Genomic DNA, 55142 nt, shown 5'->3' with positions numbered 1-55142 from the left:
CTGTGAGTTCGCCGGCAAGCCGACCGAAGTGCTGCCGATGATCGAAACAGCGCAGGGTTTCCGCAATGTGGTCGCTATCGCGCAGCACCGACTGACGACTCGCCTCGTGTTCGGCAATATCGACTGCCAGCTCGATCTGTCGATCGACGGCGACGACGAGCAGTTGCTGTACTTCCGGTCGCACATCGTGCTGGCGTCCCGCCTCGGCAACCTGCTGCCGCCCGTCGATGGTGTGAGCCTCGCACTGGATGATCCCGCGCAGATCGAGCGCGACACGCTTCGCGCGAAGCGGCTAGGCTTCGGCGCCAAGCTCTGCATTCACCCTAAGCAGGTACAGGCGGTCAATGCCGCGTTCCTGCCGACGGAAAAAGAGATCGAATGGGCGCGCAAGGTTGTCGATACAGCCGGCGCATCGCACGGCGCTGCCGTCGCAGTCGACGGGCGCATGGTCGACCGTCCGGTCATTCTCAAGGCGCAGGAAATTCTCGCGGAATCGCAACGACGTGCGGTGGCCGCGCCCTAACCGAATGGAGGCAGGAACGATGGAACGCTTTGAAATGGTCATCGGCGGACGAAACTGTCCGTCGTCATCCGGCGATTGGTTCGAGACTGAAAATCCGTACACCGGCGAACCGTGGGCAATGGTTGCGAAAGGCACCGCCGCCGACGTCGACCGCGCTGTCCAGGCCGCACACACGGCCTTCACGTCCGGCCCGTGGGCACAAATGACGCCGAGCCAGCGCGGCCAACTGCTGCATCGTGTCGGCGACCTGATCGCTCGCGACGCGAAACGGCTCGCCGAACTGGAGGTGCGTGACAATGGCAAGCTGATGGCCGAAATGTATGGCCAGTGCCAGTACATCCCGCAGTGGTACTACTACTTCGGCGGCCTGGCCGACAAGATCCAGGGCGCGGTGATTCCGCTCGACAAGAAGGGCTACTTCAATTTCACGCGCAACGAGCCGCTCGGAGTCGTCGCCGCGATCACGCCGTGGAACTCGCCGCTACTGCTCGCCACATGGAAGATCGCGCCGGCGCTCGCGGCCGGCTGCACGGTCGTGATCAAGCCGTCCGAGTTCACATCGGTGTCGACGATCGAGTTCGCGAAACTGTTCGAAGAAGCCGGCTTCCCGCCGGGCGTGGTGAACGTCGTCACCGGATTCGGTGCGGACGTCGGTGCGCCGCTCGTCGAGCATCCCCTCGTCAAGAAGATCACTTTTACGGGCGCCGATTCGACCGGGCGCGCAATCAACGAAGCCGCGGCACGGCAGTTCAAGCACGTGAGCCTCGAGCTCGGTGGCAAGTCGCCGAATATCGTCTTCGAGGATGCTGATCTCGACGACGCGGTGAATGGTGCCGTTTCAGGGATCTTTGCAGCAACGGGGCAGACCTGCATCGCCGGCTCGCGGCTACTGGTTCAGGAAAGCATCTATGACTCGTTCGTCGAGCGCCTGCTGGCACTTGCCCGCACTGCGAAGATGGGCGATCCCGCATCGCTCGAGACGCAGGTTGGTCCGGTGACTACCCGTCCGCAATACAAGAAGGTGCTCGCGTACATCGACATCGCGAAGGAAGAAGGCGCGAAACTGCTGCTCGGCGGCAAGCCCGGCAGCGACCAGGCGTGTGGCAACGGCTGGTTCGTCGAACCGACGATCTTCGGCGACGTGCGCAACGACATGCGGATCGCGCAGGAAGAAGTGTTCGGCCCGATCCTGTCGATCATCAAGTTCAGGGATGAAGACGACGCGGTGCGCATCGCGAACGACGTTCGCTTCGGGCTGGGCTCGGGTGTCTGGACCAAGGACATCGGCCGCTCGCTGCGCGTCGCGGAACGCATCCAGGCGGGCATGGTGTGGGTCAACAGCTATCGCGCGGTGAGCTACATGTCGCCGTTCGGCGGGTACAAGGATTCCGGGCTCGGGCGCGAGAACGGCATCGACGCGATTCGCGAGTATCTGCAGACGAAGAGTGTGTGGATCAATACGGGTGTGAAGACAGCCAACCCGTTCGTCATGCGGTGATTCGGCGGGGTGGGCGGGGCGCTGCCCCGCCTAAGAAAGAACGACGAAATCCTCGCCATTTCCCAAACACATCACGCCTCAATCTCTTTCGCGCCAGGCTTCCGACGTTATATATCGGAACACCCCAACTCAGTTCCTGCTGCTCGGCCTCCTAACGACCGACCCATCCCCCTGAGCAAACGAGCAGCCAACGCTATCGCGCGTACTTGAACGTCCCCTGTGCGGTAGCGATCAGGATGCGACCGTCAACCCAGGCCTCGCCACGACAAAAGTAAATCGATTTGCCTTTACGCTCGAGAATGCCCTTGGCCGTGACCTGCTGCCCGATGCCACGGTCCAGGTAGTTGATCGTCAAGGACAGCGTGAAGCCGTGAACCGTTTCGCCCGAGTCACTGTGCAGCCCGGCATAACCACAGGCCGCATCCAGCAGCGTCGCGACGGCGCCTCCCTGCAACACGCGTTGCCGGTTCAGATGCGTCGCGCTGATCGGCATCGTGATCTCCGCAAATCCGTCTTGCCATTCGGTCAAGGTCGCACCCAACGCTTCGAGAAACGGATTATCGAGTTCGTGGCGGATCATCGGATCACTCCATGCGTGAAGTACGCGCGCTACCTTGGTGAGTGGCGGCGGAAAGGGAGATCGGAGGGGATACGTTCTGACAGGGCAACGACATTCGAACACGTCGCCGCATTTCCTGAAAGGATAAAAAAACGTGCCGCCCGTCGGGCGGCACAAACGACGAATGTCTCCGTTCCGTGCCGATCAATTCCGGCACTGATCGGATGGCCCCATCGTCGTAGCCAAGAGCACAAGTGTGCGCGGGTCGACACGCGACACCGAAAGGCCTTGTCTTACTCTTTTCGTGCGCGAACCTGAAGATTGACGCCGGCGCCCGCTTTCGCCGTATCGAAATACGTGAAACCACTGCCGTCCGGCAACCGCCCGCGACCGAGTACCTCGATGCCCGCCCCGGTTGCAACGGCTTCCGCTGCGTCGACATCCGGAACCGCAAACCCGAGATGGAACACGCCTTCACCGTGGCTTTCCAGAAAGCGCTTTTGCGGCGTGTCGCCGTCGCCCGGTTCGCAGAGCTGGAACTGAACGTTGTCGACGTTCGCAAACTTGTATTTCAACTTCAGAAAAGCGTCGCGATCGTAGCCGTCGAGCTTGAACGCATCGAGTGGCGGGAAGTCCGTCCACGGGCCGATGCCGGCGGATTCGTAATACGCGGTGGCCGCATTCATGTCGCGAACAACGATACAGACGTGATGCAGTTTCCGGAAAATGTCGGGTTTGCTCATGTCGACACCAGTCGAAATACGAAAGGAAAGCAAATGAGACCCGTGCGACGCGAATTCCTCCCGTCACACCAGTCCATCCATTCAGCCAAACTTGGCGACGTTCGGTGCCGTAAATTGGTCCGCCGCCTCTTCCCGGATTTGTCCGGCACCCGGGTTCCATTGGAAGCCCGACCGGGCGATCACACCCGGCTTCAGACGTTGGTCTGTACCGTAATCCTCGAACGGATGGAAGAACAGCGACGGCGTCTGTTCGAGCGTTCGCAGCCGTTCTTCGTACGACGCCAGATACGCCGCCCGCTCCTCTGCCGACACGCGCGCTGGCATCCACGACACGTGCGGCGGCAGCACGTCGAAACCCAGGTACTTGAAGATCCCGTTATGGATCGGCCACAGCAGGTGGTTGATATCGCCGTCGACGCCATCCGGCTCGTACAGGCTCGACGCCGTACCCGTCGTGGTCGAGATCATCGCCTTGCGCCCCTTGAACATGCCGGTATCGTATTTGCGCCCGGTCGCGTATGCGAAGCCACGCGTCATCACGCGATCAACCCAGCCTTTCAGGATCGCCGGCATGCCGAACCACCACATCGGGTACTGGAAAATGATCAGGTCCGACCAAAGCACCTTCTCTTGCTCGGCGACCACATCCGGCGTCGGCTTCGACGTCGCAAACATGTGTTCCTGCTCGGCTGACAGGTCCAGGTAATCGGAGTTCGCACGCGGACCGGTGAAATCATCCAGACCGAGATCCGGCCGCCATTTCATCTGATACAGATCCGACACGCGGACCTCGTGTCCGAGCGCGGTCAGCGTCGCGACAGCCTTGTCCTTCAACGCACCATTGAACGACTTCGGTTCGGGATGGGCAAAGACGATCAGCACCTTCATGTTCTTACTCCGTCAAGATCGATCGGGACACATGTCCGACATGAACACCGGAGCGCCGTAGCTCCGATCTGTTGGCGTCAATTCTGAACCGGTTCTCGTCGGCCGTCTTGTGACAGAGCGGTAACTTTTTGCGGAATTTTGCACAGTCGCGCGATGCAAACCAAAGTATCTCGATTGTCGCGCCTGCATTCGTCTGAATCGGCAACACCAGGCTATACGGAGTCGTGCACAGTCGACGGGGCAGTCGGTACTGCTACGTCGCCCCGCCGATTGACCGGCACCGGCGCCCCTGGCCCCGGTGCGATCGGTCACGCCGCGTCGAGCTGTGCTGTATCGCCCTCCAGATACGCCGCACGCACGGCCGGATCCGCCAGCAACGAAGGCCCGTCTCCTTCGAGCGCGATGTGCCCGTGTTGAAGGACGTACCCCCGATGGGCGACTCGCAGTGCATGATGAGCATTCTGCTCAACGAGCAGAATCGTCATCCCATATTGCGTGTTGAGTTCGCGGATCACCGAGAAGATCTTCTTGATGTAGATCGGTGCCAGGCCAAGCGACGGCTCGTCGAGCAGCAGCAACCGCGGATGCGACATCAACGCCCGTGCGATCGCCAGCATCTGCTGTTCGCCGCCGGACAACGTTCCGGCACGTTGGGACGCCCGGCTGCCGAGAATCGGGAACATCCCGACCATTCGCTCGATGTCCTGCGACGTCTGCCGATCCCGGGATGTATCCCCCATCAGCAGGTTCTCCATCACCGTCATGCGCTGAAAAATACGTCGCCCTTCCGGGACGATCGCGATATCGAATTTCGCGATCTCGTGCGACGGCCGCTTGGTGATGTCGCGTCCTTCGAACACGATCGAACCGCCGCTCGCGCGCGGATAGCCAAAGATCGTGTTCATCAGCGTCGACTTGCCGGCGCCGTTCGCACCGATCAACGTGACGATCTCTCCCTCGTTCACCTCGACGTTGACGTGATGCAATGCCTGCACGCTGCCATAGTGCGCGGACAATTCCGAAATCTTGAGCATGAAAGAATTCCTCGCGTAGTCAGGCCTGCTGGTCCGATGTTTCGCTTTCCTCTTCGCCGAGGTAAGCGGCAATCACGTCAGGATTTGCCTTCACCTCGGCAGGGGTGCCCTCGGCAATCTTCTTGCCGTGATTGAGCACGACGATGTGATCGGATACCTTCATGACCACGCTCATATCGTGCTCGATGAGCAACACGCCGATACCCCTGTCTCGAGCAAGAGACGAAAGCAGCGCGGTCAATGCTGCGGATTCACGCGGATTCAGCCCAGCAGCGGGTTCGTCGAGGCAAAGCAGAATCGGATCAGCACACATCGCGCGAGCAATCTCGATGCGACGCTGAACACCATACGGCATGTCGCCTGCCGGCTTGTCGGCAAGGTCCCGCAGATTGAGTCGCTCGAGCCATTCCATTGCCTTCGCAACGGCATCGCGGCTGGCAGAGCGATATCCGCGCAGGTTAAGCGCACCGGAAATCGAAAAGCGCGACGCCTTCTGGAGCGCGTTGTGCTGGGCGATCATCAGGTTCTCCAGCACGGTCATGCGCGGAAAGAGTCTGATGTTTTGAAAGGTCCGTACCACCTGCCCGACACGTGCAACGTCCGCGTTTCGCATCGCATCCAGGCGCAACTTCCCGCGCGTGGGATGCTCCAGGACAATCGCGCCCGACGTTGGCTTATAAAAACCGGTCAGGCAATTGAAGAACGTCGTTTTGCCTGCGCCATTCGGACCGATGACAGAGGTCACCTCGCCGGCGCGCGCGGTCATCGACATATTTTCGATCGCGCGAAGCCCACCGAACTGCATCACGATGTTTTCGACGTGCAGTAGCGGTCCGCGTTCGCCGGGGGATTCGCTCCGACCCAATCCAGCAGGAGCGCTTTCAAAAATCAGCGGCGTCATCGGATCCATCACTTGCCCTCCGCAGGTGCCGTGATCGTTGCGCGACGGTGACTGATCAGCCCACCGGGCCGCACGATCATGATCAATACCATCGCAAGACCGAACAACAGCATTCGATATTCAGAGAAATCTCGTCCGAGCTCAGGAAGCACGACGAGCACGGCGGCCGCGAACACGACGCCAAGCTGGCTGCCCATGCCACCGAGGACGACGATCGCAAGAATCGTGGCCGATTCCGAAAACGTGAAGCTCTCCGGGGAAATGAAGCCCTGGCGCGCGGCGAAAAACACACCGGCAAATCCAGCGAGCATCGCTCCGATCGCGAACGCGGACAACTTGATGTTCGTTACGTTGAGCCCCATCGCCTTGCAAGCAATCTCGTCCTCCCTGATCGCTTCCCATGCCCGACCGACAGGCAGCCGGCGCAGGCGGGAAACAAACAGGTTCGTAAGCAGCGCCATCCCGAGGATGAGGTAGTAGAGAAATACGATCCGCTGCTGCGGCGAGTATTCGATGCCGAACAGACTGGAGAAGGTCGGACCGTCTGCCGACGCTTGCATCGCCAGCCCGAAAAACGTCGGCTTCGGAATCGACGAGACACCGTTCGGCCCACCGGTAACGTCACCCCAGTTGATCAGTATGAGCCGGATGATCTCTCCGAAGCCGAGCGTGACGATCGCGAGATAATCGCCTCGCAACCGCAGCGTCGGATAGCCGAGGATCATCCCGAAAGCGGCGGCGAGGCCGCCCGCGATCGGCAGGACTTCCCAGAATCCGAGACCGAAATGGGTCGACAGCAATCCGTACGAATAAGCCCCGACCGCATAGAACGCGACATATCCCAGATCGAGCAGACCTGCGAGGCCGACAACCACGTTCAGTCCCCAGCCGAGCATCACGTAGATCAGCACTGTCGTCGCCGTATCGACAACGTAGCGATTGCCGGAGAACATCACCGGCAACACGACCGCGAATGCGACGGCACACGTCCCGATCCACGTCAGCCTCGACGAGGACGCCGTAGCCTGTTTGCCCTTCTGAACGCGACTCTTCCGGACAATCGCAACATATTCCAGCAGACACTGCAGTGCCATGCGCCCGACAAACGCGGCGATCACGAACGCACCGAGCAACGGCCAACGGGTCTGCACCTGAAGACCGCCTGAGCCGTCGTGCGTCGTCAGCCCGAGCATCGGCAGTCCGACGACTGCGGCGACAATCGCTGCGCCCAGCGCATCGCGAATGCGAAACGGAAGATTGACTTGCTTGGACATCGTCGTACTCATCAGACTTTCTCCACCTCTGGGCGGCCGAGCAGCCCGGACGGCCGGAACATCAGGAACACGATTAGAATCACGAACGTCGCCACGTCCTTGTATTCCGGCGACAGATAAGCGGACCAGAACGCCTCGATCAGGCCGATAATGACCCCGCCCAGCATCGCGCCGGGAATCGAGCCAATACCGCCAAGCACCGCCGCCGTGAATGCCTTGATGCCGGCAATGAAGCCGATCGAGAAGTCGACGACACCGTAATAGAGCGTGACCATCACGCCGGCGACAGCGGCAAGTCCGGCGCCAATCATGAACGTCACTGAAATGATGCGATCGGCGTCGTAACCCAGGAAACGCGTCATGCGTTGATCCTGTTCGCACGCGCGTTGCTGTCTGCCGAACGACGTTTTGTGGATGAACAACGTGAATGCGCTCATCAGCGCAATCGTCACGATGACGATCAGGATCTGGATGTTCGACAGATAAACATCGTGACCCGCGCTGCCCATCGGTATGTTGATGCCGCCTGTAACGACAGGTTGAACCGACTTGACGCGTGCGCCCTGCGTGAGTTGCACCATGTTCTGCAGGAAGATCGACAAGCCGATCGACGAAATCAGCGGCGCAAGACGATTCGAGCCGCGCAGCGGGCGGTAGCCGACCCGCTCGACCGTCCAGCCGAACGCAGACGTCAGTACGATCGCGACAATCAGCGTCACGCCAATAGCGAGCACCACAGAAGAAACGCCGCCCGAGCCGAGCAGCGTAAGGCACGTCACGGCAATGAACGCGCTCACCATGTAGATGTCTCCGTGAGCGAAGTTGATCATGCCGATGATGCCGTAGACCATCGTATAGCCGATTGCGATCAGACCGTATATCGCCCCCAAGGTCAAACCGTTGATCAGCTGCTGTAACGCCTGACTCATAGCCTCTCCGATACATCTCGTTGCAGCGCGGCGGCCCGCCCGGTGCGACCCGCCGCGCCCTTCATGCGATATGCGTTGCCGTCCGCATCACTTGACGTAGTCGTAGCTGTTGCCGTTCCATCTGTAGACGACGTAGCCCGGATTCTTCAGATCTCCTTTCGAATCGAACTTCAGCTGACCGACGACGGTGTCGAACGTACCGTCATGGAGTTGCTTCACTACAGCGGCGTAGTCGGTGCTCTTCGCACGCTTCGCGGCATCTGCGTATGCCTGCATAGCCGCGTACGAATAGAGCATGTAACCTTCGGGCTCGATCTTCTGTGCGCGGAAGGCAGCGACGACCTTCGATGCAGCCGCGCTCTTGCGCGGGTCGGGCGGGAACGTGAACAGCACCTTGTTGATCTGCGGGCCTGCGGCATTGACCAGCTCGTTGTTGCTGAGCGTGTCGCCGCCGATGACCGTCAGATCGAGACCGGCCTGCGCAGCCTGGCGCAGAATCAGCGCAACCTCCTGGTAGTAGCCGCCGTAGGCCAGAAGTTGAACACCGGCGACCTTCATCTTGCTGATCAACCCGGAGTAATCGCGCTCGCCCGCCGTGATGGACTGGCGCAATGCGACAGGCGTCTGCTTGGCCGCGAGCCCTTTTGCGATTTCGTCGGCCAGACCACCGCCATATGCGGTTTTGTCGTCGCTGACGCCAATCTTCTTGCCTTTGAAGTGGTCCGCGATATAGGCGGCCGTAACGGAGCCCTGCTGATCGTCGCGCCCCGTAATGCGGAACAAGCCCTTGATTCCGCGCTCCGTGATCTTCGGGTTCGTCGAAACGGTGATCTCGGGAATCTGCGCATCGTTGTACACGTCGGACGCCGGCAACGTCGAACTGGAACACCAGTGGCCGTTGACGAACGCGACCTTCTTGTTGACGAAGTCGTTGGCGACCGACACCGCCTGCTTCGGATCGCACACGTCGTCGCCGACGATCAGGTTCAGCTGTTGGCCCAGAACGCCACCAGCCGCATTGATGTCCTTCACCGCCTGCTCGGCGCCCTTCCTGAACTGCTCGCCGCCCGATGCGTACTCGCCCGTCATCGGTCCGGCGACTGCAACGTTGAGACTCGCGCTTGCCGATGCGGCATAAAGCAGCGCCACCCCGCCGACGCCGATTGCCGCACTCATCCCATTCAACATTTTCCGGCCATTCATAACCATCTCCAAAGAGCAGGCTTCGATGTGGGGCATGCCTTGGTCATTGGCCGCCACCGTCGTGTGACACTCATGCCGGGGCACGAGTGATCGAAGGTTGCCTACGCCAAAAACGGCTCGGAATTTGATTGTGCGAAACCGGGGGTTAGCTGCTGTCTAAATATGCAGTGTTCCAGCCACAGTGCGCGGAATGGCGCCGAATGCCGGCAGCTGAACCCTAGGAGTTAATGTGTTTGAGGGTTGACCCCTATGCGGCCGTACTCGGCGCCTCGAACCGAAAAGCCAGGTCAAGCCTGCGGAGAAGCAGATGAAGAGTCTTCGATACACCACTCATCGATTATCGGATGGCCTCTCTGCACGCGATCAAGGAGACTTCGATCGAATATCCACTGGCCGTTCTTATCAATATTGCGTCCGTGGACACCCATGCCGATGCCGTGCCGACGGCATGGCGGGACCGCATTGTCTGCTTTGCCGTAAGCCTGCTTGATGGCGAGGCTCACGTGATCCGATCCGAAGCGCCCTGAGAGTCATCGTCTGACGGACGGTCGAGTAACGCGACAACGTCTGCGAGCGTGCCCTACGGCGGGAAAGACCGGCGATCGTCATAGACTGTATCTATCGATACATCCATTCAATATGTGAGAAAAAGCTCACAATCATTGAGAGTCCGGAAGGTACACGAGAAGGGGAAGCCCCACATCATCCAACCCCAAATATTCCACGTTGACATCCTATCTTTCGATATATATCTTTAGATATGTTTTTCGACATATAGGACTCGATCATGCGACACAACCACTTCGGCGGCCGCGCCCGTAGCGACGGGTACGGTGCGCATTCCGCCCCCGCGTGGCTCACCGGTTTCTGGCACGCGATCGGCCGCCACCGCCGCGGCCGCGATCCGTTCGGCGGCGGGCCTTTCGGCGGCGGCCCCGGCGGCTTCGGGGGCTTCGGCGGCGACGATGCAATGCCACGCGGCCGCCAGTTCAGTGCCGACGATCTGCAATTGCTGCTGCTCGCGCTGCTGGCCGACCAGCCGAGCCACGGCTACGAGCTGATCAAGGCGCTCGATACCCGTTCGAACGGCTTCTACAGCCCGAGCCCCGGGATGATCTATCCGGCACTGACGTATCTCGAGGAAGTCGGCTTCGTCGCGTCGCAGGCGGAAGGCAACCGCAAGCGCTACGCACTGACCGACGCCGGCCGCGCCCACCTCGACGCACAGCGCGAACGCGTCGACACGCTGTTCGCGCGCCTCACGCACCTCGCACGCAAGATGGAATTCATGCGCCGCGCGTTCGCCGGTGAAGCGGCCGGCGCAGCGGCAGACGAGTCGCAAGGCGGGTGGCTGCCGGAATTCGTCGAGGCGCGCGTCGCGCTGAAGCAGGCACTGCTGCACAAGAGCGGCGCGTCCGCCGACGAGCAGCGCCGCATCGCCGCGATCCTGCGCCGCGCGACCGCCGAGATCGAAGGCCGCACTGAAGAGTGACCCGCGCCGCCTCGCTTCATTTTGGATGAGCGTCATCGCAGAAGCGCCCACGCTCGTCGACACCGGAGAACCGATTGATGCAAACCACACCCGAACGCACCGTGACCCGCGTGCGTCACTCCCTCAAGTTCCGCCTGCTGCAGGTCGTGCGCATACACGCGGTGTCGCCGCATCTGCTGCGCGTCACGCTGAGCGGCCCCGATCTCGCGGACTTCGAATCGGCGTCGTTCGACGATCACGTGAAGGTATTCCTGCCACCGCCCGATGCCGAGCGCCCCACGCTGCCGGAGATGGGACCGAACGGCCCCGTGTTCGCGGAAGGCGAGCCGAAGCCCGTTGCGCGCGACTTCACGCCGCGGCGCTTCGATCGGTCGACGTGCGAACTGGATCTGGAATTCGTGCTGAACCACCCGGGCCCGGCGTCGCAGTGGGCCGCGCAGGCGCGCGTCGGCCAATGGCTCGGCATCGGCGGCCCGCGCGGTTCGTTCGTCGTGCCGACCGGTTTCGACTGGCATTTGCTGATCGGCGACGATACCGCGCTGCCGGCCGTCGCGCGGCGCCTGGAGGAACTGCCCGCCGGCTCGCGCGCGGCGGTCGTGCTGGAAGTCGCGGACCGCGGCGCGCAAATTGCGTTCGATACGCGCGCGGAAGTGCATGAGATCTGGCGTTTCCGCGACGACGCGCAGGCCGGCGACGGCGATGCGCTGCTGGACGCGGTCCGCAGTCTGCCGCTGCCGCCAGGCGAAGGCTATGTATGGGCAGCCGGCGAAGCGCTCGCGATGCGCGCGGTGCGGCAGCATCTGACCGGCGAGCGGGGCGTCGACAAGGCGCGGATTAGTGCGGCGGCTTACTGGAAGCGCGGCGCGAGCGCGGTGCACGAATCGCTCGACGACTGACGAATTCGGACTCCCGATCTGGGGGTTCCGGCATCCCGGGTTCCGGCGCCCGGCTGCGTCCGGCGCGCGAACGCCTTGGCATCGGCGCGGCGGCTGGTATATACCTACGTCTGCGGTATCGCTGTCAGCGTAGTCAGGCAGCCCATGCTGTCCGCCCCCAGGAGCGCCGGGTCATGACAAAAGCAAGCCACGCGTCGCCTTTTCTTCGCAACCTGAAGATCGCCGGCTATTGCAGCCTTGCGGCCGTCGCGCTCGCGCTGTTCGTCGCGATGTGCGCGATCCTCAAGGAAAGCACGCTCGAGCGCGATGCCGCGCAGCAGCCTGCAGACGCGGTCGAGTTGCACGGCGGCGCCGGCCCGGCCGCGGCCGCCGAAGCGGCCAAAACGCCGGACTGATCGCGTCCGGCCTGACCCTTCCCGTTACCGCGCGTGCAGGCGCCCCATCACGACTGCATGCACGGTTTCACCGATGCGCTCGAGCATCGCCGTGACGGGCCGTGCATACAGGTGCGCGGCCAGCGCGCCGGCGGTGCCGACCAGCACGCCGCCCGCCATGTCGAACGGCCAATGCACGCCCGCATAGATCCGCCCCCACGCGATCGCCGCCGCCATCGCGGCCATCACGAGGCCGGTCACACGCGTCGCACTGCCGAGCAACATGCCGGCCGCCACGCTCCAGACGAAGGTCATGTGATCGCTCGGAAACGAGCCATCCGGCGCATGCGGAATCAACTGCGTGCCGACGCCGGCCATGAACGGCCGCGGCGAGAACCAGAAATGCGACAGCACCTGCGCGAGCGCGAGCGCCACGCACGCGCCGACGCCGGCTTCGATCGCCTGGCGCCGGGTATTACGCATGCCGAACATCCAGGTCAGCAGCAGCATCGCCGGAATCGCGTAGACGAGCCAGTCGGCGGCAAAGATCGCGAGCTTTACGATGCCCGGTTGCGGCGCCGGGCCGGCGTTGATGGCGGAAAAGAGGGTGAGATTGAGGTTTTGCATGAATCCGGATATGTGGGGCGGGAGTGCCTGACCGGCCAGGCGGTCATACACGATGCTAAAAGTGGCTCGCTTAAGCGATGCTTAATGTCGTCCGCCGGGCGTCCGGCGGTTGTCCGGCGGGCCTGGCGTGTGTTGCCAGTTCCGTCAGCAAAGACGCACTTAGAACGTCCATTGCAACACAAGTTCACACAATTGAAATATTCCGGACAGAACGTTCCCCGTAAAACCTCACCATTCATCCCGTAAAGGCTCACCTTTGATCACATCGCATCGTCATCGACGCCTGCGACGATCGGGACGTTGAGCGTCCATCGGGGCCATTTGCGCCGTTCGAGTCAACATTTGCTCAGTCAACGCTTTGGTTTCCGCAACAATCTATTCCAGTTGCGGCATCGCACAACGACGGCGTGCGGGCATACGATTACGGGCACTCATCCACGAAGCCGATCATCTACAAGGAGTCCACATGAAACCGAGTGATGTCCGATCGAAAGCGTTTGCGATGCCGTTGACCAGCCCTGCTTTCCCGATGGGTCCTTACCGTTTCGTCGATCGTGAGTTCCTGATCATCACGTATCGCACCGATCCGGCCCGCCTGCGCGAAGTCGTGCCGGAACCGCTGCAGATCACCGAGCCGCTCGTGCATTACGAGTTCATTCGCATGGCCGACTCCACCGGCTTCGGCGACTACACCGAAAGCGGCCAGGTGATCCCCGTCGAGTACAACGGCCAGCCGGGCGGCTACACGCTCGCGATGTATCTCGACGACCACCCGCCGATCGCCGGCGGCCGCGAGCTATGGGGCTTTCCGAAGAAGCTCGCATCGCCGACGCTGCAGGTGAACACCGATCACATCCTCGGCACGCTCGACTACGGCAAGGTGCGCGTCGCGACCGGCACGATGGGCTACAAGCACAAGGAACTCGACATCGCCGAACAGACCGCGCGTCTCGCCGGCCCCAATTTCCTGCTGAAGATCATTCCGCACGTCGACGGAACCGCCCGCGTGTGCGAACTCGTGCGCTATTACATGCAGGACATCAAGATGAAGGGCGCATGGACGGGCCCCGCATCACTGCAACTCGCACCGCATGCACTTGCGCCGGTCGCCGACCTGCCGGTGCTCGAGATCGTCGAAGCCCGCCACCTCGTCGCAGATTTGACACTCGGTCTCGGCGAAGTCGTCTACGATTACCTGGCTCAGTAAGGTCCGCTGTCCGCTTCTTCCTTGTTTCTTCCTTTCTTCACCTTTCACCACGGGAATTCGAACATGAGCAATCTGAATGGCAAGACCGCCGTCGTCACGGGCGCCGCAAGCGGCATCGGCAAGGAAATCGCGCTCGAGCTGGCGAAGGCCGGCGCGGCGGTCGCGATCGCCGACCTGAACCAGGACGGCGCGAACGCGGTCGCGCAAGAGATCATCAATGCGGGCGGCAAGGCGATCGGCGTCGCGATGGACGTGACGAACGAGGATGCAGTCAACAGCGGCATCGACAAGGTTGCCGAAGCATTCGGCTCGGTCGATATCCTCGTGTCGAACGCGGGCATCCAGATCGTCAACCCGATCGAGAACTATTCGTTCGCCGACTGGAAGAAGATGCAGGCGATCCACGTCGACGGTGCGTTCCTGACGACCAAGGCCGCGCTCAAGCACATGTACAAGGACGATCGCGGCGGCGTCGTGATCTACATGGGCTCGGTGCACTCGCACGAGGCGTCGCCGCTGAAGTCGGCCTACGTGACCGCGAAGCACGGGCTGCTCGGCCTCGCGCGCGTGCTGGCGAAGGAAGGTGCGAAGCACAACGTGCGTTCGCACGTGGTGTGCCCGGGCTTCGTGCGCACGCCGCTCGTCGACAAGCAGATTCCGGAGCAGGCGAAGGAGCTCGGCATCAGCGAAGAGGAAGTGGTGAAGAAGGTGATGCTCGGCAATACGGTCGACGGCGTGTTCACGACCGTGCAGGACGTCGCGCAGACGGTGCTGTTCCTGTCGGCGTTCCCGAGCGCCGCGCTAACTGGCCAGTCGTTCGTCGTCAGCCACGGCTGGTTCATGCAATGAAGCCGCACGCCCGCACCGAAAAGCAGGCCGTCGATGCGGCGGACCTGCATCACGAGGCCGGCGCGCCGGCCCCCGCGCGCGCGCTGCCCTACGAGACGATCGCGCTCGTGCTGCAGGGTGGCGGCGCGCTCGGCGCGTATCAGGCCGGCGTGTTCGAAGGCTTGCACGAGGCGGGCATTCCGCTCGACTGGATCGCGGGCATCTCGATCGGCGCGCTCAACACCGCGCTGATCGCGGGCAACGCGCCCGAGCATCGCGTCGAGCGGCTGCGCCAGTTCTGGGAAACGATCTGCCAGCCGGCGTTCTTTCCTGCGATACCGGCCGCGTTCGAGTTCGCGCTGTTCAACAGCATCGACCAGATCCGCACGTTCTTCACCGCGTCGCAGGCCGCCAGCGCGATGATGCAGGGCCAGCAAGGCTTCTTCTCGCCGCGCTTCCCGCCGCCGCTGCCGGGTGTCTCCGATCATCCGGAGAAGGTCAGCTGGTACGACACGTCTGCGCTGCGCGCGACGCTGCTGAAGCTGTGCGATTTCGACCGCATCAACTCGGGCGAAACGCGCGTGTCGGTCGGCGCGGTCAACGTTGGCACCGGCAACTTCGTGTACTTCGACAACACGCACACGCGCCTCGAGCCGGAACACTTCATGGCGTCCGGCGCGCTGCCGCCCGCATTCCCGCCGGTCGAAATCGAAGGCGAGTACTACTGGGATGGCGGCGTCGTGTCGAACACACCGCTGATGGAAGTGCTGCGCGCGCGCCCGCGCCGCGATACGCTCGCGTTCCAGGTCGACCTGTGGAGCGCGCGCGGGCCGCTGCCGCGCACGATGGCTGACGTTGCCGAGCGCACGAAGGATGTCCAGTATTCGAGCCGCACGCGTTTCGTCACCGACACGCTGCAGCGCGAACAGCGCTACCGCAACGTGCTGCGCCAGGTGCTCGACCAGGTGCCGGAAGCGCTGCGCAAGACCGACCCTTGGTGCATCGAGGCGGATGCGATGTCGTGCGGCAAGAAGTACAACATCCAGCACCTGATCTACCAGCAGAAGGCGTACGAGCATCACTACAAGGACTATCAGTTCGGTCTGTCGACGATGCGCGACCACTGGTCCGCAGGTCTGTCGGACATCCGCAAGACGCTCGCCGTCAAGGACGGCCTCGCATTGCCCACGAACGACTCGGGCTTCGTGACGCACGACATTCACCGCAAGCGGTGATGTCGTGCAACACGGACCGGCGCGATGCCTGCGCCGGTCCGTTCCTTTTCTGATTCCGACATGCCGATTTTCATTGCGCTGTTTGCGCTCATCGCTCTCGTGTGGGGCGCGATTCATACGTTTCACGTCATCGCCGCCCGGTTCGGCCAGCCGGTCGCCGTGACCGCCGCGGCAATCGCCGCCGCGCTGCTGATCGCGCTCGTCGCGTGGTGGATCAAGCGTCGCCGCGACATCGCGCCGAACACGAAGGAAGAAGGCTGGACCCACGTCGTGCATCGTGCGTGGGGCGAGCTGCGCGTATCCGCGACGCAAGGGCTGCTGTGGCTGTCGCACGATGGCGCAGACGGCCGCTATACGCTGTCGCAACTCGACGGCTGCCTGGCCGCGCCGATCGGTGGCCGCTGGCATCTCGTCGTGCGGATCCGCGACGCCGCGCGCGGCGAGTGGAAACTGCCGATGATGGACAAGCGCGACGCGCTGCGCTGGGCGCGCGTGCTGATGCTGGCGAGGGATCAGCGGCTGTGAGGCGACGCGCGCAGCGCGCACTCCGCCAGCACCCTCAACTCCCGCAGCATCCCGCGCACATAGGCGATCTGGTTGATCGCCCAACGCTCCTCCCCGTCCATCATCTGTTCGACGGTATAACCCGCGGGTAGCGGCGTATCGCTCATCGCGCGGTACGGAATGAACGGGTCCGGCTCTTCGTCGATCAGCCGGAATGCCGGCGCGGGATAGTGGTTTTCCTGCTCAAGGGCGAAGGCGATCACTTGTGGCGCGTCCTCCCCCAGCATCAACAGTTCGAACAGCATCCGCGCGCCGGGCAGCGCATCGTCGGCACTGCCTTGCAGCACGCCGTAATGGCCGAATCCTCGCGCTTCCGGCACGATGCGCACGCCCTTCATGTGGACCTGACGGATGTGCGGTGCCAACGTCCGCAACGCCTGCAGCGGCGCTTCACCGGCGTTGATCATGTTGCCGAAGTCGAACAGCGCATTGACGCGCGGGTGATCGACGCGACGCAGCAGCGCCGCGATCTCCGCGCTCTTGAGTTCTTCGTGCTGTTCGAAATCGACGTGCAAATCACAGCGGTCCGCCAGTTGCGCGATGTAGCGCAGATCGGCCTCGATCCGGTCCATGACGGCAGACAGCCGGCCCTCGTAGCGCGCGTAGACCCGCAGGTTGCGCACCGCCATGACCTGAGCGATCCGTGCCGCTTCATCGACGTCGACGCGCGCCGTGCTGCTGATCTCCAGGTGGACCGCCAAGCCGAGCGTCTCGGCACGGCGCGCGACTATGCGCAATTCGTCATCGTTCATCCGGCTCAGGCTGCGCGCTTCCCCGTCCAGCAGATGAATGCATACGCCGTCGAGTTCGTGGCGCCACGCAAAATCGAGCAGGTCGATCGGCCGATAGCGTCCGTGCGTCAGGTTGGTCAGCAATGGATACGCGTGGCCGAACAGCCGCACGCTGTCGAGCCGCTGCAGCAGTCTCGCGGCCAGGTCCCGCGTGAGACCGCGAACAGGCCAACGAGACGGCTCTTGCACGTTGTGGCTCAACAGCGCGTCGAACCGGTTCTGAATCGCTTGCATGGAATGAGGCATGTGATTGCTCGATGACGTGGCGCGTTCGGGGCGCTCATGCCGCATCTTCTACGCCCAATGGTTGTTCCGCCTGACTGTCGACCGAAATGCGCACCGCGTCGTGGCGCCAGTATTCGTGGTCGCAGTCGACGAGCATGCCATGCTGGTCGTAATTGACCCTCGCGATCATCAGGATCGGGCTGCCCGGCGTGACGTTCAGGTGCTGCGCGACCTCGCCGCGCGCGGCCGATGGATAGATCTCGAAGCGCGAACGGGAAAAATGCAGGTCGTAGTGCCGCATGTAGGTCAGCGTCAGCGATTTCGACAGGTCGCGCTCCAGGATGTTGGGGAAACGCTCCGGCTTCAGGAAATGCTCGACATACGACACCGCCCGGCCGTCGAGGTAGCGCAGGCGGCAGATCTGGTATAGGCGAGTCAGCGGCGCCAATTCCATTTCCCTGCACAGCACCGGGCTTGCGACCACCTGGCTGGTCGCAACCACGCGGGTTTCCACCTCGCGCTTCTGCAGCGTGACCATCCGCTGGAAATAGGTGCGATAGAGCGGGTTGTAGTTCAGCCGCGGGTAAGCCACGAACCAGCCGCGCCGCTCCTCGCGATAGATCAGTCCTTCCGCCTCGAGGGCCAGCAGCGCATCCTTCAGCGTGATGCGGGTGGTGTCGAACAGCTCGCACAGCTCGCGCTCGGACGGCAACTTCATGCCGGGCGTGAGCAGGCCGCTGTCGATCTGGCCGGCCAGCGCCTGGCGGATCTGCGTGATCTGGGTAGGAGGACGATCGCTCATTTCAGGACTAGTCCAATTGTCGTTCTTCGAGACCGGTCTTTTTGCCAAAACATGGTGACAACCGTGTGACATCCGCGAAATCGCGCGAATTTACCGCGTACAGACCGATGAAATACTCGATCTTCCGGACTCCAAACCGGAGCGCGACCGCCCGGACGCAAAACTGACACATTCGGCCTCTACTATTCGCGCTGTTTTTTTGACTAGTCCAGAGGATGATTACCGTGCGAACCCTGATTGCCGGCTGCATGGCTGGCGCCCTGACACTGACCGTCGCTACCGCGTTTGCGCAGAACACCGACAACCTGATCGTCGCCGCGAAGAAGGAAGGTGCGGTCAACAGCCTCGGCATGCCTGCCGACTGGGCCAACTGGCAGGACACGTGGTTGCAACTGACCCAGAAATACGGCCTGAAGCACCAGGACACCGACCTGAGCTCGGCCGAGGAAATCGCCAAGTTCGAAACCGAGAAGAACAACGCGAGCGGCGACATCGGTGACGTCGGCTATACCTTTGCGCCGGTGGCGGTGCAAAAGGGCGTCACGCAGCCGTACAAGCCGACGACGTGGAATCAGATCCCCGCGTGGGCGAAAGACAAGGACGGCCAGTGGATGGTGTCGTATACCGGCACCATTGCGTTCATCGTCAACAACAAGCTCGTGAAGAACCCGCCGAAGACCTGGGCCGACCTGCTCAAGGGCAAGTACAAGGTCGCGCTCGGCGACGTGAGCACCTCCGCGCGCGCGAGCAGCGCGGTGCTCGCCGCCGCGTATGCGCTGGGCGGCAACGAGAAGAACCTGAAACCGGCGCTCGACCTGTTCGCGCAACTGGCGAAGCAGGGCCGCCTGACGCTGAACGACCCGAACATCGCGAACCTGGAAAAGGGCGAAGTGGAAGTCGGCATCCAGTGGGACTTCAACGCGCTCGCCTACCGCGACAAGATCGATCGTTCGCGCTTCGACGTGTCGATTCCGCAGGACGGTTCGCTGACCTACGGTTACTCGACGATCATCAACAAGTACGCGAAGCACCCGAACGCAGCGATGCTCGCGCGTGAGTACATCCTGAGCGATGCCGGCCAGGTCAACCTCGCGCGTGGCTATGCGCGTCCGATCCGTGCGGAAGTGAAGATTCCGCAGGATATCGCCGCCAAGCTGCTGCCGGCTGCGCAATACCGCGTCGCGAGGCCGATCGGCGATATCGCCGCCTGGGAAAACACGCAGAAGCAGCTGCCGCGCCAGTGGCAGGAGCAGGTGATCGTCAACATGCAATAAGGACGCACCGCATATCAGGGGGCGTCGCTGCCCGACGGCGACGCCGCCCCGACGCGGCAGACGGCCCGCTCGCCTCGGCGTTCGCGTGGCCTCTCGACACCACCGATCCGATGAAAACTTCCCTCTCTTCGCCGCTGACGATGCGCGTCGGCGCCACACCTGCCCGTTCGCGTCGCCTGCGCTACTGGCGCTCGGCACTCCTGCTCGTTCCGACGCTCGCGCTGCTGGGCCTGTTCTGCGTCGCGCCGATGGGCTGGGTGCTCGCGCACAGCGTGACGGGCGAGCATGGCCTGTCGCTCGAGCATTTCCGGGCCATTCTGGGCTCACCGTTCTACCGCCAGGCGTTCGACAACAGCCTGCGCCTCTCGCTCTATTCGAGCGTCATTGCGCTGCTGATCACACTGCTCGGCGCCGTGTCGCTGCGCCGCGTCGACAGCCGGCTGCGAAACGTGGTGATCGCGCTCACCAATATGACGAGCAACCTGTCCGGCGTGCCGCTGGCGTTCGCGTTCATCATCCTGATCGGCACCAACGGCGCGCTCACGCTTCTATTGCGCGAGTGGGGCTTGCTGCAGGACTTTCATCTGTATTCGCGCAACGGACTGATCCTGCTTTACACGTATTTCCAGTTGCCGCTCGGCTTGCTGCTCTTGTACCCGGCGCTCGATGCGCTCGACGACCAGTGGCAGGAGGCTGCCGCGCTGCTCGGCGCAACGCGCTGGGCCTACTGGCGGCACATCGCGCTGCCGGTGCTCGCGCCGGCGTTGCTCGGCACCTTCATCCTGCTGCTGGCCAATGCAATGGGCGCATATGCGACCGCCTTTGCGCTGACCTCGGGCAACGTCAACCTCGTGACCGTGCGCATTGCGAGCCTCGTGTCCGGCAACCTCGATCTGCAGCCGGACCTGGCCGCCGCGCTGTCGGTGCTGCTCGTCGCGCTGCTCGCGCTCATCGCCGCCGTCAACCAATGGCTATTGAAGAGGAGCTACCATGCGCGCTGATCGCCTCCATCGCTGTGTCGTCGCGCTGCTGAGCCTCCTGCTCGCGTTGCCGATCCTGGCGACACTGCTCTACTCGCTGTCGACGCGATGGGAAGCGTCAATCCTGCCCGAAGGACTGACGCTCGACTGGCACCTGCAGCTCTGGCACGACGCGAGATTCCTGACTGCGTTTGCCCATTCGTTGCTGATTTGCGCGGGCACGCTGTTGCTCGCCACGCTCGTGATCGTGCCCGCGGCATTCGTCGTGTTCTACCGCTTCCCGCGCGCCGACCGCTGGATGAACGTGCTGATCCTGACGCCGTTCTCGATGCCGCCGGTCGTCGCGTCGGTCGGTCTGCTGCAGCTGTTCGCCGACGGGCCGGTGCAGATCGTCGGCACGCCGTGGATCCTGATCGGCAGCTACTTCACGATCGCGTTGCCCTTCATGTACCGCGCGCTCGCCGATAGCCTGCGCGGACTCGATGTCGCCGGCCTGATGGACGCCGCCTGCCTGCTCGGCGCGAGCACGCCGCGCGCGTTCATGCAGGTGATCCTGCCGAATCTGCGCAAAGCGCTGATGGCGTCGCTGTTCCTGTCGTTCTCGCTTCTGTTCGGCGAATTCGTGTTCGCCAACATGCTGGTCGGTGCGCGCTACGAAACGCTGCAGGTCTATCTGTACAGCCTGAATGCGGGCAGCGGCCACTTCACCAGCGCGCTGGTGATGAATTACTTCCTTTGCACACTCGTGTTGACCTGGCTGGCCAATCGGTTCGGTCGCTCAAACAACAAATAGGTTTCCTTATGGATTTTGTGGAAATTGACGGTCTGACCAAGCGCTATGGCGCGACGACCGTATTCGAGGACATCCGGCTCGGTCTCCGGCAAGGCGAATTCGTCACGCTGCTCGGGCCGAGCGGCTGCGGCAAATCCACGCTGCTGCGCTGCCTGGCAGGCCTGACCGACGCGGACGCCGGCTGCATCCGCGTCGACGGCCAGGACATCACGGCACTGGCGCCGCAACGGCGCGGCATCGGGATGGTGTTCCAGAGCTACGCGCTGTTTCCGAATATGGCAGTCGCGGAGAACATCGCGTTTGGTCTCAAGATGCGCAAGCGCCCGGCCGACGAAACCGCGCGGCGCGTGGCCGATGCAATCCGGCTCGTCGAACTGGGCGGCATGGAGGCCCGCTATCCACACGAGCTGTCCGGGGGACAGCGCCAACGTGTGGCACTTGCGCGCGCGCTCGTGGTGGAGCCGCGTATCCTGCTGCTCGACGAGCCGCTTTCGGCGCTCGACGCGCGCATCCGCCGCAACCTGCGCGAACAGATCCGCGACATTCAGCAGCGGCTGGGCCTGACCACGGTATTCGTCACGCACGATCAGGAAGAAGCGCTCACGCTATCGGACCGCATCTTCGTGATGAACCACGGACGCATCGTGCAGGAAGGCACGGCAGAGACCGTCTATACGCGTCCTGCCAACGCGTTCGTCGCTCGCTTCATGGGCAGCTACAACCTGTTGTCGCCGTCTGAAGCGGCCCGGCTGCTCGGGCTCGAACTGACCGGCCATCTCGCGATCCGGCCGGAATCGATCCACCTTTGCGAGCCGGATGCGCGCCATCCCGCCCATCCGGACGCGCCGTTGCCGGCGGTCATCCGCAGCCATCAACTGCTCGGCAACATCATCCGCTACCAGGTCGAGGCCGACGGCGTCAGCTTGCAGGTCGACCACCTGAACCGCGGCGTCGACGATCTGCTGCCGGCCGGACGAGCGGTCGCGCTGTCGATCGACCGCCAGCAAGTTCGCGAGGTGCATTAAATGGCGCTCGCGATCTTCGACATGGACGACACGCTGGTCGACGGCGACAGTTCGCATCTCTGGCTGCGTTTCCAGGTCGAGCACGGCCTGGCGCCGGCCGACATGGTGCCGCGCGAAGCCGAACTGCTGCGTGCTTACTATGCCGGCACACTGGCAATGGAAGACTATATGGATTACACGCTGACGCCGCTGCGCGGCCTCACGCGTGACGACGTCGAACCGTGGGTCGACCGCTTCATCGAGGCGGTGATCGTGCCGCGCGTCTTCCCGCTCGCGCTGCGTCAGCTCGCACACCATCGCGCGCGCGGCGACCGCGTGCTGGTCATTTCGGCGTCGGGCGAGCATCTGGTCGCGCCGATCGCGCGGCGGCTGGGCGTGGCCGACACCATCGGCATCGAACTGGAGGTGGCGGATGGCGTCTATAGCGGCCGGACCCGCGGCGTGCTGAGTTATCGCGAGGGCAAGGTCACGCGACTGCGCGCATGGCTCGAACGGCACGGCGAAACCCTGGACGGGAGCTATGGCTATAGCGATTCGCTCAACGACATTCCGCTGCTGCAAGCCGTGCATCATCCGAGCGTCGTGAATCCGGACGACACGCTGCGCCGGGAGGCACAGCGCAGGCAATGGACCGAACTTGCCTGGCGGCAGGTGTTGACGGAGTCCTGACGCTGCCGGGCGGCGCAACGCATGACGAAGATTGCATCGCCCCTTTGCTCGGCATGCCCGCCGAAAACGATCGGAGCGTCCTTTTTCGTCCTGCCTCGTTCCGTCTCGTTCCGCCTCGTTCCGTTTCGCCCTATTCCGCGGACCGGAACCGCGCGCCTGCCGGTGCCTGCACATGCCCCCGAAAAAGCTCACCTTTGCGCCGCATCACGCGGCGCCGTCGCGTGCCGCCTCATCCAGACGCGCGAACGCATCCACGAAAAAGTCGACACACACGCGTACTTTCGCCGACGTCGCGACGCGTTCAGGATAGACGGCCCAGATGTTCGCCGGCTGCGTCGCGTCCGGCAGCACGCGACACAGTGCGCCGCTCGCAATCAACGGCCCGGCTTCCCAGATCGAACGCAGCACGATCCCGCGCCCGGCAAGCGCCCATTGCACCGCGACTTCGCCGTGATTCGTCGACAGCGCGCCGCCAACCTTCACGGTTGACGTCTCGCCGCGCACGTTCAGCCGCCACGCGCCGAGCGGATGATCGCGCTCCTTGATCGCGAGGCATTCGTGCGACGACAGTTCCGCAATCGAGCGGGGCGTGCCGCGCCGCGCGAGATAGTCGGGCGACGCGCACAGCACCCGATAATTTGCCGCGAGCCGGCGCGCGATCAGGTGATCGGCGATCTCGTCGCCGATCCGGATGTCGAGGTCGAACCCTTCACCCGCGACGTCGACGAGCCGGTCGAACAGATCGAGCCGGACGTTCAGCTGCGGATAGCGTTCAGTGAAGTCGAGCAGCGCGGGCGCGACGACGTGCCGGCCGAAACCGAAGCTGCTCGAGATGCGCAGCGTGCCGCGCGGCACCGTGCGCGCTGTCGACACGTCATCGACGAGATGATCCACGTCGTCGAGTATCTTCTCGGCGCGCGCGAGCACGCGTTCGCCGGCTTCCGTCACCGTGATGCGGCGCGTCGAGCGATGCAGCAGCCGCGTGCCGAGTTGTGCCTCGAGCAACGCGATACGCTTGCTGACGTACGCCGGCGACACGGCAAGCTGCTCGGCCGCCGCGCTGAAGCTCGTCAGGCGGACAACGACGCTGAACACGCGCAGGTCGTCCAGGTTCGGCGATTTGTTCACGATTCGTGGAAAGTCGATTAACGTTTCCGGCGATTTTAATCCGGATGGAAATAAATAAAATGCCATCGAACGCCGCCGGGCGCGGGCCGCGACGGCGAGACCCGTCCTGAAACTTCGCATCGAATCAGCGCGCGAAGCATGGGGTCGAAACAAGCGCCAAAGCGCCAGGTCTGGCCGACCGCGAAGCATGGGACCATGCGTAAGCGCCGAAGCGCTAGCGCTGGCCGACATCTGATAGAGAGGAGCACTCGCATGAGCGACAAGATCTACACCATCGCCGTCATCCCCGGTGACGGCATCGGCCGCGAAGTGATGCCCGAAGGCCTGCGCGCGCTCGACGCCGTGACGGCCCGCTTCGGCATCCGCTTCGAATACCAACACATCGACTGGGCGAGCTGCGACTACTACGCGCAGCATGGCCGGATGATGCCCGACGACTGGAAGGTGCAGCTTGCCGGCGTGGACGCGATCCTGTTCGGCGCGGTCGGCTGGCCCGCCACGGTGCCGGATCACATCTCGCTGTGGGGCTCGCTGCTGAAATTCCGCCGCGAATTCGACCAGTACATCAACCTGCGTCCCGCACGCCTGTTCGACGGCGTGCCGTCGCCGCTCGCCGGCCGCCGTGCGGGCGACATCGACTTCATGATCGTGCGCGAGAACACCGAGGGCGAATACTCGTCGGTCGGCGGCACGATGTTCGAGGGCACCGATCGCGAAGTAGTGATGCAGCAATCGATCTTCACGCGGCACGGCACCGAGCGCGTGCTGAAGTTCGCGTTCGAACTCGCGCAACGGCGCGCGAAACGCCTGACCGTCGCGACGAAGAGCAACGGCATCGCGATCAGCATGCCGTGGTGGGATGCGCGTGCCGCCGAGATGGCGGAACGCTATCCGGAGATCGTCTGGGACAAGCAGCACATCGACATCCTGTGCGCACGCTTCGTGCTGCAGCCGGACCGCTTCGACGTCGTCGTCGCGTCGAACCTGTTCGGCGACATCCTGTCGGATCTCGGCCCCGCATGTACCGGCACGATCGGCATCGCGCCGTCGGCGAACCTCAATCCTGACCGCACGTTTCCGTCGCTGTTCGAGCCTGTGCACGGCTCCGCGCCCGACATCGCCGGGCAATTCGTCGCGAACCCGATCGCGATGGTCTGGTCGGCCGCGATGATGCTCGACTTCGTCGGCAACGGTGCGGGCCGCGAGCGCGAAGCGCACGATGCGATCGTCGCCGCGATCGAGGACGTGCTGCGCACGGGGCCACGGACACGCGATCTCGGCGGCAGCGCAGGCACCGTGGAGGTGGGTGAGGCGATCGCGAAACGGATTGCGGGGTGAGGTCGTTCGTCAGCGACGGGGCGCGCAACGCGTTCCGTTGCGCGTGAGGTGATGCGATCTGCGTGTCGAATCGCACGGCACGTGCGACGACGCACAAGCGATGCTCATCGGTGAAGCGCACGACATGTCGATGCGCACCGTGGCAACGCTCCCGGGGGGTCCCGAAAAAGCTCACCGTGCTCGAATTGACGCTCCCGAATTTCCTCACCGTTCGGTTGCGGTGATGCTTGCGGCCCGGATTCCTGCACGGTGCGCGACGGCACCTGGATGCCGCCGCTATCGTCGGATCGATGCGCTTACAGACCGAGATCGGACAGCCCGGGATGATCGTCCGGACGGCGGCCGAGCGGCCAGTGAAAGAGCCGGTCCGTCTCGCGGATCGGCAGGTCGTTGATGCTCGCGTGGCGATGCGCCATCAGGCCGTTTTCGTCGAACTCCCAGTTCTCGTTGCCGTACGAGCGAAACCAGTTGCCGGCATCGTCGTGCCATTCGTACGCAAAGCGCACCGCGATGCGGTTGCCACCGAACGCCCACAGTTCCTTGATCAACCGGTAATCGAGCTCGCGCGTCCATTTCCGCTGCAGCAGCCCGACGATTTCGTCGCGGCCGATCACGAACTCCGCGCGATTGCGCCAGCGGCTTTGCGGCGTATAGGCGAGCGACACGCGCTGCGGATCGCGCGTATTCCACCCGTCCTCGGCAGCGCGGACTTTCTGGCGCGCGGTGTCGAGCGTAAACGGCGGGACGGGCGGACGGACTTCGGCTGATTCGGACATCGCATTCTCCAGTTCAGGGTTTGGCCGCGTGAAATCGCGGCAGCTTTGCTACGTCGACGACCGCGACGCGGCATCGAGCAACAGTTCGGCGGTGGCGCGCGCATCGCGCGCAGCGGTCGCATCGCCGCTCACGAGCGCCACGCCGATCGCGCCATCGATCAGGACCAGCCACTGACGCGCGACCCGTGCAACCGAGCGCCGGTCGATCCCGTCATCGCCGGCCAGCGCGTCGAGCCGCTCGCGCACGAACGCCAGCAATTGCGCCTTGTGCGCACGTGCGACCACACGCACCGGATCATTGGCATCGGCAATCTCGCCGGCTGCGTTCAGGAACGCGCAGCCGTGAAAATCGGGCTGCCGGAACCAGTCGCGCAACACGTCGAACATCCCGAGCAGTTGCGCGCACGGCGTCTTGCCTCGTGCGAGCGTTGCATCGACGAACCACTGCATCCAGCGCGCGTCGCGCCGCTCGAGCGCGGCTACTACCAACGCCTCTTTCGATTCGAAGTGCGAATAAAAACTCTTGCGCGCAGCGCCCGATCGCTTCACGATCGCGTCGACGCCCGTCGCATGGATGCCGCCCGAATAGATCAGTGCTTCGGCCGCATCGAGCAGCCGCTCGCGCACGCCCGGCTCGGCAGAAATGTCGTCATGTGTGTTCATGCGTATACGGTAGAACGATCGTTCTCCGTCGTCAAGAATCTCGCGTGAAAGACCACGCCGGGATAAGGGCGTTGCGGGCGTTGCCGATCGAATGCTGCGCATCGCGATCGCCGCCGCGCGCGGGTTCGCGCTCGGCACGCTGGGGTTCAACCTGGATTATGGAAAAGCGGGCGAAGCAGGGGAGCGGATGGCGGCGTGAAGCAGGTCAACTGTGTTCGTGCGCCGGAGACGTGAATTGCGAGGAACCAACCGTGATCGCAGGTTCTGCGCAATCCTCACCGATCAACCTAACAACTCGCGTCGCCGAGCGGATCTGTGATCCGGAAACGCGCTCCCGAATCTCCTCACCTTTCGCAAGGAATGATGTGACGGGTGATATGCGTGACGGCCGGCGTGAGATCGCGAGCCGAGATGGCGTGCGCAACAGTGAGTCGGGAGATGTCCCGGATATCACCGACGAATGGGGCAAACGACGTGCTGGCGGCAAACGTGCCCGGCTGAAAAGCCGGGCGCGCCGCGCATTGATGCTGACGTTGCGTTGAAACGGACGCTGGCAAGCAGCGTCCGGTGAGCAGCACGCAGCAAATGGCAATCGCTACGCGCCGCCGTGCGTCACCGTCACACTGTCCAGTCCAGGATCACCTTGCCGCTCTCGCCCGACAGCATGGCCGCGAAGCCTTGCTCGTAATCGTCGACGGCGAACCGGTGCGTAATGATCGGTGACAGGTCGAGCCCGCTTTGCAGCATTGCGACCATCTTGTACCAGGTCTCGAACATCTCGCGGCCGTAAATGCCCTTGATCTCGAGCCCCTTGAAGATCACCTGGTTCCAGTCGATCGCCGTCTGCGCGGGCGGAATGCCGAGCAGCGCGACCTTGCCGCCGTGATTCATCGCCTCGAGCATGCTCGTGAAAGCGCTCGGCACGCCGGACATCTCGAGCCCGACGTCGAAGCCCTCGGTCATGTGCAGGTCGGTCATCACGTCGCGCAACGATTCGCGTGCGACGTTGACCGCACGCGTCGCGCCCATCTTGCGCGCGAGTTCGAGCCGGTAGTCGTTGATGTCGGTAATCACGACGTTGCGCGCGCCGACATGCTTCGCGATCGCGACGGCCATGATGCCGATCGGGCCGGCGCCGGTGATCAGCACGTCCTCGCCGACGAGGTTGAACGACAGCGCCGTATGCGTCGCGTTGCCGAACGGATCGAAGATCGACGCAAGATCGTCCGAGATTTCCGGCGGAATCTTGAACGCGTTGAACGCGGGAATCGCGAGATATTCGGCAAACGCGCCTTCGCGATTGACGCCGACGCCGACCGTGTTGCGGCACAGATGCCGGCGCCCTGCGCGGCAGTTCCGGCAGAAGCCGCACGTGATGTGCCCTTCGCCCGATACGCGGTCGCCGATCGCGAAGCCGCGCACCTCTTGCCCCATCTCGACGATCTCGCCGACGTATTCGTGACCGACGTGCATCGGCACGGGGATCGTCTTTTGCGCCCAGTCGTCCCACTTCCAGATATGGATGTCGGTGCCGCAGATCGCCGTGCGGCGGATCTTGATCAGCACGTCGTTGTGCCCGACTTCGGGCCGCTTCACGCGGGTCAGCGACAGGCCGGGGCCGCGCTCGAGCTTTGCCAATGCTTTCATGGTCGGCGCTCCGTCAGACGATGCCGAGCGACTTGCCGACGCGCACGAATGCCGCGACAGCCTGGTCGATCTGTTCCGGCGTGTGCGCCGCACTCATCTGCGTGCGGATCCGCGCGCGCCCGCGTGGCACGACCGGGAACGAGAAACCGATCACGTAGACACCTTCGCCGAGCAGCGCATCGGCCATCTTCGTCGCGAGCTGCGCGTCGCCGAGCATCACCGGAATGATCGGGTGCGCGCCCGGCACGAGCGTGAAGCCCGCTTCGGTCATCTGCTCGCGGAAGCGCGCGCCGTTCTCGCGCACGCGCTCGCGCAGCTTCGCGCCCTCGTCGCTGCCAAGCAGCTCGAGCACTTCGAGCGACGCCGCGGCGATGCTCGGCGTGAGCGTGTTCGAGAACAGATACGGGCGCGAGCGCTGGCGCAGCAGTTCGACGATCTCGCGGCGCGCGGCGACGTAGCCGCCGGATGCGCCGCCGAGCGCCTTGCCGAGCGTGCCCGTGATGATGTCGACGCGCCCGTCGACGCCGCAATATTCCGGCGTGCCGCGGCCACCTGCGCCGATGAAGCCGACCGCATGCGAATCGTCGACCATCACGAGCGCGCCGTAGCGGTCGGCGAGATCGCAGATGCCCTTCAGGTCGGCGATGATGCCGTCCATCGAGAACACACCGTCGGTCGCGATCAGCTTGTGGCGAGCGCCCGCCGCATCGGCTTCCTTGAGCTTCGCTTCGAGATCGGCGAGATCGTTGTTCCGGTAGCGATACCGTTTCGCCTTGCACAGACGGACGCCGTCGATGATGCTCGCGTGGTTCAGTTCGTCGCTGATCACCGCATCGTTCTCGTCGAGCAGCGTTTCGAACAGCCCGCCGTTCGCGTCGAAGCAGCTCGAATAGAGGATGCTGTCCTCGGTGCCGAGGAAGGTGGCAATCGCGCTTTCCAGCTGCTTGTGCACGGTTTGCGTGCCGCAGATGAAGCGCACCGACGCCATGCCGAACCCGTCCTGGTCGAGGCCGGCCTTGGCCGCCGCGATCAGGCGCGGATCGTTCGCAAGGCCGAGATAGTTGTTCGCGCAGAAATTCAGCACGCCGGCACCGCCGGCGAGCCGCACGGCCGCCGCTTGCGGGCTCGCGATCTCGCGCTCGGTCTTGTAGAAACCGTCCGCGCGGATCTGGTCGAGCGTCCCGCGCACCTGGGCGAGAAAGGCATCACGCATCGCAAAGCTCCTGACTGGATTCGCAATCCGCTGCGCGCCATTCGTGGTGGCGGCGCAGCGGCCTGCTACTGTTATAGTCGGTCGTTCGGTTGACCGCTCTTTTCCGTTATTCCGAACTAAAATTCGGAATATCGAACAACTCTAAGCGAACGGAATTCAAATGGCAAGTTCCTCCGGATCTCGGCGCGCGCCCGCGAGCGCCGCCCAGCCGCCGGCCGCCGCGACGCCCCCGCGCGTCGGCGAACAGATCCAGCGCCTGCGCAACGAGCGCAAGCTGACGCTCGACGACCTGTCGCGTGCGGCAGGCGTGTCGAAATCGATGCTCTCCGAGATCGAGCGGGACAAGGCGAACCCGACGATCGCAGTCGCGTGGCGCCTGACGAATGCGCTCGGCATCACGCTCGACGAACTGTTCTCGCAACCGAAGGCAGCGGAGACGATTCGTGTCGACGGCCCGCACGACATCCCGACGCTGGCCGGCCACGACGGCCAGTATCAGTTGCGTGTATGGGGCCCGATCGACCTCGCCGGCAAGTTCGAGTGGTACGAACTGACCCTGCCCGGCGGCGGCACGCTCGCGTCGAACGCTCATGAACCGGGCACGCGCGAGCACCTCACGGTGCTGAATGGCGCAATGGAAATCGAGGCGGCGGGGGCCGCCCGCCGCCTGAAAGCCGGCGACACCGCACGCTACGCGGCCGACGGGCCGCACGCGATCCGCAACCCTGGCAAGAGCGAAGCGAGAGCGTTGTTGATCGTGATTCATCGCTGACGGGCTGTCGAGCCATCCGATCGGCCAGTTGCGCAAAACACTGTATGTTTGTACAGTATACGGACATTCCGCTTTGCATGTGACTGGCGTGAGCGCCGAAGTGCCAACGCTGGTCGACCGCGAAGCATGGGACCAGAGTAAGCGCTAACGCGCCACCCCTGATCCACAGGAGCCTGCGATGACCGAAGAACAAGACTTGGCCGCGCTCAGCTTCAAGGCTGCTGCGCACGACCTCGAAAAGATCGTTCGCCACATTGCCGAACGTTATACCCGCCAGCAGGTGCCGCTGACCTGGCGCCTGCTGCACGCAATCGAAGCCGAGGCACTGGCAGACCTCGGTTTCGCCAGCCGGCACGAGGCCGACATGCGTCAACTGTTCGAACGGCCGTCGGACATGACGTTTCCCGAAACGGACGATCCGATCGATTTCGGGCGCTCCAACGCACTGCCCGCTGCGTTCTCGTTCGCGCTCAACGCGTACGAGGCCGCGGCACGCCAGCGCGATGCACAACCCGCACCGCGAACCGTCCGCGTCGCCAAGGCCTGGGGCGATTGATCACGGCGTTGCGGAAAGGACTACCCTATGCGCAACTAACGGAAAAAATAACATGTCCCTTCCTTCATCTGCGGAAGCTCGCTCGCCCGACTCGGAAAAAGATCTGTTCGACCGCGGTGCCTCGGACTGGATCGCATCCCCCGAAGCAGCCTTCGATGCATGGCTTGCAATGCAGGACTATCGACAGTCGTCTGCCGATGTCTATCGCGCGCAATGGGGCGCCTTTCTCACCTGGCTGCGCGCACATCAAAAGGATCTCGCGACCGTCGACACCGCATCGATCGCGTATTTCGTCGGCGAACTGCCGATCAGGAAAACGCAGCGCATGCGCTATTTGCGGCTGATCGAGCGTGTGCTCGACCACATCCGGCGCAGCGAATTCGCATCGACCAACCCGGCCCGCTTCATCGCTCAGGATGGCGAAGCGATCTGGCGCAAGGCACGCGACAATGAACCGACCGGCTTTCTCGCACCGTCCGAGCGTGCGAAGTTGCTCACCTATCTGTTTTCGCCGATCGTCGAATCCGGCGCCGCGTTATGGAAAGAGCGTCGCGACCGGGCGCTCGTTGCCGCCTTTCTCGGCGCCGGCGTAAAGACCGGCGAAGCACGCGCTCTTACGATTAGTTGCGTCAATACCAGTGGCACGACGCTGCAGATTCCGTCGACGCATCCCGATTTCGCGCGGGAAACGCATCTCGCGTCATTCGCGATCGCGCTGTTCGACGCGTGGCTCGCGGAACGCAAGCGTCAGGAGATTCCGGGCGAGCTCGTCTTTCCGGCCTCGCATGCCGGACGTCCGATGCACAAGGCAACGATGTTGCGCGCGATCGACGCGATCGTCGAAGCGGCCGACATTGCGTCGTCACGCACCGCGCGCGCAAGCCCGCAGACACTGCGCAACACCTATGCCGCGGAGCTGTTCGAAAACGACGTGCCGCTCGAGCGGGTCGGCCAGTGGCTGGGCTTCATGCAGCCGATTTCGTCGAATCGGCTGCATCGCGCGTGGAAGAACTGGCGTGACGATCTGGCCGAGCACGAAGGTGAGATGGAGGCCGACCGCGAATCTCACGGTTGACCTCGGTGCTGCTCACGCTGACGATGCGTGAGCAGCCTTGCCCGGCGCGGCCTCACCCACGCAGCGCTCCCGAATATCCTCACCTTTTGCTTCCCGCAACGTCTCACCGGTGCCCGCGGTCCGGATCAACGCCGGTCCGTCGTGGCAAAGCGCGTGACCGCTTCGAAGCGGGATGGCCACGAACCTGACGCGTGCTCGCACTCGGGGCACGACACTTCGAAACCCGCTTCGTCATGTGACAGTTCTGGCTCGCCGTCGCAATGCGGACACTGGTTCGGCACCGGCGTTTCCTGGTCCAGCGTGGTACCGATGACGGAGAATGCGTCGGCATCGAGCTTGCCCGTCTCGGCGAGCCGCCGGATCAGTGTGGCGATCTCCGGATTCATCCGTTGATTCGCGCGCAGCGCATTCCTCTCGCGCGTCGCCGTCTCCAATTCATCGCCCTGGCTGCGCAATTGTTCATCGAGGCGGTCCGCACGAGCCTTGGCCGCACTCAGCTGCTGCAGAAAATCGAATTCCTTGCGTTGCACATCGCGCAATCCGGACTGGTAGGTCGACGCCATGCTGCGCAATGAATCCAGCTCGACCAGCATCGGCTTCACGCGACGTTCCGCTTCCGCCACCGCATCCTTGATCTGCTGCGCGTAATGCTCGGTGCGCTGCTGCAGCTCGGCTTGCAGCACGTCGATGCGGTCGCGCAGCGTGGCGTTCTGCGTTTGCTCGGCATCGATGCGGCTCGTGGCTGTGATCACGTCCTTTTCCAGGCGGCCGACTGTGGTGAGCAGCGTCGCTTCGTTTGCCGAACCGTGCGTTGTCTGTGACGCCAGCTGAACCTCGAGTTCGGTAACCCGTGCCTGCAACTGCTCATTGCGGGCTTCGCTGCGTGCGACGGCAGCCTCGAGCGTTTCCTGGCGAACGCTTGCGTCGCGCAATTGCTGTTCGGCCTGTGTGACATTCGCGCGGACCTGCTCGCGGTCGGCATCAAGACTGTCCCGCGCGGCTTTCAGCGCTTCTTCATAGAGCGCGCCGAGCAGGGCGCCGGCTTTCTCCTCGACCGCTTTCGGAATGGCCGCGCCGTCGAGACGAACCTTTGACGCGGAACGGATCCGTTCCCAGAAGTGATCGATGTCCTTCGGAATGTCGCTGGCGCTGCCTGTCTGCGTGAGATCGCGGACGTTGGCAGCCGACGGCCGGATTCCAAGATCGAAGAACAAGCGCTTGCACGCATGCAGCGACAACTCCTGGCGCCGCGCACCGGTTGCGCGCAACGACTCCAGCTCTTCCCGGATGACCTGGCGCATCTCGTCGAGGGTCATGACATATCTCATTGCGATTTGATTGTTGCAATCATAACGAAATACGTATCTTTCAATACCTATTTCTGCCAGACGTTGCAATTTTGCGTCGCTGTGCACAGGAAGCGTTGCTGTGAGGGCTTGTCGTCGATCACAGCCGCAGATTCCGTGAAACAAAGCGAAGAAACGACACTAAGCAATTGTATTGGCAGCGTTTTTCGTCAGTCCACGAAAAAACAGGGTTGTTTCACAGGATGCACTGTGAGCAGGACGCTGGGTGTCGGGGTTAGGGGTATCTGTGGAAAACTCGTCGGGAGACGTGTTGAGAGTATTAGAAGTAAACACCTTTGAACCCTTAGTTAAAAACGTTAACGCCACGGCACAGCCTTACATAGCAAGGGTTTCCGGCCGACAAGGTGAAGCTTTACGGGAATCAAGGTGACCTTCTGCGGGAGCCGACGTGATGGGGTTCGGGGAGCTGCGTGAGCCGTTGCGGGAAAGGTCGTGAGCGGATTCAGGAGCACAGCAAATCAATGGATTTTCCACAGGTGAGCGTTTGCGGGACTGCACAGCCGCGAAACGCCTGCTGTGTCTGAGCGCACAGTTTTCTGCCTGTGCAGACATAGGTGAGGCTTTTCAGGACCTTCGTTTACCGTCGTTTCTGCCCTTCTTTTAGGCAATTCAGGCGAAAGGTGAGGTTTCACGGGATTCGCGGCCGATTTGATGTGAGGATTTGCGGGAGGCGAACGTGATTTTGCACAGCAAAAGGCCGTCTGTGGGCCTGTGGATCCGTAAAGGTGAGGTTTTTCGGGGGCGAAATCCGGGTTTTCCTGGTCGACGCTGCATAAGGTGAGCGTTTTCAGGACCCGGCCCGAGATCGTCACGCACATCCCAAAGGTGAGCTTTTTCGGGAACGGGATTTGCCCGAAAAATGGTCAAAGGTGAGGCTTTTCGGGGGATGTGGGTGGTTACTTCCGTGGAAAAGGCCGCCAGAGCTACATGGTGAGGCTGTTTGGGCGAGTGCTTTTTCGGCAAAGGTGAAGCTTTTCGGGAGCCGACACGATGTTGTCGTACGAATGTCTACCCGTGAAAGGTGAGGCTATTCGGGAGATCGCTGTGCTGGCCTGCGCATTCGACAATTGCACCTAAGTATCGGAGGACATTGGGATTTTTGAAACCGCGGGGGTTACGGTGAGACTTTTCGGGAGTCTTGCCGATTGCGGTTTTCACAGCGCTTTTTGTCGATAAGGTGAGGAAATACGGGAGCCACAGTTGGGCGATCCCGCCTGTGTCGGGGATCCGGCGGCAATCGAATGTCCGGCCTGTGCGGCAGTGAGGTGAGATTTTTCGGGAGCCTGTAGTGATTGGGCGCTGTACAATGCGCGCCCCGGCTGCCGAAGCGTCGGCCAGGACGGGGCAAACCGTACGCTTGGCACAGCGGATCGAGCCGTTCGGGTTGCCACGCCCGCGCCTTTTCGGGATACCAGGGCGGCCCTGGCGATGCCCCGCCGCGAACCGCCTGTACATGCATACAGGCGGCCGCGCCGGCGGTCACAGTGATCGGTTAGGTGCAATGTGGATACTGTGCGGGCACCGCATAAAGCCAGTCGTAAAATTGCGACATTATGAAAGGTGAGCCGATACGGGAGTGCATTGCGCACGTGTTCGGCACAGGCAAAAAACTGTGAATCCGCGTCTGCCCCGACGTGTAAAGGTGAGTCCGAAACACGGTGATTCTGGACCGGTGAGTCTTTGCGGGAGCCGGTTGGGGTGAGCGCCGTTTCGCAAGCGCGCTTCACCGGCTATGGTGAGCATGTCGTTCTGGACGAGCTTCACCACAGACGCTATCCTTCCGGGAAACTTCTCCTCCGACCCGACGCATGGCCACGAAGCGCGCCAAAAAAACCGATGTGGATGTGGTGAGTGCCAGTTCAGCCGAATTGCGTAAGGCCGTCGAGGCGATCGCAATTCAGCCGAAAAGCGGCAAGATCACCCTCCTGACTCGCAAGCTGTTCAATGTCCTGCTGGCCGTCGCGCAGCAGGCCGACGATTCGGGCGATACCTATCGCGCGCTGTTGTCGGACATCGTCGCCAACTCCGCATTCGACTCGAACGACACCGCGCTGGTGAAGGAACACTTGCGCCGGATGGTGTCGGTGCAGGTCGAATGGAGCACGGGCACGTCGAGCCAGAAGCCTGGCCGCAAGTGGGGGATCTCGACGCTGATCGCGGACGCGGAAATTCTCGAAGACCCGGCAACGCGCCGCGTGTGGGTCGAATTTTCGTTCGCGCCGAAGATCAAGAAGAAACTGCTCGATCCGGTCCAGTATGCGCGCCTGAGCCTTCAGTTCCAGAGCCAGCTGCGCAGCAGTGCCGGTCTCGCGCTGTACGAGATCTGCGTGCGCTACCTGACGAACCCGAGCCATCTGACGATGCGCGAGCCGTGGGAATGGTGGCGCCCGATCCTGTCCGGTACGCCCGACACCGAGGCCGGCGACGAAGCGAAACGCGAATACAAGTACTTCAAGCGGGACTATCTGCGCCCGGCGATCGCCGAGGTCAACGCGGTCACCAACATCTTCGTCGAACTGATCGAGCATCGCGAAGGGCGGCGGGTTGCCGAGATCCAGTTCCGTGTCACCGAGCGCAAGCAGCCGATGCTGGCGCTCGACGAACATCCGAACGTGTTCGACAGCACGCTGGTCGACCGGATGGTGAAGCTCGGTATCCCGTTGAAGGAAGCGCAGACGCTGTACGCGGACAGCGAGGAGAACCGGATTCGTGCCGCGCTGCAGATGACCGAGCAGCGGATGCGCAGCACGTCGTTGCCGCCGGTGCGCAGTGCCGCGGCCCTGTTCAAGGATGCACTGAAGAAGGGCTATGCGCCGCCTGTAGAGGCCGTTGAGGCCCTGCCTGCCGGCACACCGTCCGGCAAGGCGACAGCGGCCCAGCCGGACGATCTGAAGGCGCGTCTGCTGAGCGAATACACGGCGTACCGTCGCAAGGAAGCGAAGGCACTGTACGACGAGCAGGGTGAGGTGGAACGCGAAGTGGCGCGCGAGTCGTTCGAGTCGGAAGCGCTGCCGACGTTGGGCTCGCATCTGCGCGAGGACTGGCGCAAGCGCGGCCTCGATTCCAAACTGGCCGAGACGGCCTTCTTCGACTGGTTGGCCCAGAAGACCTGGGGCGAGCCGACCGACGGCGATCTGCTCTCCTTTACGCTGAATCAATCGCGGGCGGCCTGAGCCGCCTGTCCTGCCTGCGGCGGCACCGGCATCGCCCGGCGCCGGCCGCCTCTGATCACTTCGACAACAACATCCGCTCGAGTTGCTCGAGGATCGCGTCGCGCTTGTCCTTCGACAGTCCGCGCAGGCGCAATTCGATGCGATCGTCCCCATACGACTTCAGATCACCGACCGATACGCCGCCGAGCTTGATCTCGAGCCGTTGCGCGTAGCGCTGGCGGCTGGCCGGCTTCGGCGTTTCTTGCGCGGCCGCGCGGCCCTTCACGATGTCGGACACCTGGCGCGTGCTCAGGTCGTCGGACACGATCTTGTTGATCAGGCGAAGCGTCGCATCCGTGCCGCGCGCGCCGTGATAGCGACCAACCTGATACGCCATGTTGGAACCGAAGCGATCGGGGCGGGCGACCATTTCCTGCATGACCGTTTCCGGCAGCTTGCCGATCGACAGTGCGACTGCGACAGTCGACTCGTCGAGACCAAGATGCTCGGCCAATTCCTTCTGGCTCTGGAAATGCTTGTCGTCGAGGAAGCGCCGCCATACGACGGCGTTGTCGAATACGGTTTGCGAATCGCGCTGGACGTTCAGGTCATACCCGAGCTTGTAGCTCTCGAGGCCGATCGGCAGATCGATCACGATTGCCTTGACGGTTTCCTTGTTCGCTTCCTTCAGTGCGCGCACGCGGCGTCCGCCGTCGCTGACGAAGTACGTGCCCGGATTGTCGTAATCGGGGATCACGTGAATCGCCTGCTGCTGCCCTTGCTTCGCGAGGTTGACCGCAAGTTCGGCGATCGACGATTTCAGATAGAAGTGTCGCGGGTTGAACGGGCTGTGCTTGATCGCTTTCAGCGAAAGCTCGATCACTTGCCCGGGCGCGTAGCGGTTCTCGAGGCGCCATGCGCGATACGGCGTGGACTCATCGGGCGACACGTCGCCGACGATGTCCGGGATAACGGGAGCCAGCGCGATGTCTTTCTTGGCCGCTTTCGCGGCGGCGGGAGCGGACGTTTCCGGCTTGACGAGTCCGTCGATCGCGTTGAGTCGATCGAGGGCCGTGCGCTTTTCACTCGTCGTCGTATCCGGGCGCGCTTGGAATCCTTTGGCAAATTGGGAGGGTTTCATGCGACTCCTTTATGCGCATAAAGTCAGGGCAGCATTGCGACGATCTCGTCGGCGCATGCACGAATTTCGGCAGCAGCGAGCCGGGCGCCGCGATCGTTCATCTGCAGGACGGTTTGACCGAGCGCCATTGCCTGCTTGTACGCTTCCCGCGTCGGGATTTGCGTCTTGAGCAGCGGGAAGCCGAGCTCTTCGAGCGCCCGCTTCAATTCGCGGGTCAGCATGCGCTTCTCTTCGGTCTTGTTCAGCAGGAATACCGCACGCAGGTCTTCGTTCATCACTTGTGCCTGCTGGATAAGTTTGACCAGCCCGACACTCGACCAGTAATCGGCCGGCGACGAGGACGTCGGGATGACGGCGATCGATGCCGCCAGCAGAACGACGCCGGATACTTTTTCGGTGATCGATGGCGGGCAATCAACGACGATGATGTCGTAGTCGTTGATGAACTTCTTGATCTCACGGTGGATCTGGCTGCCGGCTTCCGCAAGATTGACGACCGGGAAAGGGATGCCGGTGTCGCTGTCGCCCGATGCGCTCGACCAGTGAACCAGTGTGTTTTGACCGTCCGCGTCGACGACGAGGACGCGCTTCCCTTTCTCATGGAATGCGGCGCCGAGGTGCATGGCGATCGTGCTCTTGCCGACACCGCCTTTTTGTTGAGTGACAGCTATGATTTCCGCGGCCAATTTTCACTCCTGTTTTTGGTCGATGGAATTCTACAGGACGATATTTATAATTCAATGAAATTGTTGTTCATCAACTACGCGTTGGCCAATCGGACGAGTCGTTTATGCGCATAAACCGGTGTGGTAGCGGTCGCGTGTGGTGTGAGCGCTCAAGATCGGGCATCCGCGCAAAACGTCTTTGCGTGCTGTCCGCCGGCACACGTGACACGCACGCCGAGACCAGCGGGATTGAGTCGTTCTCCGGGCACGCGTTCTCGCGAGCCCAAGCCCAGTCGTCGAAATGCCGGGAGCGACGGCAGGCGGAAAAATGCAGTCCGGTTTATGCGCATAAACCGACTCGGAGCCAGCGAACGGCTCCCGGAAATGCCGTAGGGAAACCGGAGGAGAGGCGCGCTGAGCCGACGACAAATTCGTTTGGCCTGTCGCGTGTGATGTCTGGTATCGCCCCGCCTGGCTTATGCGCATAAACCAGGCGCGACACGATACGAAGGTGCACCGTTGCATCGCAATCGAAAGCGCTAAAGACTGGGAGCATTGCGGTCGCTGGTCGCTGGTCGCTGGTCGCTGGTCGCTGGGGGCCCTCCCCTGCTCGGGGTGCCAGAGGTAGCATCTGTCCTTGAGCCATCGGCGGCGCTCAAACTTCAATCCGCATCAGCCGGTTTATGCGCATAAACCGATGCCTGCCACAGTTCAACGATTCGACGCCGCCATTCTCGCTGCCGGCCGTCGCCACGAACTGACGGCACAACGCACCCCCCTGCTCGGCACGCAGCAATTCCCGCCAGCGCACCCATTCGAGCCCACGCCCGGACTGGCTACAATACGGGGTCCACAATCGAGTCCCGAATGATGATCACGATCTACCACAACCCCCGATGCTCGAAATCGCGCGAAACGCTGGCGCTTGTCGAGTCGCTGAACCCGAGCGGCGCGCCGGTCGCGGTCGTCGAATATCTGAAGACGCCGCCGACGGTCCAGGAACTGGAAACGCTGCATCGTCAACTCGGGCGTCCGGTGCGCGACATGCTCCGCGACAACGAAGAGCCGTACAAGGCACTCGATCTGGCCCGCGCGGATCTGACCGACGCGCAAGCATACGAGGCGATTGCCGCAAATCCGATCCTGCTGCAGCGCCCCATCGTCGTGTACAAAGGCAAAGCGGCTATCGGGCGGCCGCCGGAATCGGTTCGTGAATTGTTCGAATAATTCTAATTTCTCGAATTTTTCTTATTGCAGGAATCCGGCGCATGCGCGCCGGATGATCCCCGAACTCCGCACCGTCACGTCTCTCCCCCGCCACCACCGTCACGGCCGGCCGCGGTTCGCGCTGCCTCACGCAGCAACGCGATCTGCTGGCGATACTGCCGGCAACCGCTGCAAGCCGGCAGATGCACGCGCACCTGTACACGCTCGTGCACCGTCAGGTGCCGGTCGAGCGCATCCGACAGCAGGCGCGTCACGTCCTTACATTTCCCCAGTAGCATCTTCGGTCGTCAGCCCCTTCTCGCTCAGGCAGGTGCGCAGGCGCGTACGTGCGCGGTACAGCAGCACACTGCAATGGTTCGTCGTCAACGTCAGCTCGGTACAGATGTCGGCGATCTCGAAATCGAGGAACTCGCGCATCATGAACACGCGCCCGATCTGTTCCGGAAGATGGTTCAGGCACGCTTCGAACAGCATCCAGAACTGCTGTTGCTGCAGCAGCGTTTCCGGTTGCGGCCACGGGCGCGGTTTCGCGTGCGCGGTCCAGTGACCGTTGCTCTTGAAGAGTTCACGGTCGAGGACCGATTCGCCGTCGAGTTCGGCGTCGAGCGCGGACAGGCTCACCATCCGCTGCCGCGCGCGCAGCACGTCGATCAGCTTGTTGCGCAGGATGCCGAACACCCAGGTCTTGTGCGCGGAGAGCCCCGCGAAGTCACACTCGCGTGTCCACGCGGCGGCCAGCGCTTCCTGCACAGCGTCCTCGGCCGCATCCGCATCGCGGAGCTGCAGGCGCGCAAAGCGCAGCAGGTCGCGCCGCAATTGCGCGAGATAGGCGGGATCGTCGTACGCGGACGGCATCAATGGGCACTCTCTCGAAGGAATCCGCGCGCACGTCGCGCGCGGCACGGTGCGAGCAGCTTACTGGCCCACGCGCGGGCTCGCAACGCATGTTCCGTCGCGACTTTAACAATCACCGCTGCCAAGCTGAGCTATGCTTGCCCACAGGTTTGCGCTGTGCACAGATGACCTTGCGCGATGTGTCATTTGTAACTGCGCCGCATACCCCCAAAGTTATCCACAGTTTCTGTGGAAAACCTTGTGGAAAGTCTGCCGAATGGCCCCGTGGGGCGGCTCGCGGGCTGGCCTGCCTATAAACAGACCTTTGCCGTCTATCCAGAAGCAATCGAATCGATTCCTCACCCACCGGAAGGAGAAAGTCATGGCACATCGTATTGCGGTCATCGTCGGCAGCCTGCGTCGCGAATCGTGGAATCGGGCACTCGCCAAGGCAGTGATCTCGCTCGCGCCGGCCGATCTCGCGTTCGAGTTCGTCGAGATCGGCGAGCTGCCGCAGTACAGCCAGGATTACGATGCGGACTTTCCGGAAGTCGCGCGGCGTTTCAAGCAGGCGATCGAAGCGGCCGACGGCCTGCTGTTCGTCACGCCGGAATACAACCGCTCGATGCCGGGCGTGCTGAAGAATGCGCTCGACTGGGGCTCGCGTCCGTGGGGCGCCAACTCGTGGGCGCGCAAGCCCGGTGCGGTGCTCGGCACGTCGCCGGGCGCGACGGGCACCGCGCTCGCGCAGCAGCATCTGCGCAACGTGCTCGCGTATCTCGACGTCGCAACGCTCGGCCAGCCGGAGATGTTCATCAAGCACGACGCGACGCGTATCGACGATCACGGCGAGATCGTCAACGAAGATACGCGCAAATTCCTGCAAGGCTTCGTCGACCGCTACGCGGCGTGGGTGCGTACCCACAACGCGGCCTGAACGCGCGGTGCCGGTCCGGCGCCTGCCGAACACGTCTCCGACGGTTCCCTGGATGCCCGCGTGCTTCGCGCCTGCCGGACCCCTCTCCGACGTTTCCTAAATCCCCGCGTGCTTCGCGTCGCGCGCGTCGCGAATGCCCAGCAGGATTTCGTCGAGCAGTGCGATGTCGAACGGCTTCGACAACACGCGCACATTGACGCCGCGCGTGCGGTCCAGCTCCTCCGCATAGCCCGTCACGAGGATGACGGGCAGTTTTTCCGGGCGCCGTCCGATCGCTTCCGCGAGATCGATGCCGTTGAGGTGGCCCGGCATGTGGATGTCCGAAATCACGAGGTCGAAGCGCTCGTGCGCCGATGCGTCTTCGACCAGCCGCAGCGCGTCGTCGGCGGATGCCGCGTAGGTCACGCGGTGTCCGAGCAGCGTGAGCAGCGCCTCGGTGCCGGCGGCGACTTCGCTGTTGTCCTCGACGAGCAGCACGTTCAGGCCGGCCGCCGGGCTCGCGTCATGCGCTTGCACGGCGGCAAGCGCCGGCCGCGCGACCAGGTCTGCCGCGCTCGCGCGCGGCAGGTAGAGCCGCACCGACGTGCCCGCGCCCACCGCGCTGTCGATCGTCGCGAGGCCGCCCGAGCGTTCGCAGAACGCGAACACCTGCGGCAGCCCGAGCCCGGTGCCCATCCCCTGGGTCTTCGTCGTGAACAGCGGCTCGAATGCGCGCGCGAGCACGTCGGGCGCCATGCCGGCGCCCGTATCGTCGAGCGAGATCTGCACGAAATCGCCGGTCAGCGGAAAGCCGTCTTCGCGGCGGAACGTCACGTTGCGCGCGCCGACGGTAAAGCGGCCGCCGGTCGGCATCGCGTCGCGCGCGTTGACAGCCAGGTTGATGACCGCGAGCTCGAGCTCGGCGACGTCCACGCGGATTGGCCACACGCCGGCGTCGATCGCGACGATCAGCGACGATTTCGAGCCGAGCGACGTCTTCAGCAGTTCGCGGCAGGTGCCGACCCACTGCTCGACGTCGATCGTCTCGTTGTGCAGCGGCTGCTTGCGCGCGACGCCGAGCAGCTGGCGCGTCAGCGACTGTCCGTTCTTCAGCGCTCGCTCGATCGCGCCGAGCTCGGTGTCGAGATGCTGGACGCCGCGACGCCGCACGATCTGCACGTTGCTCGAGATGATCATCAGCAGGTTGTTGAAGTCGTGCGCGACGCTGCCGACCAGATTGCCGAGCGCCTGCATCTTGCGCGACTGCCGGTATGCCGATTCGATCGAGCGCCGCATCGACGCTTCGGCCTGCCAGCGATCCCACGCCTCCTCTTCCGCCTTGAGGCGCTTGAGCGACAGCCAGATTACGCACCACAGCGCGAACGACGGCGCGAACATCGACGCGAACAGTACGCTCAGGTGTTCGTACCATTCACGCCAGATCGCCGCGGTGCGGTATGCGCACGACACGTACACGGGATAGCTGCCGACCTGCCGGTACGCGACGATCTCGCTGCCCGCGTCGTGACGCACGCGCACGACGCCCGCGCGCGGGTCGGTCCGCTCGCCGTCGGGCAGCAGCACCTGTTCGGCAAGCGCGGCGGCCGGCTGCGGCGGATACGACGCGAGCACGGCGCCGTCGGTCCGGGTGAGCGCCATCGTCATCGGTGTCTTCGCGCCGCCGAGCAGGTCGCGGTAGAACGCGCTGAAATACGACGACTTCAGCGCGATCGACACCATGCCGGCAAACGTCCCGTCGCTGTGGCGCCGCGCGACGCCCGTATTGAACACCGGAATGTTCTCGAGCTTGAGCGGCCCCATCATCAGGCGCGAGATGTGTTCGATGACCTTGCCGTCGCGGATGCCGATGAAGTCGTCGCGTTTCGCGATCGACGCGTACGGTGCCGGGTAGTAGAGGCTGTTCGCGAGCAGCATCCCGCTCGCGCCGAAGATCGACACGGCCGCGACCTGCGGGTAACCGCCGCCCACTGTATTGAGCGCATCGTGGATGTCGGATTCGTGCTGCCGCACGGTCGAGTCGTCCAGGTCCTGCACGAGGTCGACGATCCGCGCATCGAGCGTTTCGCTCAGGTCGAATACCTTGAGCGCGTGCTCCTCGGCGACGCGCACGGTGCGCATCGTCACGTCGCTCGCGGCGGCCTCGCGCGTCTTCAGGTCGTTGTAGGCCATCACCGACACGTAGATGCACGGCAGCACGATCGCGGCGATCAGCAGCACGATCAGCGTCACGCGGCGGACCGCGAAATCGTGTTCGGGGGCGCCGGACGCGTAGGTTCCGTCGTCCTCCTGCCAATCGTCGGCGGGAGCGTGGTCGCGGGAATCGGCGGGCCGTTCGGACGTCATCGGAGGGAAAAGCGTGAAACGAAGGTGCCTGCCATCATAAACGAGTTGCGCCCGCGCCCCGCCACCCCTTCGCCGCGCACGGCCCGCGCGACCCTGACGGTTCCGACAGGATGGATTCGTCAGATTGAAAACGCGACGAATCCGGAAGCGCAAACGTACACAAAGGAAAATTTTGCGTCCTGATCGCAAAATTGGTTGCACCTGTTTCCGGATTGCCGCGTGATCGGATGGATTTTGTCCGAAACCGTGAATATGGAGAGTTGCACCGCACGGGTTTTACTCAGAGAATCGCGCCTTGCTTTCCCTGACAGATACGCGCCCGCCAAGCACCGCTCGCGGCTTGCGTCGCACGCGAATTGCGCGGTGGCGCCCGCTGCCCGGCGGTCCGGCGGAATGCCTGCGCCGGATCGCGCGAGGCCTAAAGAAGTGCGCGACGCGGCCGTTAACGCGAGAGAGATCATTCCGTATACCGCGCCGCCCGCCATGCCTTTGCCGATTGTGATTGCCGACGATTCGCTGCTCGCCCGCAAGTTGTTGACGAAGGCCTTACCGGGTGACTGGGATGTCGACGTCGCGTATGCCGCGAACGGCCGCGAGGCACTGGCGCTCTATCGTGACGGCAAGGCTTCCGTGATGTTTCTCGACCTGACGATGCCCGACATGAGCGGCTATCAGGTGCTGGAGACGTTGCGCCACGAGGATCTGAACACGTTCGTGATCGTAGTATCCGCCGATATCCAGCCGCAGGCGCGCGAGCGCGTGCGCGAACTCGGCGCGATCGCGTTCGTCGCGAAACCCGTGACGTCGGAGGCGTTGCTGCCCATTCTCAAGGAGTATGGGTTGTATGCCTGAATCGGTGTTCACGGCGGAGCAACGCGACGCGTTGCAGGAAATCGCCAATCTCGCGATGGGCCGCGCCGCGGCGCGCCTCGCGTTGCTGCTCGGCCGCTTCATCGAGCTGTCGGTACCGCGCGTGCGCATCGTGAATGCGGCCGATGCGGGCAATGCGCTGCGCGAGATGACGGGCATCCACGAGAACGTGACCGCCGTGCGCCAGGGATTCCGGTCCGACATCAAGGGCGAAGCGCTCGTGCTGTGCCGCAGCGCGGGCGTCGCGCGACTCGTGTCGCTCGTCGACCGCGCGTTCGGCGACGGCGCATGGGGTGCGCGTGCGGCGGACGACGGCGACCCGGCCGCGCGCGGCGAGATCGCGAGCCACGACGAACTCGTGTTCGACGTCGCGAATGTGCTGATCGGCGCGTGCGTCGCGTCGATCCTCGACGAGCTCGGCCGCACGCCGGTGTTCTTTCCGCCGGGCCTGCTCGGCGCCGACATGTCGTTCGACGACGTATTCCAGCCGACGGTGCTCGCATGGAGCGTTGCGTTGCTGCTCGAGGTGAACTTCGGGCTCGAGGGCGACGGCTTCCGTGCGCATTTCGTGATGCTGATGGCCGAAGATTCGATCCGGTTGATGGGCGACGCGCTCGACGCGTTGCTGTCCGCGCTATGACTGTCACCACCTCTTCCACTTCGTTGAGCGACCTCGTGATCGAACGGGTCGGGTTCGGCCTGTTCGTGCTCGATCGCGCGATGAACGTGCTGATGTGGAATCGCTTCATGCAGGACCACAGCGGCGTCGCCGCGGCCGACGTGATCGGCCGCAACCTGTTCGACAGTTTTCCGGACCTGCCGCGCGCGTGGCTCGCGCGCAAGCTCGAGAGCGTGTTTCAGCTCGGCAGCTTCGCGTTCAGCTCGTGGGAGCAGCGTCCGTACCTGTTCCGCTTCGAGCACGACCGGCCGATCACGGGCGGCGTCGACTTCATGCAGCAGGACTGCACGTTCATGCCGCTCACGCGCGGGCGCGAAGTCGAGGCGGTGTGCGTGACGATCTCGGATGTCACGCACGTCAGCGTGATGCAGCGCGAGCGCGAAGAGGCGGTCGCGAAGCTGCGCGAGCATGCGAACCTCGACGGCCTGACCGGCATCGCGAACCGGCGCTTTTTCGAGGCGCGGCTGCACGACGAGTATGCGCGCTGGCAGCGCTACGGCGGCAACCTGTCGGTGCTGCTGTTCGACCTCGACCACTTCAAGACGATCAACGACCGGTTCGGCCACGCGGTCGGCGACACGGTGCTGCGCGAGATGGCGCAGCGCGTCACCGCGATCGTGCGCGCGCAGGACACGTTCGGCCGCTTCGGCGGCGAGGAATTCGCGCTGCTGCTGCCGTGCACGGATCTCGACGAAGCGATGCTGGTCGCGGAGAAGGTGCGCTGCGCGATCAGTCGTGCGCCGGTCGAGGCCGAAGGCGTGAGCGTGCCGGTGACGGCGAGCGTCGGCGCCGCGTGCGCGCGGCCGGGTGCGCCGACGTTCGAGATCGTCGTCAACGAGGCCGACGCCGCGCTCTATCGCGCGAAGCGACTCGGCCGCGATCGTTCGGTCGCCTACGTATAGATGTTCAGCTCTTCGCGATGTCGGCCAGCACGCCAGCCAGCACCGCCGGTTGCGAGATGTACGGCGAGTGGCTGCTGTCGAGCTGGTGCACGTGCGTCGGGTTGTCCGGCGCGAACGCGTCGGCTTCGTCGATGAAGCGCTGCTGCAGCGCGGGCAGGATCACGCGGTCCTGCAGGCACTTGATGTAGTGCCGGTCGATCGCGCCCCAGCGCGCGGCGGTCGTCGGGATCGCGGTCGCGAACGGCGCGGCCGGCACGTCGCAGCTCATCAGGTTCGCCACGGCCTCGTATTCGGCCTGTGACACGTCGTCGAACAGCGCTTGCTTGGCCGTCGCTTGATACGCGGCGTCGTCGCTGCGCGGATCGATGCGCAGCGCGCCGGCCGTGCGCGGGCTCGCGAGCATCAGGTGGCCGAGCATCTCGCCCTGGTTTTCCGGCGCGCGCACGTAGTCGAGGCCCGGCACGCCCGATGCGGGCATGAACGCCGCGAGATAGACGATCTTCGCGATCTTCTCGGGCATCCGCTCGGCGGCTGCGGTGATCGCGAGGCCACCCATGCTGTGGCCGACGAGGACGACCTTGCCGTGGCCGAGCGCATATGCGTCGTCGACGGCCTGCATCACCTGCGACGCATAGTCGTCGAGCGTCGTGTTCGCGACCGGCGACGGCTCGGCGCCGAACGCTTCCTTGTCGAGCGGACGCTTGAAGTACGACGCGGGAAAGCGTGCGTTGATCCCGTGCGCGGGCAGGTCGCGCGCGATCGACAGGTGGCCGCGCGCGGCGAGCGCGGCCGCGACGTGCGCGTAGCACCACGCGCCTTGCCATGCACCATGCACGAGCACGAAGACGGGGTGGGCGGACTGCGGGGATGCGGGCGAAGCGGCGGTCAAGTTCGTCTCCATCGGTTCTCGGGGGGTTATGATTTTGGGATAAAGCATCATCTTAGACGAACCCGCGCAGGCCAAGCGGTGGCGGCCTGCGGCAATATGGCCCTCAATGTGTCGCGCAGGCCACATTTCGTTCTGATCTGATTTAAATTCGCATCGGATCGCGTTAATTTGATGTTTTGAACCGATCGCGCCCCATGAACGTCGACTATCTCTTCTACCGGAAACCCGACAAGCCGGGCCCCTATTCGCTCGACGACCTCGGCGACATCGCGCCGCCGATCGGCGCAAGCGCCGCGGTACGCGCGGGCATCACGCGCGTGTTCGAGCAGATCGACTGGCAGGAGTCCCCCGACGTGCCCGGCGCGTGGTTCGGCACCGGCGGCCCGCTGTTCCAGTTCACCGCGGAGCCCGACGGCCGCGTGACGAGTTTCATGGGTTCGCGGCTCGAGCGCCGCGCGATGCTGCTGCTGACACGCGAAATGGGGCTGATCGCGCTCGACCTGCAGCGTGACGTCGTGTACGGCTAGGCGCGGCCGGCCAGGCGCGACTGGCCAGGCGCGTCCAGTCACCCGCAGCGGTCCGCTGCGCGCGGCTTGCGCGGCCCCGGGCGCCGCTGCGCGGCGCGGCGGCAGGGGCTGCGCAAGCCGCCATCGACCTTCAAAGATTGCTATACTTTCGGCCAATTCCGGCTTCCGGCCGGCAATTCATGCTTGTCTGCGTCGATCGTTCGCACATCTCGCACGCATTTGACGCCTTTTCCATCCCAGCCGGGCATGGCTTCTTCAATCGCCCCGCGTGGGCGTCTCCGTGGAGCTCGTCTTGGCCGTTTCCAATCTCGTCGTGGACGAACAAGAAATCGATGCCGCTGCCGCCACATCGGGCAGCTCCTTTTATCTTGCGATGCGCATCCTGCCGGCCGCGCAACGCGACGCGATGTTCCAGGTGTATGCGTTCTGCCGCGCGGTCGACGACATCGCCGACAGCGACCTGCCGCGCGCCGAGCGCGCCGCCGGTCTCGAGCGCTGGCGAGCGGACATCGACGCGTGCTTCGCCGGCCAGCCGCCGCGCCATCTCGCGGCGCTCACGCGCGAGATTCGCGCGTTCGACCTGAAGCGCGACGATTTCCACGCGATGATCGACGGGATGGCGATGGACGCCGCCGAAGACATCTGCGCGCCCGACGAGCCGACGCTCGACCTCTATTGCGATCGCGTCGCGAGCGCGGCCGGCCGTCTGTCGGTGAGGATTTTCGGGATGCCGGAGGCCGAAGGGATTACGCTGTCGCATCATCTCGGCCGCGCGCTGCAACTGACCAACATCCTGCGCGACATCGACGAGGATGCGGGGATCAACCGCTGCTACCTGCCGCGCGAACTGCTTGCACGCGAAGGCATCGCGATTGCCGATCCGGTGACGATCGCACGCGCACCGGCGCTGCCGCGCGTGTGCGTGACGCTCGTCGAGCGCGCGCTCGAGCATTTCCGGCAGGCGGACGCGGTGATGGATACCTGCGCACGCGCGCAGGTGAAGGCGCCGCGCATCATGTCGGGCGCGTACCGCTGCATTCTCGAGGCTGCGATCGCTCGCGGCTTCGACGCGCCGCGCGCGCCGATCCGCAAGCCGAAGGCGCGCATGCTGATGATCGCCGCGCGCTACGCGCTGTTCTGAGCTGATGCCCAGAACCGTCCACGTGGTCGGGGCAGGACTCGCGGGCCTGTCGGCCGCCGTCGAGCTGCAACGTCGCGGGCGTCGCATCGTGCTGCACGATGCGCACGCGCAGCCGGGTGGACGCTGCCGCTCGTGGTTCGACGGCATGCTGAACGCGACGATCGACAGCGGGCTGCATCTGGTGTTCGCAGGACAGCCGTCGACGCAGCGCTATCTGCGCGCGATCGGCGCGGCCGATCAACTGTCCGGGCCGGCGCTGCCTGAATTTCCGGTGGCCGACGTCATGTCGCAGCAGCGCTGGACGCTGCGTTTCGGCAACAGCCGCTGGCCGTCCTGGCTGTTCGACGCTGCGTCGCGGGCGCCGGGCACGACGCCGCTCGATTATCTGTCGCTCGCGCCGCTCGCTTTCGCGCGCACGGGCCGCTCACTCGCACAGACGATGCGATGCGACGGCGTGCTGTGGGATCGTTGGCTGCGGCCGTTTTTCCTCGGTGCGCTGAATGTCGAGCCGCGCCACGCGACGGCCGAACTGGCGCGCGCGGCGGTGTGCGGCACATTCGCCGCGGGCGGACCTGCGTGCCGCCCGCTGTTCGCGCGTCACGGGCTCGGCAGCGCGTTCGTCGAGCCCGCGCTGCGGATGCTGCAGCATGGCGGCGCGACGATCCGGCTGCGTTCGCGTCTTGACGCGCTCGAATTCGGCGCGCGCGGCCACGCGGTCGACGCGCTGGTGATCGACGGCGAGCGTGTCGATCTCGCGCCGGGCGATGCGGTCGTGCTGGCCATCCCGCCCGACGTCGCGCAGCCGCTCGTGCCCGACCTGAGCGCGCCGGATACATACAGCGCGGTCGTCACCGCGTATTTCGCGGCCGAACCGGCGCCCGGCTGCGCGCCGTACACGACGGTCGTCAACGGCGCCGTCGACGCGGTGCGGGCGGCCGATGGCCAACTCGCCGCGACGATCCGCGACGCGGGCCGCTGGCTCGACCTGCCGCGCGACACGCTCGCGCAGACGATCTGGCAGGACGTCGCGCGCGTGACGGGCGCACGCGCGGAAACCTTGCCCCCGTGGCAGCTCGTCGTCGAGCCGCGTGCGGGTTTTGCGGCGGTGCCGTCGCAGGAAATGAAACGTCCGGCCGCGCGTACGCGCTGGACCAATCTCGTGCTTGCGGGCGACTGGATTGCCACCGGCCTGCCCGCATCGATCGAGGGCGCGATCCGTTCCGGCCAGAAGGCCGCGGACGTGCTCCAGACACAATAAGAGAGGGACCGATGAACGATCTCACCGATATGCCGACCCTGGCCACCGACACCGTGGCGGCCGACCTCGACGCCGCCGTCGCACGCGCGACCGATGCGCTGCTCGACGCGCAGCAAGCCGACGGGCACTGGGTCTATGAACTCGAAGCGGATTCGACGATTCCGGCCGAGTACATCCTGCTCGTCCACTATCTCGGCGAAACGCCGAACCTCGAGCTCGAACAGAAGATCGGCCGCTATCTGCGCCGCATCCAGCAGCCGGACGGCGGCTGGCCGCTGTTCACCGACGGCGCGCCGAACATCAGCGCGAGCGTGAAGGCGTACTTCGCGCTGAAGGTGATCGGCGACGACGAGAATGCCGAGCACATGCAGCGTGCGCGCCGCGCGATCCACGCGATGGGCGGCGCCGAGATGTCGAACGTGTTCACGCGCATCCAGCTCGCGCTGTATGGTGCGATTCCGTGGCGCGCGGTGCCGATGATGCCGGTCGAGATCATGCTGCTGCCGCAGTGGTTCCCGTTCCACCTGTCGAAGGTGTCGTACTGGGCGCGCACGGTGATCGTGCCGCTGCTCGTGCTGAATGCGAAGCGGCCGATCGCGAAGAACCCGCGCGGCGTACGCATCGACGAGCTGTTCATCGATCCGCCGGTGAACGCGGGGCTGCTGCCGCGCCAGGGCCACCAGAGCGCGGGCTGGTTTGCGTTCTTCCGCGTCGTCGATCACGCGCTGCGCGCGGTCGACGGGCTGTTCCCGAGCTACACGCGCGAACGCGCGGTCCGGCAGGCCGTCGCGTTCGTCGACGAGCGCCTGAACGGCGAGGACGGCCTCGGCGCGATCTATCCGGCGATGGCCAACTCGGTGATGATGTACGCCGCGCTTGGCTATCCTGAAGACCATCCGAACCGCGCGATCGCGCGCCAGTCGGTCGAGAAGCTGCTCGTCGTGCACGACGACGAAGCGTACTGCCAGCCGTGCCTGTCGCCGGTGTGGGATACGTCGCTCGCCGCGCACGCGCTGCTCGAGACGGGCGACCCGCGCGCGGAAGACGCTGTGGTGCGCGGCCTCGAATGGCTGCGTCCGCTGCAGATCCTCGACGTGCGCGGCGACTGGATCTCGCGCCGCCCGAACGTGCGGCCCGGCGGCTGGGCATTCCAGTACGCGAACCCGCACTACCCGGACGTCGACGATACGGCTGTCGTCGTGATGGCGATGGACCGCGTCGAGAAGCTCCGGCATTCGGACGCGTACCGCGAGTCGATCGCGCGTGCGCGCGAGTGGGTCGTCGGCATGCAGAGCAGCGACGGCGGCTGGGGCGCGTTCGAGCCGGAAAACACGCAGTACTACCTGAACAACATCCCGTTCTCCGATCACGGCGCACTGCTCGATCCGCCGACCGCGGACGTGTCGGGCCGCTGCCTGTCGATGCTGTCGCAGCTAGGCGAGACGGCCGCGAACAGCGAAGCCGCGCGCCGCTCGCTCGACTACATGCTGAAGGAGCAGGAGCCGGACGGCAGCTGGTACGGCCGCTGGGGGATGAATTTCGTCTACGGCACGTGGACCGCACTGTGCTCGCTGAACGCGGCCGGCCTCGGCCCCGACGATCCGCGCGTGAAGCGCGGCGCGCAGTGGCTGCTGTCGGTGCAGAACAAGGACGGCGGCTGGGGCGAGGACGGCGACAGCTACAAGCTCAACTATCGCGGCTACGAGCAGGCGCCGAGCACGTCGTCGCAGACGGCCTGGGCACTGCTCGGCCTGATGGCGGCCGGCGAGGTGAACAACCCGGCGGTTGCGCGCGGGATCGACTACCTGATCGCCGAGCAGCAGGAACACGGGCTGTGGGACGAGACGCGCTTCACGGCGACCGGCTTCCCGCGCGTGTTCTATCTGCGTTACCACGGCTATCGCAAGTTCTTCCCGCTGTGGGCGCTCGCGCGCTACCGCAACCTGAAGCGCGACAACGCGACGCGCGTGACGGTCGGGATGTGACGCGTGGCGGCATCGATGCATAACGGCACGCTGCCCGTCATCGCGGTGACGGGGATGGCGTTCGAGGCGCGCATCGCGAGCGGCGACGGCGTCGAGGCCGTATTCGCCGCGCGCGCCGATCGTCTCGAGCGCGCGCTGACCGAAGCGACCGCGCGCGGCTGCGCGGGCATCATCAGTTTCGGCACGGCCGGCGGGCTCGCACCCGACCTGGAGCCGGGCGCGCTCGTGATCCCGGACGCAATCGACGGGCCGTTCGGACGCGTGCAGACCGACGTCGCGTGGAGCGCGCGGCTCGTCGGCGCGCTGCACGACACGCCGGTGTGGCCTCGCGTGAAGCGCGGCGTGATGGCGGCTGTCGGCGCGCCGGTCGTCAGCGCAGAGGACAAGGCTGCGCTGTATCGCGCGAAGGGCGCGCAGGCCGTCGACATGGAGTCGCACATCGCGGCGGCGTTCGCGGCCGCGCGCGGCGTGCCATTCGCGGTGTGCCGCGCAATCGTCGATCCGGCGTGGCGCACGCTGCCGCGCGCGGCAACGGCCGGGCTGCGCGACGACGGCAGCACCGCGATCCTGCCGATCCTGCGCGAGTTGCTGAAGCAGCCGTCGCAGCTCGGCCCGCTGCTGCAGGTCGCAGGCGATGCGCGTGCGGCGCGCACGACGCTGATCCAGGCGCGACATGCGTTCGGGCGCGCGGGCGCGCTGCGGATCGTCTGAGCCGACGCAAGCGCGGCCACTCTTCCCCTCTTCCGTTCCCCTCTGCCTGAGCCAAAAAGACAAAACCCCTCGTTCCGAAAAACGAGGGGTTCGTCAGCAATCAGGCGCGCTGCATCGTGAAGCGCTCCTGAGCATTTCCTGACCTGTTCGACGTTACTGCGCGACCGCTCCGCTTGCGGGCACACCCGGCGCATTCGCCGGCATCGCATTGCCTGCACCCGGATCGTTGTATTGCGGCAGCCCTGGCGCGGCCGGTGTCGCTGGTGCCGCCGGTGCCGCTGGTGCATTCATCGGCGCCCCGCCCGACTCGCCCGGATCCTCGTAGCTCGGCAACCCGGGCGCGGCCGGCGTGTTCGCCGGCGCGCCGCCCGAATCGCCGGGCTCGTTGTAGTTCGGCAGCGCGCTCGGCGCGGATTCGCTCTTGTAGGTCAGCGACTTGCGCTGCTGCAGGTACGCGTCGCGCACGAACGAGTACGGGTCGAGCGCGGCCTGCTTCAGCAGGTCGGTCGCGCCGAGCAGGTCCGAGCGGGCGCTCACGAACTGCATCACATACATCGGATTGCGCGCGGCCGGCTCGATGTAGTTGAGCAGGTTGAAGCGCACGTCGACTGCACGGCCGACGCCGTCGCGGAACGTGCTCGGCCCGAACACCGGCAGCACGAGATACGGGCCGGACGGCACGCCCCAGCGCGCCATCGTGAGCCCGAAATCCTGGTGATGCTTCGGCAGGCCGGCGGGCGTCGCGATGTCGATCAGCCCGCCGACGCCGAACACCGAGTTCATCGCGACCCGCATCAGGTCTTCCGTCGCGTCGGTGATGCGCAGCTGCAGCAGGTTGTTTGCGATGTTGCCGAGGTCGCCGAGGTTCGAGAAGAAGTTGCTGATCGCCGTGCGCATCGGCGTCGGCGTGATCTTCTGGTAGCCCTTCGCGATCGGCACCGCGATGTTCTGGTCGACGGTGTCGTTGAACTTGTACACCGCGCGGTTCATCGGCTCGAGCGGGTCGGCCGGATTGCGGTCGGGGCCGGTCGCACAGCCGCTCAGCATCGCGCCTGCGGCGACGCTCGCCGCAATGATTCGCACCTTATTCATTGATTCCTTGCGATTGGTTCTTCGCGCGCTTCACGCGCGGTTTGCCCATGAGTACCGGCTGGAACACCACGGCGCCGATCAGCGTACATGTCAGCGCCAGCGCCAGCAGCTTGCCCATGCTGGACGTTCCCGGGTGATGCGACAGCCACAGGCTGCCGAACGCGGTCGCGGTCGTCGCGGCGCTGAACAGCACCGCATGCGTGAGGCTCGAATGCAGCAGGCCCGTCTGGCCCGCGCGCCACGCCATCACGAAATACACCTTGAATGCGACGCCGACGCCGAGCATCAGCGGCAGCGCGATGATGTTCGCGAAGTTGAGCGGCATACCGATCAACACGCAGATCTCGAGCGTGACGACGCCCGACACGAGCAGCGGCACGAGCGTGCGCAACACGTCGCCGAACCGGCGCAGCGTGAGCCACAGCAGGATCGTGATCGACACGATCGACCACAGCGCCGCGTGCAGGAACGCGTTGATGATCGTATCGGCCGAATGCAGGATCGAGATCGGCCCGCCGATCGCATCCGGCTCGACGGCCTTCACGGCCGTCACGAAGCGGCGCAGCATCGCGTCGTCGCCCGGATCGACGCCGTTCGGCACCTTCGGCGAGATCTGCACGAGCGCATGGCCGTCCGGCGCGACCCAGTCGCGCACGATCGACGGCGGCAGCGTGTCGCGCGTGATGTCCTGCGGCTTCAGCAGCGTCGCGAGCTGGTTCAGCGCGATGTGCAGCGTGTCGGAGAACGCGCGCTCGGCGCGGTCGCGCGTCGCGGCGTCGGCGGCGGCAAGCTTCGCGAGCGACGCGGACAGATGCTGCGCGGCCGCAGCGCCTGGGCCCGGGTGATCCTCGGCCGCGTAGCCGAGCAGGTCCGACACGCGCTTGAGCGCGGCGACGCGCTGCGCGTCGGTCGCGGGCGGC

55 protein-coding genes and 1 pseudogene (1 of these 56 running past the window's edge) are annotated in these 55142 nt (G+C 64.2%); 31 read left to right on the top strand and 25 right to left on the bottom strand.

The genetic code is table 11. The features are described 5' to 3' along the window. On the top strand, nucleotides 1-523 hold the 3' portion of the coding sequence (locus G3N94_RS05280) for a CoA ester lyase (protein WP_205791046.1). 305 nt of this gene lie to the left of the window's left edge; 523 of the gene's 828 nt are visible here — the last part of the coding sequence; the start codon falls outside the window, past its left edge; its stop codon occupies nucleotides 521-523. Between the two features lie 19 nt (nucleotides 524-542). Then, nucleotides 543-2021 carry an aldehyde dehydrogenase gene (locus G3N94_RS05275; RefSeq protein ID WP_205791045.1) on the top strand — a complete coding sequence of 493 codons (1479 nt, stop codon included), beginning with the start codon at nucleotides 543-545 and terminating at the stop codon, nucleotides 2019-2021. Nucleotides 2022-2214: 193 nt separating this feature from the next. Here G3N94_RS05275 and G3N94_RS05270 read toward each other — a convergent pair whose 3' ends face one another. The 8 genes from G3N94_RS05270 to G3N94_RS05235 all read right to left on the bottom strand — a co-directional run bounded on the left by G3N94_RS05270 (nucleotide 2215) and on the right by G3N94_RS05235 (nucleotide 9525). After that, nucleotides 2215-2601 carry a PaaI family thioesterase gene (locus tag G3N94_RS05270; RefSeq protein WP_205791044.1) on the bottom strand — a complete coding sequence of 129 codons (387 nt, stop codon included), beginning with the start codon at nucleotides 2599-2601 and terminating at the stop codon, nucleotides 2215-2217. Nucleotides 2602-2873: 272 nt separating this feature from the next. Further along, the gene (locus G3N94_RS05265; protein WP_205791043.1) at nucleotides 2874-3323 is read right to left on the bottom strand and encodes a VOC family protein; all 450 of its coding nucleotides are present in this window, start codon (nucleotides 3321-3323) and stop codon (nucleotides 2874-2876) included. An 81-nt stretch (nucleotides 3324-3404) separates the two neighbouring features. Then, nucleotides 3405-4211: an NAD(P)H-dependent oxidoreductase gene (locus tag G3N94_RS05260; RefSeq protein ID WP_205791042.1), complete on the bottom strand. Its 807-nt coding sequence runs from the start codon at nucleotides 4209-4211 to the stop codon at nucleotides 3405-3407. A gap of 308 nt (nucleotides 4212-4519) precedes the next feature. Continuing rightward, on the bottom strand, nucleotides 4520-5245 hold the full coding sequence (locus tag G3N94_RS05255; protein WP_205791041.1) for an ABC transporter ATP-binding protein: 726 nt from the start codon (nucleotides 5243-5245) through the stop codon (nucleotides 4520-4522). 19 nt (nucleotides 5246-5264) lie between these two features. Then, complete coding sequence (locus tag G3N94_RS05250; protein WP_241021615.1) at nucleotides 5265-6050, bottom strand: ATP-binding cassette domain-containing protein; 786 nt, start codon at nucleotides 6048-6050, stop codon at nucleotides 5265-5267. A 104-nt stretch (nucleotides 6051-6154) separates the two neighbouring features. Further along, entirely contained in the window at nucleotides 6155-7432 is a 1278-nt protein-coding gene (livM, locus tag G3N94_RS05245; RefSeq protein WP_205791040.1) for a high-affinity branched-chain amino acid ABC transporter permease LivM, read from the bottom strand. Continuing rightward, nucleotides 7432-8349: a branched-chain amino acid ABC transporter permease LivH gene (locus tag G3N94_RS05240; RefSeq protein WP_205791039.1), complete on the bottom strand. Its 918-nt coding sequence runs from the start codon at nucleotides 8347-8349 to the stop codon at nucleotides 7432-7434. Before G3N94_RS05240 ends, livM begins: the two co-directional genes overlap by 1 nt. Before the next feature lie 87 nt (nucleotides 8350-8436). Continuing rightward, nucleotides 8437-9525 carry a branched-chain amino acid ABC transporter substrate-binding protein gene (locus tag G3N94_RS05235; protein ID WP_241021605.1) on the bottom strand — a complete coding sequence of 363 codons (1089 nt, stop codon included), beginning with the start codon at nucleotides 9523-9525 and terminating at the stop codon, nucleotides 8437-8439. Nucleotides 9526-9896: 371 nt separating this feature from the next. Between G3N94_RS05235 and G3N94_RS05230 the strand changes: the two genes are divergently transcribed. The 4 genes from G3N94_RS05230 (at nucleotide 9897) to G3N94_RS05215 (ending at nucleotide 12335) form a co-directional block, all read left to right on the top strand. Beyond that, nucleotides 9897-10079, top strand: a complete 183-nt coding sequence (locus tag G3N94_RS05230) for a hypothetical protein (RefSeq protein ID WP_205791037.1) — start codon at nucleotides 9897-9899, stop codon at nucleotides 10077-10079. Between the two features lie 260 nt (nucleotides 10080-10339). Then, nucleotides 10340-11044, top strand: coding sequence for a PadR family transcriptional regulator (locus G3N94_RS05225; RefSeq protein ID WP_205791036.1), 705 nt, complete (start codon nucleotides 10340-10342; stop codon nucleotides 11042-11044). A gap of 77 nt (nucleotides 11045-11121) precedes the next feature. Next, on the top strand, nucleotides 11122-11940 hold the full coding sequence (locus tag G3N94_RS05220) for a siderophore-interacting protein (RefSeq protein WP_205791035.1): 819 nt from the start codon (nucleotides 11122-11124) through the stop codon (nucleotides 11938-11940). A 173-nt stretch (nucleotides 11941-12113) separates the two neighbouring features. After that, nucleotides 12114-12335, top strand: coding sequence for a hypothetical protein (locus G3N94_RS05215; RefSeq protein WP_205791034.1), 222 nt, complete (start codon nucleotides 12114-12116; stop codon nucleotides 12333-12335). 24 nt (nucleotides 12336-12359) lie between these two features. Here G3N94_RS05215 and G3N94_RS05210 read toward each other — a convergent pair whose 3' ends face one another. Next, complete coding sequence (locus G3N94_RS05210; RefSeq protein ID WP_205791033.1) at nucleotides 12360-12941, bottom strand: phosphatase PAP2 family protein; 582 nt, start codon at nucleotides 12939-12941, stop codon at nucleotides 12360-12362. Between the two features lie 466 nt (nucleotides 12942-13407). On the opposite strand from G3N94_RS05210, the gene G3N94_RS05205 reads away from it, so the two are divergent. The 4 genes from G3N94_RS05205 (at nucleotide 13408) to G3N94_RS05190 (ending at nucleotide 16736) form a co-directional block, all read left to right on the top strand. Beyond that, nucleotides 13408-14148, top strand: coding sequence for an acetoacetate decarboxylase (locus G3N94_RS05205; RefSeq protein ID WP_205791032.1), 741 nt, complete (start codon nucleotides 13408-13410; stop codon nucleotides 14146-14148). A 63-nt stretch (nucleotides 14149-14211) separates the two neighbouring features. After that, entirely contained in the window at nucleotides 14212-14997 is a 786-nt protein-coding gene (locus G3N94_RS05200; protein WP_205791031.1) for a 3-hydroxybutyrate dehydrogenase, read from the top strand. After that, nucleotides 14994-16211, top strand: a complete 1218-nt coding sequence (locus tag G3N94_RS05195; protein ID WP_205791030.1) for a patatin-like phospholipase family protein — start codon at nucleotides 14994-14996, stop codon at nucleotides 16209-16211. The genes G3N94_RS05200 and G3N94_RS05195 overlap by 4 nt, the downstream gene beginning before the upstream one ends. 60 nt (nucleotides 16212-16271) lie before the next feature. Next, nucleotides 16272-16736 (top strand): hypothetical protein, encoded by a 465-nt coding sequence (locus G3N94_RS05190; RefSeq protein ID WP_205791029.1) that lies wholly within the window; start codon nucleotides 16272-16274, stop codon nucleotides 16734-16736. On the opposite strand, the gene G3N94_RS05185 is transcribed toward G3N94_RS05190, so the two are convergent. After that, nucleotides 16724-17857, bottom strand: a complete 1134-nt coding sequence (locus tag G3N94_RS05185; protein WP_205791028.1) for a TIM barrel protein — start codon at nucleotides 17855-17857, stop codon at nucleotides 16724-16726. The genes G3N94_RS05190 and G3N94_RS05185 overlap by 13 nt on opposite strands. Further along, complete coding sequence (locus G3N94_RS05180) at nucleotides 17847-18593, bottom strand: UTRA domain-containing protein (protein WP_124601272.1); 747 nt, start codon at nucleotides 18591-18593, stop codon at nucleotides 17847-17849. The genes G3N94_RS05185 and G3N94_RS05180 overlap by 11 nt, the downstream gene beginning before the upstream one ends. Nucleotides 18594-18817: 224 nt before the next feature. Between G3N94_RS05180 and G3N94_RS05175 the strand changes: the two genes are divergently transcribed. The 5 genes from G3N94_RS05175 (at nucleotide 18818) to G3N94_RS05155 (ending at nucleotide 23334) form a co-directional block, all read left to right on the top strand. Further along, complete coding sequence (locus tag G3N94_RS05175) at nucleotides 18818-19867, top strand: extracellular solute-binding protein (RefSeq protein WP_346778650.1); 1050 nt, start codon at nucleotides 18818-18820, stop codon at nucleotides 19865-19867. A 110-nt stretch (nucleotides 19868-19977) separates the two neighbouring features. Continuing rightward, complete coding sequence (locus G3N94_RS05170; protein WP_241021604.1) at nucleotides 19978-20868, top strand: ABC transporter permease subunit; 891 nt, start codon at nucleotides 19978-19980, stop codon at nucleotides 20866-20868. Further along, complete coding sequence (locus G3N94_RS05165; RefSeq protein ID WP_205791026.1) at nucleotides 20858-21640, top strand: ABC transporter permease; 783 nt, start codon at nucleotides 20858-20860, stop codon at nucleotides 21638-21640. The genes G3N94_RS05170 and G3N94_RS05165 overlap by 11 nt, the downstream gene beginning before the upstream one ends. 8 nt (nucleotides 21641-21648) lie before the next feature. Continuing rightward, nucleotides 21649-22665, top strand: a complete 1017-nt coding sequence (locus tag G3N94_RS05160) for an ABC transporter ATP-binding protein (protein ID WP_205791025.1) — start codon at nucleotides 21649-21651, stop codon at nucleotides 22663-22665. Beyond that, entirely contained in the window at nucleotides 22666-23334 is a 669-nt protein-coding gene (locus G3N94_RS05155) for an HAD family hydrolase (protein WP_205791024.1), read from the top strand. A gap of 204 nt (nucleotides 23335-23538) precedes the next feature. Here the strand turns inward: G3N94_RS05155 and G3N94_RS05150 are convergent, their stop codons facing one another. Continuing rightward, nucleotides 23539-24462 (bottom strand): LysR substrate-binding domain-containing protein, encoded by a 924-nt coding sequence (locus tag G3N94_RS05150; protein WP_205791023.1) that lies wholly within the window; start codon nucleotides 24460-24462, stop codon nucleotides 23539-23541. A gap of 252 nt (nucleotides 24463-24714) precedes the next feature. Between G3N94_RS05150 and G3N94_RS05145 the strand changes: the two genes are divergently transcribed. Then, complete coding sequence (locus G3N94_RS05145) at nucleotides 24715-25800, top strand: tartrate dehydrogenase (RefSeq protein WP_205791022.1); 1086 nt, start codon at nucleotides 24715-24717, stop codon at nucleotides 25798-25800. A 296-nt stretch (nucleotides 25801-26096) separates the two neighbouring features. Here G3N94_RS05145 and G3N94_RS05140 read toward each other — a convergent pair whose 3' ends face one another. Beyond that, the gene (locus G3N94_RS05140) at nucleotides 26097-26576 is read right to left on the bottom strand and encodes a nuclear transport factor 2 family protein (RefSeq protein WP_205791021.1); all 480 of its coding nucleotides are present in this window, start codon (nucleotides 26574-26576) and stop codon (nucleotides 26097-26099) included. Nucleotides 26577-26624: 48 nt separating this feature from the next. Further along, complete coding sequence (locus G3N94_RS05135; RefSeq protein WP_205791020.1) at nucleotides 26625-27239, bottom strand: TetR/AcrR family transcriptional regulator; 615 nt, start codon at nucleotides 27237-27239, stop codon at nucleotides 26625-26627. A gap of 251 nt (nucleotides 27240-27490) precedes the next feature. Between G3N94_RS05135 and G3N94_RS05130 the strand changes: the two genes are divergently transcribed. Then, nucleotides 27491-27781 carry a hypothetical protein gene (locus G3N94_RS05130; RefSeq protein WP_205791019.1) on the top strand — a complete coding sequence of 97 codons (291 nt, stop codon included), beginning with the start codon at nucleotides 27491-27493 and terminating at the stop codon, nucleotides 27779-27781. A 76-nt stretch (nucleotides 27782-27857) separates the two neighbouring features. On the opposite strand, the gene tdh is transcribed toward G3N94_RS05130, so the two are convergent. Both tdh and G3N94_RS05120 read right to left on the bottom strand, forming a co-directional pair. Beyond that, nucleotides 27858-28886, bottom strand: a complete 1029-nt coding sequence (gene tdh / locus G3N94_RS05125; RefSeq protein WP_205791018.1) for an L-threonine 3-dehydrogenase — start codon at nucleotides 28884-28886, stop codon at nucleotides 27858-27860. A 13-nt stretch (nucleotides 28887-28899) separates the two neighbouring features. Beyond that, the gene (locus G3N94_RS05120) at nucleotides 28900-30099 is read right to left on the bottom strand and encodes a glycine C-acetyltransferase (RefSeq protein ID WP_205791017.1); all 1200 of its coding nucleotides are present in this window, start codon (nucleotides 30097-30099) and stop codon (nucleotides 28900-28902) included. 160 nt (nucleotides 30100-30259) lie between these two features. On the opposite strand from G3N94_RS05120, the gene G3N94_RS05115 reads away from it, so the two are divergent. From G3N94_RS05115 to G3N94_RS05105, 3 genes are all read left to right on the top strand, one after another. Next, nucleotides 30260-30871 carry an XRE family transcriptional regulator gene (locus tag G3N94_RS05115; protein ID WP_205791016.1) on the top strand — a complete coding sequence of 204 codons (612 nt, stop codon included), beginning with the start codon at nucleotides 30260-30262 and terminating at the stop codon, nucleotides 30869-30871. A gap of 178 nt (nucleotides 30872-31049) precedes the next feature. Next, nucleotides 31050-31427 (top strand): DUF2471 family protein, encoded by a 378-nt coding sequence (locus tag G3N94_RS05110; RefSeq protein WP_205791015.1) that lies wholly within the window; start codon nucleotides 31050-31052, stop codon nucleotides 31425-31427. Between the two features lie 52 nt (nucleotides 31428-31479). Then, nucleotides 31480-32502, top strand: a complete 1023-nt coding sequence (locus G3N94_RS05105) for a tyrosine-type recombinase/integrase (protein ID WP_205791014.1) — start codon at nucleotides 31480-31482, stop codon at nucleotides 32500-32502. A 125-nt stretch (nucleotides 32503-32627) separates the two neighbouring features. On the opposite strand, the gene G3N94_RS05100 is transcribed toward G3N94_RS05105, so the two are convergent. Beyond that, nucleotides 32628-33818 (bottom strand): DNA-binding protein, encoded by a 1191-nt coding sequence (locus tag G3N94_RS05100; RefSeq protein ID WP_205791113.1) that lies wholly within the window; start codon nucleotides 33816-33818, stop codon nucleotides 32628-32630. A 1859-nt stretch (nucleotides 33819-35677) separates the two neighbouring features. Here G3N94_RS05100 and G3N94_RS05095 point away from each other — a divergent pair. Continuing rightward, nucleotides 35678-37042, top strand: coding sequence for a replication initiation protein (locus G3N94_RS05095; protein ID WP_205791013.1), 1365 nt, complete (start codon nucleotides 35678-35680; stop codon nucleotides 37040-37042). Nucleotides 37043-37097: 55 nt separating this feature from the next. Here G3N94_RS05095 and G3N94_RS05090 read toward each other — a convergent pair whose 3' ends face one another. Together G3N94_RS05090 and parA are read right to left on the bottom strand one after the other, a co-directional pair. After that, a complete protein-coding gene (locus G3N94_RS05090) occupies nucleotides 37098-38162 on the bottom strand; it encodes a ParB/RepB/Spo0J family partition protein (RefSeq protein ID WP_205791012.1) in 1065 nt (354 codons plus the stop codon). A 23-nt stretch (nucleotides 38163-38185) separates the two neighbouring features. Further along, nucleotides 38186-38848, bottom strand: a complete 663-nt coding sequence (parA, locus tag G3N94_RS05085; RefSeq protein WP_205791011.1) for a ParA family partition ATPase — start codon at nucleotides 38846-38848, stop codon at nucleotides 38186-38188. Between the two features lie 849 nt (nucleotides 38849-39697). On the opposite strand from parA, the gene arsC reads away from it, so the two are divergent. Next, nucleotides 39698-40054: an arsenate reductase (glutaredoxin) gene (gene arsC / locus G3N94_RS05080; protein WP_205791112.1), complete on the top strand. Its 357-nt coding sequence runs from the start codon at nucleotides 39698-39700 to the stop codon at nucleotides 40052-40054. Nucleotides 40055-40128: 74 nt separating this feature from the next. On the opposite strand, the gene G3N94_RS05075 is transcribed toward arsC, so the two are convergent. Continuing rightward, the gene (locus tag G3N94_RS05075) at nucleotides 40129-40332 is read right to left on the bottom strand and encodes a zf-HC2 domain-containing protein (RefSeq protein ID WP_205791010.1); all 204 of its coding nucleotides are present in this window, start codon (nucleotides 40330-40332) and stop codon (nucleotides 40129-40131) included. Then, complete coding sequence (locus G3N94_RS05070; RefSeq protein WP_205791009.1) at nucleotides 40313-40909, bottom strand: RNA polymerase factor sigma-70; 597 nt, start codon at nucleotides 40907-40909, stop codon at nucleotides 40313-40315. The genes G3N94_RS05075 and G3N94_RS05070 overlap by 20 nt, the downstream gene beginning before the upstream one ends. 361 nt (nucleotides 40910-41270) lie before the next feature. On the opposite strand from G3N94_RS05070, the gene G3N94_RS05065 reads away from it, so the two are divergent. After that, on the top strand, nucleotides 41271-41825 hold the full coding sequence (locus G3N94_RS05065) for an NAD(P)H-dependent oxidoreductase (RefSeq protein WP_205791008.1): 555 nt from the start codon (nucleotides 41271-41273) through the stop codon (nucleotides 41823-41825). Between the two features lie 96 nt (nucleotides 41826-41921). On the opposite strand, the gene G3N94_RS05060 is transcribed toward G3N94_RS05065, so the two are convergent. After that, nucleotides 41922-44168: a hybrid sensor histidine kinase/response regulator gene (locus tag G3N94_RS05060; protein ID WP_205791007.1), complete on the bottom strand. Its 2247-nt coding sequence runs from the start codon at nucleotides 44166-44168 to the stop codon at nucleotides 41922-41924. A gap of 483 nt (nucleotides 44169-44651) precedes the next feature. Between G3N94_RS05060 and G3N94_RS05055 the strand changes: the two genes are divergently transcribed. From G3N94_RS05055 to G3N94_RS05045, 3 genes are read left to right on the top strand one after another with little or no spacing between them, the layout of a single operon-like run. Continuing rightward, nucleotides 44652-45020, top strand: a complete 369-nt coding sequence (locus G3N94_RS05055; RefSeq protein ID WP_205791111.1) for a response regulator — start codon at nucleotides 44652-44654, stop codon at nucleotides 45018-45020. Continuing rightward, nucleotides 45013-45678, top strand: a complete 666-nt coding sequence (locus tag G3N94_RS05050; RefSeq protein WP_205791006.1) for a chemotaxis protein CheC — start codon at nucleotides 45013-45015, stop codon at nucleotides 45676-45678. The genes G3N94_RS05055 and G3N94_RS05050 overlap by 8 nt, the downstream gene beginning before the upstream one ends. Then, entirely contained in the window at nucleotides 45675-46619 is a 945-nt protein-coding gene (locus G3N94_RS05045; RefSeq protein ID WP_205791005.1) for a diguanylate cyclase, read from the top strand. The genes G3N94_RS05050 and G3N94_RS05045 overlap by 4 nt, the downstream gene beginning before the upstream one ends. A 4-nt stretch (nucleotides 46620-46623) precedes the next feature. Here G3N94_RS05045 and G3N94_RS05040 read toward each other — a convergent pair whose 3' ends face one another. Further along, nucleotides 46624-47520, bottom strand: a complete 897-nt coding sequence (locus tag G3N94_RS05040; protein WP_205791004.1) for an alpha/beta fold hydrolase — start codon at nucleotides 47518-47520, stop codon at nucleotides 46624-46626. A gap of 182 nt (nucleotides 47521-47702) precedes the next feature. Between G3N94_RS05040 and G3N94_RS05035 the strand changes: the two genes are divergently transcribed. The 5 genes from G3N94_RS05035 (at nucleotide 47703) to G3N94_RS05015 (ending at nucleotide 53130) form a co-directional block, all read left to right on the top strand. Then, nucleotides 47703-48035: a hypothetical protein gene (locus G3N94_RS05035; RefSeq protein ID WP_205791003.1), complete on the top strand. Its 333-nt coding sequence runs from the start codon at nucleotides 47703-47705 to the stop codon at nucleotides 48033-48035. Between the two features lie 292 nt (nucleotides 48036-48327). Continuing rightward, entirely contained in the window at nucleotides 48328-49176 is an 849-nt protein-coding gene (hpnD, locus tag G3N94_RS05030; RefSeq protein ID WP_205791002.1) for a presqualene diphosphate synthase HpnD, read from the top strand. Nucleotides 49177-49180: 4 nt separating this feature from the next. Further along, the gene (gene hpnE / locus G3N94_RS05025; RefSeq protein WP_205791001.1) at nucleotides 49181-50434 is read left to right on the top strand and encodes a hydroxysqualene dehydroxylase HpnE; all 1254 of its coding nucleotides are present in this window, start codon (nucleotides 49181-49183) and stop codon (nucleotides 50432-50434) included. An 11-nt stretch (nucleotides 50435-50445) separates the two neighbouring features. Then, on the top strand, nucleotides 50446-52419 hold the full coding sequence (gene shc, locus G3N94_RS05020) for a squalene--hopene cyclase (RefSeq protein WP_205791000.1): 1974 nt from the start codon (nucleotides 50446-50448) through the stop codon (nucleotides 52417-52419). A gap of 15 nt (nucleotides 52420-52434) precedes the next feature. Beyond that, nucleotides 52435-53130: a phosphorylase gene (locus G3N94_RS05015; protein ID WP_205790999.1), complete on the top strand. Its 696-nt coding sequence runs from the start codon at nucleotides 52435-52437 to the stop codon at nucleotides 53128-53130. A gap of 153 nt (nucleotides 53131-53283) precedes the next feature. Here the strand turns inward: G3N94_RS05015 and G3N94_RS05010 are convergent, their stop codons facing one another. Together G3N94_RS05010 and G3N94_RS05005 are read right to left on the bottom strand one after the other, a co-directional pair. Next, a complete protein-coding gene (locus G3N94_RS05010; RefSeq protein ID WP_205790998.1) occupies nucleotides 53284-54222 on the bottom strand; it encodes a VacJ family lipoprotein in 939 nt (312 codons plus the stop codon). Beyond that, nucleotides 54215-55142 (bottom strand): annotated as a pseudogene (locus tag G3N94_RS05005) (RND transporter); the annotation flags it as partial. The pseudogene G3N94_RS05005 and the gene G3N94_RS05010, both read right to left, overlap by 8 nt.

Source organism: Burkholderia sp. Ac-20353, assembly GCF_017104785.1.
Classification (GTDB): domain Bacteria; phylum Pseudomonadota; class Gammaproteobacteria; order Burkholderiales; family Burkholderiaceae; genus Burkholderia.
The sequence above is the reverse complement of the archived record's forward strand: the minus strand, read 5'-3'. Positions and strand labels throughout refer to the sequence as shown.

What these genes read in the sequence shown, in the direction of transcription:
- G3N94_RS05275 (WP_205791045.1), top strand. Translation starts at nt 543, where the DNA reads ATGGAACGCTTTGAAATGGTCATCGGCGGACGAAACTGTCCGTCGTCA.
- G3N94_RS05270 (WP_205791044.1), bottom strand. Translation starts at nt 2,601, where the DNA reads ATGATCCGCCACGAACTCGATAATCCGTTTCTCGAAGCGTTGGGTGCG.
- G3N94_RS05265 (WP_205791043.1), bottom strand. Translation starts at nt 3,323, where the DNA reads ATGAGCAAACCCGACATTTTCCGGAAACTGCATCACGTCTGTATCGTT.
- G3N94_RS05260 (WP_205791042.1), bottom strand. Translation starts at nt 4,211, where the DNA reads ATGAAGGTGCTGATCGTCTTTGCCCATCCCGAACCGAAGTCGTTCAAT.
- G3N94_RS05255 (WP_205791041.1), bottom strand. Translation starts at nt 5,245, where the DNA reads ATGCTCAAGATTTCGGAATTGTCCGCGCACTATGGCAGCGTGCAGGCA.
- G3N94_RS05250 (WP_241021615.1), bottom strand. Translation starts at nt 6,050, where the DNA reads ATGCAGTTCGGTGGGCTTCGCGCGATCGAAAATATGTCGATGACCGCG.
- livM (WP_205791040.1), bottom strand. Translation starts at nt 7,432, where the DNA reads ATGAGTACGACGATGTCCAAGCAAGTCAATCTTCCGTTTCGCATTCGC.
- G3N94_RS05240 (WP_205791039.1), bottom strand. Translation starts at nt 8,349, where the DNA reads ATGAGTCAGGCGTTACAGCAGCTGATCAACGGTTTGACCTTGGGGGCG.
- G3N94_RS05235 (WP_241021605.1), bottom strand. Translation starts at nt 9,525, where the DNA reads ATGAGTGCGGCAATCGGCGTCGGCGGGGTGGCGCTGCTTTATGCCGCA.
- G3N94_RS05230 (WP_205791037.1), top strand. Translation starts at nt 9,897, where the DNA reads ATGGCCTCTCTGCACGCGATCAAGGAGACTTCGATCGAATATCCACTG.
- G3N94_RS05225 (WP_205791036.1), top strand. Translation starts at nt 10,340, where the DNA reads ATGCGACACAACCACTTCGGCGGCCGCGCCCGTAGCGACGGGTACGGT.
- G3N94_RS05220 (WP_205791035.1), top strand. Translation starts at nt 11,122, where the DNA reads ATGCAAACCACACCCGAACGCACCGTGACCCGCGTGCGTCACTCCCTC.
- G3N94_RS05215 (WP_205791034.1), top strand. Translation starts at nt 12,114, where the DNA reads ATGACAAAAGCAAGCCACGCGTCGCCTTTTCTTCGCAACCTGAAGATC.
- G3N94_RS05210 (WP_205791033.1), bottom strand. Translation starts at nt 12,941, where the DNA reads ATGCAAAACCTCAATCTCACCCTCTTTTCCGCCATCAACGCCGGCCCG.
- G3N94_RS05205 (WP_205791032.1), top strand. Translation starts at nt 13,408, where the DNA reads ATGAAACCGAGTGATGTCCGATCGAAAGCGTTTGCGATGCCGTTGACC.
- G3N94_RS05200 (WP_205791031.1), top strand. Translation starts at nt 14,212, where the DNA reads ATGAGCAATCTGAATGGCAAGACCGCCGTCGTCACGGGCGCCGCAAGC.
- G3N94_RS05195 (WP_205791030.1), top strand. Translation starts at nt 14,994, where the DNA reads ATGAAGCCGCACGCCCGCACCGAAAAGCAGGCCGTCGATGCGGCGGAC.
- G3N94_RS05190 (WP_205791029.1), top strand. Translation starts at nt 16,272, where the DNA reads ATGCCGATTTTCATTGCGCTGTTTGCGCTCATCGCTCTCGTGTGGGGC.
- G3N94_RS05185 (WP_205791028.1), bottom strand. Translation starts at nt 17,857, where the DNA reads ATGCGGCATGAGCGCCCCGAACGCGCCACGTCATCGAGCAATCACATG.
- G3N94_RS05180 (WP_124601272.1), bottom strand. Translation starts at nt 18,593, where the DNA reads ATGAGCGATCGTCCTCCTACCCAGATCACGCAGATCCGCCAGGCGCTG.
- G3N94_RS05170 (WP_241021604.1), top strand. Translation starts at nt 19,978, where the DNA reads ATGAAAACTTCCCTCTCTTCGCCGCTGACGATGCGCGTCGGCGCCACA.
- G3N94_RS05165 (WP_205791026.1), top strand. Translation starts at nt 20,858, where the DNA reads ATGCGCGCTGATCGCCTCCATCGCTGTGTCGTCGCGCTGCTGAGCCTC.
- G3N94_RS05160 (WP_205791025.1), top strand. Translation starts at nt 21,649, where the DNA reads ATGGATTTTGTGGAAATTGACGGTCTGACCAAGCGCTATGGCGCGACG.
- G3N94_RS05155 (WP_205791024.1), top strand. Translation starts at nt 22,666, where the DNA reads ATGGCGCTCGCGATCTTCGACATGGACGACACGCTGGTCGACGGCGAC.
- G3N94_RS05145 (WP_205791022.1), top strand. Translation starts at nt 24,715, where the DNA reads ATGAGCGACAAGATCTACACCATCGCCGTCATCCCCGGTGACGGCATC.
- G3N94_RS05140 (WP_205791021.1), bottom strand. Translation starts at nt 26,576, where the DNA reads ATGTCCGAATCAGCCGAAGTCCGTCCGCCCGTCCCGCCGTTTACGCTC.
- G3N94_RS05135 (WP_205791020.1), bottom strand. Translation starts at nt 27,239, where the DNA reads ATGAACACACATGACGACATTTCTGCCGAGCCGGGCGTGCGCGAGCGG.
- tdh (WP_205791018.1), bottom strand. Translation starts at nt 28,886, where the DNA reads ATGAAAGCATTGGCAAAGCTCGAGCGCGGCCCCGGCCTGTCGCTGACC.
- G3N94_RS05120 (WP_205791017.1), bottom strand. Translation starts at nt 30,099, where the DNA reads ATGCGTGATGCCTTTCTCGCCCAGGTGCGCGGGACGCTCGACCAGATC.
- G3N94_RS05115 (WP_205791016.1), top strand. Translation starts at nt 30,260, where the DNA reads ATGGCAAGTTCCTCCGGATCTCGGCGCGCGCCCGCGAGCGCCGCCCAG.
- G3N94_RS05110 (WP_205791015.1), top strand. Translation starts at nt 31,050, where the DNA reads ATGACCGAAGAACAAGACTTGGCCGCGCTCAGCTTCAAGGCTGCTGCG.
- G3N94_RS05105 (WP_205791014.1), top strand. Translation starts at nt 31,480, where the DNA reads ATGTCCCTTCCTTCATCTGCGGAAGCTCGCTCGCCCGACTCGGAAAAA.
- G3N94_RS05100 (WP_205791113.1), bottom strand. Translation starts at nt 33,818, where the DNA reads ATGACCCTCGACGAGATGCGCCAGGTCATCCGGGAAGAGCTGGAGTCG.
- G3N94_RS05095 (WP_205791013.1), top strand. Translation starts at nt 35,678, where the DNA reads ATGGCCACGAAGCGCGCCAAAAAAACCGATGTGGATGTGGTGAGTGCC.
- G3N94_RS05090 (WP_205791012.1), bottom strand. Translation starts at nt 38,162, where the DNA reads ATGAAACCCTCCCAATTTGCCAAAGGATTCCAAGCGCGCCCGGATACG.
- arsC (WP_205791112.1), top strand. Translation starts at nt 39,698, where the DNA reads ATGATCACGATCTACCACAACCCCCGATGCTCGAAATCGCGCGAAACG.
- G3N94_RS05075 (WP_205791010.1), bottom strand. Translation starts at nt 40,332, where the DNA reads ATGCTACTGGGGAAATGTAAGGACGTGACGCGCCTGCTGTCGGATGCG.
- G3N94_RS05070 (WP_205791009.1), bottom strand. Translation starts at nt 40,909, where the DNA reads ATGCCGTCCGCGTACGACGATCCCGCCTATCTCGCGCAATTGCGGCGC.
- G3N94_RS05065 (WP_205791008.1), top strand. Translation starts at nt 41,271, where the DNA reads ATGGCACATCGTATTGCGGTCATCGTCGGCAGCCTGCGTCGCGAATCG.
- G3N94_RS05060 (WP_205791007.1), bottom strand. Translation starts at nt 44,168, where the DNA reads ATGACGTCCGAACGGCCCGCCGATTCCCGCGACCACGCTCCCGCCGAC.
- G3N94_RS05055 (WP_205791111.1), top strand. Translation starts at nt 44,652, where the DNA reads ATGCCTTTGCCGATTGTGATTGCCGACGATTCGCTGCTCGCCCGCAAG.
- G3N94_RS05050 (WP_205791006.1), top strand. Translation starts at nt 45,013, where the DNA reads ATGCCTGAATCGGTGTTCACGGCGGAGCAACGCGACGCGTTGCAGGAA.
- G3N94_RS05045 (WP_205791005.1), top strand. Translation starts at nt 45,675, where the DNA reads ATGACTGTCACCACCTCTTCCACTTCGTTGAGCGACCTCGTGATCGAA.
- G3N94_RS05040 (WP_205791004.1), bottom strand. Translation starts at nt 47,520, where the DNA reads ATGGAGACGAACTTGACCGCCGCTTCGCCCGCATCCCCGCAGTCCGCC.
- G3N94_RS05035 (WP_205791003.1), top strand. Translation starts at nt 47,703, where the DNA reads ATGAACGTCGACTATCTCTTCTACCGGAAACCCGACAAGCCGGGCCCC.
- hpnE (WP_205791001.1), top strand. Translation starts at nt 49,181, where the DNA reads ATGCCCAGAACCGTCCACGTGGTCGGGGCAGGACTCGCGGGCCTGTCG.
- shc (WP_205791000.1), top strand. Translation starts at nt 50,446, where the DNA reads ATGAACGATCTCACCGATATGCCGACCCTGGCCACCGACACCGTGGCG.
- G3N94_RS05015 (WP_205790999.1), top strand. Translation starts at nt 52,435, where the DNA reads ATGCATAACGGCACGCTGCCCGTCATCGCGGTGACGGGGATGGCGTTC.
- G3N94_RS05010 (WP_205790998.1), bottom strand. Translation starts at nt 54,222, where the DNA reads ATGAATAAGGTGCGAATCATTGCGGCGAGCGTCGCCGCAGGCGCGATG.